This is a genomic window from Oculatella sp. LEGE 06141 (genome assembly GCF_015207605.1).
Lineage (GTDB): Bacteria > Cyanobacteriota > Cyanobacteriia > Elainellales > Elainellaceae > Oculatella.
Genome location: NZ_JADEWO010000001.1, coordinates 173,015 through 229,378 on the forward strand (window position 1 = coordinate 173,015; position 56,364 = coordinate 229,378).

Below are 56,364 nucleotides of genomic sequence, written 5' to 3' on the forward strand. Positions count from 1 at the left end.
CCAGGTTGGTTTATCTGTGGCCTGAGCCGGGTGTAGTTGTAGTGGTATTTCACTACAATGTAAATAGGCTGTTTCAATGAGTTTAACGATGAAAATCGGTCGCTTTTTCTCGCTAGGGCAAGGGCGAGTGGGTCAATATTTGTCGCCCCGTGTTTTGGTAGTCAAAACGCCATTTCAAGCCGATCGCTCCCAGCCGTGGCAAAATTACTGCTGTTTTGGCTTTTCGGATACCAAACAGGCTCAAACCTTTATGCAGTCGCTTGCCTACGCTGGGTTGTCTTTCCGCTTACGACAGAGCCAGTTGATGCCACATTATCCGCTGGAAGTTATGCTGTTCGGGGATTTTGACCTGGCACAAACCTTAGCCCGGTGGGAGCGTCACCATCTACCCCATTCGCCCTCCGAGCAGCAGCAAATTTGCTCGAAACTGAAGCAATTCACAGCCAGCCGTGCGGCTAAATCTGCGGCAACGGCGATCGCTGCCTAAGGCACTTTAACCCTCCTCTTTCAGGGTTGCCGTTGTGGTGTTTCTACACTACAATATAAGTATTAGCCTCAAGCCATAATTCACGCGTTTGACCTATGACTAAGCACTATGTTCTCAGCTTTGACCCGACTGCAAAGTACGAGTGGGATCGCTGCACATTGCGAGACCCAATCACTGCCGAGCGCCCCGAACTAGCTGAATTGGTGGCTGAGGCAGTTGGTAAACAGTCAGGTTCCTATTTGGTTTCAGTCAACATTGAGATAAAGGTTCTCGAAAGAGCGCCGTCTCAAACCAAGCCGTCTGTGATTGGGAATGTGGAGTCTGCTCCCGTTCACAAGGAGCTGGCAGCCTGATGGCCGCCAAGCGGCTGCTAGCGTCAGGCGCTACTTCTATACCGATCGCTCATTGCTTATTCCAACAAGACTTGTTCTAGAAAGACGGTATGAAAATTAGTCGATATCCAGTTGCGATCGCCGAAGCTGCTCAAGCGGTAAATGCGTTGGAGCAGCGGCTGACAGAACTCCGCCTCGAACTGGCACGCCAAGAGGGTAAAGCCGATCTGGTGGTTGCGTTTGAAGCGGGTCTTAAAAACGACAATCAGCGTAAAGCTCGTCGGTTTGAACTCTTAGATCAAGACGCTGAGTACCAGCGGTTACAGCAGTTGCAGGCTCAGGCCATCACCGATAAATCAAACGCCATCGCTCAGCTTGAGTATCTCCGTAACCAGTTTGGGGTTGCTAAGCTAGAAGTCCGATGGGCGATCGCCGAAAAATTAGTAGGGTTAGAGACCCGTGAATTGGTTGGTTTGTAACCAAGTCGGTCTATAGGGTTTTTCTTTTACCAGGCAGTAGGGTGGCATCCTGCTGCTTTTTTGTGAAGCAGTGTGAATTAGATAGAGTCTGGTGTGAATAACGTCTATGCAAGGAAATGTCGCTGAAATTATTCGAGCGCTAATGGAAACGCAACAGTTGAGCGTCCGTAAAGTGTCTGCTCGAATTGCCGAACAGCATGGCGGCAGTGTTCATGGCTACACACAACAGGTCAGCCGAATTCTTAACGATCCAACGTACGATCCGTCGTTATCGACCGTTAGAAAAATTTTGTCCGCCCTCAATGTCTCCTTTTGGCAAATGAGCATTATGCCACCGCCGAACACCCATGTTGATGTTGACACCCTGGGCGATCGCCTGGATCGCTTAACGGCTGAAGTCGCTGACCTCAAGTTGGGATTGGCCGATCTGCATCAGGCCATTACCACGCTGATCCATCAAGGGCGTTCTGCGGATGCCGCTGCTACTCCTCACCTGGTTGACTGACAAACCTCAAGCTCCAAAACTATAGGATTTGATGGTGTCACGCCCCATGAGCCTTTGTGCTTGCTTTCTGGCAGCGATCGCCAGTGTCAGATTGAAGTAGAAGCAAGTTTGATCTCGGAAGCGTTCTTACTTTTCGTCTTAACATCTCAGTGTATTTCTTTAGAGGATATTTTAGAAGTATCGAAGGTGCTGCATTCGCCCCCTAAATCCCCCAACCTTGGTAGACTTCCAAGCTAATTCTGTTTCGAAATCCCCGTTCGGCTGAGCGCTCACGTCGAAGCCAGAATTGGGGAAATTCAGGGGCAGCTCGCGTGGCAATCAGCACCTTTAAAACATCCTCTTAAATAGGAATTTAAATTTCAGTTCTTCTAAGTTGCGTTTAAACGTTAGTCATTCCATTAGCAAACATTCAGTTGTGATGTTTCAAGCAAATAACACTAACTTTGTTGAATTAAATGGATTTCGGTTTGAAACTTTTATATCAGATGGCTCCATCTCTGTTCCGGAAAGCCGACCGAATTTGACCGTGCCAATACAACTTGGCATTCGTATCACCAACAAAACATCAAGCCCAAAAAGGTTTTTAGACTTTTATCTCACTCCAGAGATTCTAAGTAAAAATTCAAAATTAGTCGGATTAGTATTTGCTAGGAATGTCACTCTCTTTGTGAGCGAATCTAACTTTAAGTTACTAAAACCTGGTGAAAGTACCATCTTCAAGCTAAACAGCAAATTAACTTTATACCAGGGTACAATGCGACTCTCTATTCTAAGTATGGACGGGGGAGTTTGGACTTCTTTTAACTCTTTAGAATTTGGTTCTTATAAAGTTAGATTCCACTATAGAACTGAACCCCCAATAGGTCATAGATTCCTCGGTAAAGACAGTAAAGGAAATCCTATTTATGACAGCCTGTTTGAATTTGATGATCTTTGGACAGGCTCAATTTTCACACCCTACAGAATTTTGAGTTTAATCAAATAGCTGAGGTAAGCCACTGGTTTGACCGATGCGACTCGATCCGCTTTGAGCGTTCCGGCCTTGGTGGTGCAGAAACCGTTTTTGAGTCTCACGATAACCAGCCTGAATGATCAAAATAGCGGCTGAAACCCACTGCCGCGTTCGTTGTTCAAAAAATCTCAAAATCGCCACCGTGTTGAGAATCCTTTATCTATAGGAGTTTCAGGAGTTTTCTGCACCACTAAACCAGATGGCCTCTGTGGGTTTAGTAGAGTCCTGGCCGCAACCGTTGAATTAAATTCGAGATTGCGATCGCTTCAGTTAACGCAGAGGGGCATTGCTTTGCTATTATTGATTAGCTAACCACACGCGGATGTGGCGGAATTGGTAGACGCGCTAGATTTAGGTTCTAGTTTCGCAAGAAGTGAAGGTTCAAGTCCTTTCATCCGCATTTCAAGCATCAACCTTAAAACCGCTCCTGATAGGAGCGGTTTTTTGCTAGCCAGACAAGCTGAATGAAGAAAAGCGATCGGCTAGACCCGGCTCGGGGCAAGCCGTTCCTCGATCACTTGCTTGTGCATATCGGCAATATCGCGCCATGTCAACACGATATTCTTCGACTTGAGCGTAGAGTTACCTAAATCATGCACAAGTTGCGCTTCCATCTCCGACCGCATTTCAGCATTGGGTAAGTTTTGCAGAAACGCCTGGTAGTGTTCTACGCGGTTTTCAACCAGGAAGCCATAGGTCTGCCCATCTAGCAAATGATCCATCCGCTCGCAGGGAATGGTTAGCACTGGACGGCCACAAGCCAGGTATTCAGGAATTTTCAAGCTGGCGCAGGTGAACTTTTCGTTTAAATAGAGGCTCTTGTTGTACGGAGCGACGCAGATATTAGCGGCTCCAATATGCAGCGGCACTTCTCGTTGAGCAACCCTGCCATGAAAGACCACAGGCGCGTTGAACTGGCGGGCGATCGCTTCTAGTTCGTGCCGTTTACCGCCATCCCCAACAATGTGAAACACAGCATTGGGCAGTTGTTCTCGCCCCAGAGCTTCAATCAAAGGAGCAGGCTCTTGAATAAAGCGATTCAGAGAACCGACATAGGTAAAAACAAACTGATCGAGAGGAATGCCCAACTGCTGGCGGCAAGCTTCACGGCTTTGCGGATAAAATCGCTCTACATTTACGCCATAAGGAATCGGATAAACGGGTTGCTCTGGGGTTGTGTATTCGTAATCCAAGAAAAACGACTTAAGTTGGTCAGTCTCGGCAACAATACCGTTTGCCTGCCTGCTCCACTGTTTTCGTAAATAGAAGCAAGCCTGCTCAAATCCTACTTTTGCTCCTCGTTCGACCCATTGGTTCAAAACACTTCCCTCGGCTGGTAGAGGAGGTTGCTTACTAAATTTGTAAACCGCTTCAGCTAACAATACGTTGGGAACATTATACGGTTTAAATACACTAGAAAATAATCCTAACAGCGGCCATTCTTTTTCAAGGATTAAATCAAAATCATTGGCATGTTTTTCAGCAAACCGCGCCAGAACTTTTTTGTATTTCCATAACCGCAAATGATCTGCGGGGCTAAAGTAGCTATTAGTATTCAATCTTTCTCTGGGTGAACAGTGAGTTTCGTCTACAATAGTTAAGTAGTTGTGGTCAAGCCCTTCTGGATTTAGAATTTTTCGATAAACAACCGTTACGTCATACTCTTCTTCCAGGTAAGGAACCATTGGCAGAGTGCTAAGAACATAGGGCGAATGGTGCGTATAATGGATTCCTGGTAATGCAACACAGATTCGTTTTTTCTTAGAAGCAGTTTTCCCGGTAGACGAAATGGTTATCAGCTTGCTTGAAGGGGCGTTAATCATGGTGTTCTATCTCAAGAGGTGAATGAATGAATCTCAAGTTTTGTAGCAGTCTTGATGTTTATATATGTTGAGACGGTGTCTCTCAAACATCTGCAAAGCCATCCGCTATTCCGGACAGAATTTAAGCACGCAACGTTCAAGTACTAAGGCCAATTACCTGTTCTTAGCACTACTAATAAACGATGAAAATTCAAGCCAAAATTTCAAACCAAAACAAAGCTAGATTTTGCATCTAGCTTTGATGTTAGAGAAATGTTCGATAGTTTAAATCGGCTGGTGTAAGGGTCGCCGAACAGTTCAAATCCTCAGCAACTTTAGCTGGATCAGTGATTAGATTGAGAGTAGTTTCCTTTGACTCCGTGCGCCTACCGTTTCGCTGAGACACAACTTTGGCGGGCACTCCAACCGCGATCGAGTACGGCGGAATATCTCTGGTAACAACAGCACCTGCCCCAACCACACTGCCCCGACCAATGGTGACTCCGTCTAAAACGCGGACTCCGCTTCCCAGCCAGCAGTCATCTTCAATCACAATGCCTTTGTAACTGCTGCCCTGCTGACAGATGAGGCGATCGGGGTCATCAAAGTTGTGATTGTTGGCATACAGCCCTGCATGGGAAGCCACCATACAGTTGTTCCCCACCTTGATTAAATCGCCCGACAAACAGGTGTAGGGGCCAATGTAAGAATTTTCACCCACCTCAATTTCACCAGAGTGGTGAGTTCTGATGTCCACTCCACGGTCGAGATGGGCTAGATTCTTAAGCCGAATGGTGCTGTTTTGCCCCAGGCTCATAATGCGAACATCCCGATGAAGGCGAATATTGTTACCCATTTCAATGCCTTTGGCCTGAATGAGTTCAACGCCCGGAGCAATATCAACCGCCGATCCCAGTTTGGCCAGAATGGTCGGATAAACAAGTTGACGCAGCTTTTTGCCGATTGAGAGGGGCATCCAGCCTAGAAGAGCGATCGCTATAGTTTCCCAGCGGCGAGACCAGACGGATGGAGAGTGATTGGTTTGCTCATTCATAAAATGTATGAAGACAAAGGTCGAGAAGCCCTTAATAAAGAGGTTGCAATCGTATGAGAAACCATTCCCAAGACGCGTTTACTGGTGAAGCATTCAGCCTCTCAGGAATGGTTGCGATTCAGATACCGTCATCAAACGACAGTTGAATAGGATGACGTTGCCGTTACTCCTGCCAACTAGGACACGGGAGTAGCTAACTCAGTCTCAGACGTTTGAACCATCGACTGTCCGTCAAAGTAGTCGGGAACAGGGGCACCCATCAGGGTCATGATCGTGGGAGTGATATCTAGCGCATGGCTGGTCGGCAGAGTGGAACCGGGTTTGATCGCAGGCCCTTGAGCCAGGAAGAAACCATCAGAACGATGGCTACCAGTGCGATGGTGAGGCACAGGGCCAATCCGTCCCAGTTGAGGAGAGTCAACAGTGTCCGTTGCGTACTCCTCTTGCCAAACAATGACTAAGTCGGCATCGGGCAGGTTGGGGTCGGTTTCCATTGGCGATCGCCGTGTTCGAATGATGTTCTTCACCATCGGAATGCCCTGACGACCATCCTTCACCTGCTGAAGCATCTGGCTTAACTCGTCACACACTTTGTCATAATCAGACGGTGAAACCATACCGTTTGGCTCACGACCTCGAACGTTAATGTGGATATAGCCCTCAGAAAAGCTAGGCAGCGCAAACGCTTTCATTTGAGGCCACAAATGCTGATACCAGGAAGAGGGCTGGAAGAACATTGGGTCACCTGCCTTCAGTAACTCAAAGGGAGACATGGGTGCTGGGTGCTTTGCCCGTCCCATCAACGGCTCTAGCTTGTTGAGCACTTTAATCGGCAGCAACCGCTTGCACAGTTGCTTCAGCGGCTTGCCTTCTTCAGTGATGGTCCACATCTCGCGCAGCCAGCTATCGTTCTTACAAGCGGTTACTGGAGGCTTGGGTGGATGGTTGATGTCATCCGGCGCGATCGCCGCTTTGCCAGGGAAGTTGTAGCGATACAGCAACTCTGGCAAGAACACAGTGCTGGGTAAATCCATTGTGTTGGCACCCATACCATGTACCGAAAAGACCACGATATGCGCGTTTTCTGGTGCTTTATCAATGATTTCCCCGATCGCCTGATCAACAGCTTCAAACACTTCAAGCAGCGGGTCGCCAGCATACTTAGCACCCAACACCTCATACAAAGGATGATCGTCTTCGCTCAAATGCCAGTTGAAGTGAGTAATAGCGTGCGTTTCGCCAAAGATGGTCATAAACAGATCCCACTCTTCCTGTTGGAGCATGTCCTGACAAATCTCAGAACGACGTTTAATGCCTTGCTCTAACATGCGTTGCAGCCGTTCCATACCAGGAACATCCAGGCATTCTGCGTGATCCTTGTGAAACCCAGGATGCTCACCAAAACGGTTAATGATGTCTTGAAACAGTGGTTCAGGCAGAGAATGGCTTGGCGTTTGAGCAGAATGCGCGCCCCAACCTAGAACCTGCAAACCGTTCACCTGTTCATTCAGCTTCGATTGAGGAATATCAAATACAGCCACTCGGTAATCGCCACCCAGTGCATAGAACGGCGGTTGTTTGGCAAAATCGTGGGCACCCCGCAGTTCAACTTGATATGTGTTTGTATGAAATTTTAAAGGCGACCAATAACCAGTCGTTTGAGGCGAGCATCCGGTTAAAAACGTTGTCCACGGAGTTTCTGCTTTGTAATGCTCATAATTACTTACGCGGGCATAGGTACCTTGCTCACGAATACGACGCAGATTACTGAGGTGCCCTTGAGACATCCAACGTTCAATTAGAGCTGGATCGGCGGCATCTAATCCAATAGCGATTACAGGTCTTTTCATAGATCTCCTTTTATGAGGTGGAGCACAGCCAACGTCAAATAAGACGATTGGCTGCGCCTTTACTGAGTAAATTTACAGAGCCAAAATTTGGAATATCCCGGACAGGGAACACAGACGTTTCTACCGATTGTGAATCCAGATGGGACTTTCAAACTGACGGCCATGCCCTATGAATCTGGATTCTGTCGCTCAACTCGAACCAAAGTTGCCCAGCGTCAACTTACTCTTTCGTCATTTTGCTTTCTCGACTGCAACCGGAAAGGGGAGACACAACTGATGGTTTTATACCGAGAAGTCACGTACGACCAGCAAAAGTAGTTCGTCTTGCCGATTGCGAATTTGTTCTTCATTTGAAAGTAATCTACCCAGAGGATGATTATGTGAGGAGTTGGTGAAATCGGTATCGTATTTTAGAAACTTTCGATGAAGTAGCGATATCAAAGCAAGCTTTCAACAAAAAGCAAAATTTACATCCGGCAAATCACGGGTCTTTTAAAAAAGATTCTGTTAGTTTTCTTATCAAAAGCCAAGCAAAGCCGTAAATTTCCTTATAAGGAAATGAACTTTATACTAAATAGTTAAAGCAATAACCGGAGTTTTACGCTTGCAGTTTTTGTCAATTTAACTACGTTTTGACTGTGCCGTGGAACTGATACAGCTATGGAGCTGTTGCGGTCACATCCAAATTGCTGTGCAGCATAATTGAAGCTAGATGAGCAAAGAAGTAATGCGGCAAAAGCCACCGAATCGCCATCCCAAAACGATCGCTCAGCAAGCAGTCCGCCTCGCAAGCACTAATGAGCCGTCAACTGGCTGCATGAAGTAGAACAGCGATCGAACGGCGATCGGATAAAACACACCCCATCTAAATTGCTCCACCTAATACTGTGGCAACCTAGAGATAGGCCACGAATACAAGCAATTGAGTTGAAAATCTCCCCCCTTAATTGATTGAGAAAACTCGATCGCCCTCTCCCTCAAAGGGAAAAGAAACGTGGGACGTTGTTGAAAGCGTACGAAGTTCGTAGAGCCATGCAACGCCCTTACAGCAGGTGTTCAAAGAACCTGTTCATACCGCTATTGAGCAACGCTAAAGATGGGGGTGCTTGCCCATAAGGTGAGGAAGCCTGATCAGTCAAGCAGTATCTAGACAGCAGAACCGTTTCCCGATTCGTCATCTAAACCTTTCACCTGGATAGGTTTAGACGCAGATGTAGAGCAGTTGGTACCTCTCAGACTTGCTCCAGGGCAAGGATCTGAACTCAATAGACATTCATGAAAATTCTTGAAGCACAACAGTTACAGAAGTCGTATCGCTATCAAGGCAACGTGCTGCAAGCCGTACGAAACGTTTCCTTAACGATTCATGCTGGCGAAGTTTTGGCATTCTTAGGGCCTAACGGAGCAGGAAAAACTACCACCATTAAAATGATTGCCGGACTCATTCTGCCCGATGCCGGATGGGTAAAAATTATGGATCGTGATCCCCATCGCGATCCAAAAGCCTTGCGATCGCTCGGTGCCGTCTTAGAAGGAAATCGCAACCTCTATTGGCGATTAACACCCGAAGAAAACCTGGAGTACTTTGGCGTTTTGCGAGGACTCAGCCGTCGATTAGCACACCAGCGAGGACGACAACTGTTAGAGCGGTTTGAGCTAATGGACAAACGCAAAACGGTGGTGCAAATGTTATCGCGTGGGATGCAGCAGAAAGTGGCGATCGCCGTTGCCCTCGTTCACGACCCACACCTGCTGTTGCTAGATGAACCAACCCTGGGGCTGGATGTAGAAGCAACCGAAAACGTGAAAACGCTGATTCGCGAGATTGCGGTTGAAGGACGAGCTATTCTGCTTACGACCCATCAGCTCAACGTTGCAGAAGAACTCTCCGACTGGGTTGCCATTATTCAAAAGGGCGACATTGTTGTAAAAGAACCCACACCAGAGTTAATTCGCCAATTTTCTGGCAGTGCTTACACCCTGGAATTAGACGTTGCGTTAGACCCTGAGCGAGCCAGCAAAATTGAGGCGATCGGTGGTGTTATCGACGGCCAGATAGTGATAGTAAAAGAAGCAGGTTTGCTGTATCGGGTGTTCCAAATTCTTGAACCGCTACCGTTAGTGCGAATGGCAAGGGATCAAGCTAACCTAACTGAAATCTTTTTGAATCTGGTACGAGCAGATCACGCCCCTTAATGGCTGGCCTTCTCCAAATCAACTTCTGGCAAGCTAACAGTATCACCCCGTCGAATTCAAGCTCAAAATCGGTGAATTGGTGCCTGCGGCAAGTCAGAAAAAGGAACGTTCAGCACTCTTTAAACATCCTCTAAGCTCGACTTTATTCAATTCAAACAGAGCCATTTTCGGCGCGTCTGGTTTTAGAAGATGTTTTAAAAGTATCTAATGTCTCCTGTAAGGGCGTAGCATTCGGCAGATAGCCCTTGAAATAGACCCAAACGTATTGCCCGAATGCTACACCCCTACGGGTGTTGGGCTACAAACTAGACTTTTAAAACATCCTCTAAGAGGGTGTTTTAAACATTCTCTTAGATCTACCAAATTCACTACTAATCTCTTCCTATGATTGAACTGTTTCTAGCAGAACTTAAGCGTAGCTGGATTGAATTTTTGCGCTATTCCTTTGAAGCTGTTGTTGGAATTCTGATTACCAGCATGGTGTTCTATGGACTGTTTCTCAGCGCTCGTTACATTGCTGGCCCCGCTTTGCAGTTTGGCGATCGCCTGGATGCCATTGTTGTGGGTTATGTCCTCTGGACGTTAGTGGTGTTCATTGAAGCCAACATTGCAGGAGGACTACAAAGTGAAGCACAAACCGGGACGCTAGAGCAGCTTTTTATCTCTCCGTTTGGTGCCTCACGGGTCTTTCTGGTAAGGGCGATCGCCAGTCTCACGCTTCAAATTAGTATCAACATGATTGTTTTGTTGATCATCATTCTCCTGACAGGCAGCCAGCTTTCGTTTCCACCCACGCTGGTACTTCCCTTCCTCACAGTAATCCTGGGTGCCTATGGAGTGGCCTTTATCATGGGGTCGCTGGCGCTTGTCTTAAAACGAGTCCAGCAACTTCTGGGAATTGTACAGTTTGCCTTGCTATTTTTGCTCACCATTCCGGTTGAAACATGGACTGGCTCACTCCAGCGCTTGGGCTGGCTGCTGCCGATGGCTCCCGGAGCAGGTTTATTGCGAGGTTTAATGGCTCGCGGGGAAGGGCTTCATGTCACGCACCTGGCGATCGCATTCGTCAACGGTAGCCTGTATCTCATGCTGGGGCTGTACCTGTTTCGATGGGCAGAACGAGTCACCAAATATCGCGGCAGGCTCGGTGGTTATTAAGGGGCGTAGGTTATTGAGGGGCGTAGAGTAATAAAAAAGCGCACTCGTCAAAAGTGCGCCTTGGATGTGTCAGATTGTGGTGACATGATAACTGTGACTCGAACACCGCTAGCATACGAGCCTTGGCAAGATTCTCTTTGTAAAGAGGAATACGATATTCAGCCTCTATGACCAATTGATGACACAGAGCCAGACGGGCGATCGCCTGACCTAACCGCCAAACTAAATATTTTATTTAGATTTCGTCTACCAACAGGCTGCTCAAACGTAGTAAGGGAAATCCGACAAATGAGATACTTATTACAAAATGTTGCGAGCAAACTCAGATTGTGAACCCCATGCCGCAAAATAAATCCGGAAGGTAGCTGAGCTTGAACACTCAATATACGTCTGGTCGTCCCCTAAAACGGCTGGAATACTTCGGTAAAGTATGAGATGCCTGATCAGCTATTGATAGCGAGGCTTAAATGATCGTCAAGATCATTTAAAAGCTCAGTCGTTCAGCAATGAACGCCAGTTTAAACACACCTGGTTACATTTTGCTTTTCGGAGGAATCCATCAATGAGTATTGTCACGAAGTCAATCGTGAATGCCGACGCTGAGGCTCGTTATCTCAGCCCCGGTGAATTAGATCGGATCAAGAGCTTTGTTACTTCTGGTGAGCGTCGTCTACGCATTGCTCAAGTTTTAACCGATTCGCGCGAGCGCATCGTTAAGCAAGCTGGCGACCAGTTGTTCCAAAAGCGTCCTGATGTTGTCTCCCCCGGTGGAAACGCCTACGGCGAAGAGATGACTGCAACCTGCCTGCGCGACTTGGACTACTACCTACGTCTGATCAGCTACGGCGTTGTTGCTGGTGACGTCACCCCTATCGAAGAGATCGGAATCGTTGGTGTACGCGAGATGTACAAATCTCTCGGCACTCCCGTTGAAGCAGTAGCAGAAGGCATCCGTGCCATGAAGAATGCAGCTGCTTCCATGATGTCTGCGGAAGATGCGTCTGAAGCAGGCTCCTACTTCGATTACGTTATCGGTGCAATGCAGTAAGGCGAACGGCGACAGGCAACGGGTACACCCATCAGCGTTTGCCCTAATCCCTGTTTTCCATTTCCTATTCTCTCTAACCGACTAACTAACGACTTCGTCAAAGGAACCAAGATCATGCAAGACGCAATTACTTCTGTTATCAACTCCTCCGACGTTCAGGGTAAGTACCTTGATACCTCTGCTCTGGAAAAGCTAAAAGGCTACTTCCAAACCGGTGAACTGCGCGTTCGTGCAGCAACCACCATCAGTTCTAATGCAGCCGCGATCGTCAAGGAAGCAGTGGCTAAGTCCTTGCTTTACTCTGACATCACCCGTCCCGGCGGCAACATGTACACCACCCGTCGCTATGCTGCTTGCATCCGCGACCTCGACTACTACCTCCGTTATTCAACCTATGCCATGCTCGCTGGCGATCCTTCCATCCTGGATGAGCGTGTGCTAAACGGTTTGAAAGAAACCTACAACTCCTTGGGAGTACCTATCTCGGCTACCGTTCAAGCGATCCAAGCTATGAAGGAAGTCACCGCTAGCTTAGTTGGCGCTGACGCAGGTAAAGAAATGGGTGTCTACTTCGACTACATCTGTTCTGGCTTGAGCTAGTTATTGGGCGGTCAGTGACAGGTGCTGAGTTGTTTCAGCTCAACATCAAGCACTTAACGGCCATATCAAGGGTCTGGGAAGTCTGAAGTGAGTTTTAGGTGGTTAGCGGCTTCAACCTTTAGCTGTAGCGATCTACGATTGACTTTAGACTCCCAGCCTTCAACCAACTGCTTTAACGATTGAATCGGATATCACAAGCAAAATTTCTTCGCTACAGTCTCGAAAATCTAGAGTTTTCCAGTCCAGTCAGGAGATGTACAGCTATGCGCATGTTTAAGGTTACGGCTTGTGTTCCTAGCCAGACCCGGATTCGCACCCAGCGAGAATTGCAAAATACCTACTTCACCAAGCTAGTTCCCTACGATAACTGGTTCCGGGAGCAGCAGCGAATTATGAAGATGGGCGGCAAGATTGTCAAAGTTGAGCTGGCAACTGGCAGACCAGGAACGAACGCTGGTCTACTGTAACGCCATTACAGAATTTCACAAACGGCTGCTGGCAGCAGGTTTGTAACTCAGTTTCAAAGGTTTGACTCCGTTGTTAGATACCAAAGAGGTCACTAGTTGGCCTCTTTTTTGTTGCATTTCATAGTCCGGACTTTACTTTTGAGGTGTTTGCTGGCATCCTGCTGGCGTAAGTTACTGTATGGCAACCCACTCTTTTATCATTAGGCCGTGAATCTCCGCGACTTCATTCCATTCCTAGATTCTTCTGTATCAACATGGGCGATCGAGGCCAGAGTGCTGCGATGGTTGACCTTTTTGTGGCTATCCGTAGGGCTGATTGTCATGTTCTCCGCCTCCTACGCCGCCGCAGACGCTGAGCGTGGTGATGGACTGTACTACTTTAAGGTACAACTGCTGTGGGTCGTTATTGGTCTAATTGGATTTAATATCCTTGTCCATTCGCCGCTTCGCTATATTTTGGGCATCGCAGATTGGTTCATGCTGGTGCTGCTGGCTTTAATTCTCTCAACCCTGCTCCCAGGATTTGGCACCACGGTGAATGGAGCGACCCGCTGGCTGGCGATCGGTCCTTTTCTCATCCAGCCTTCCGAGTTAATCAAACCCTTTTTGGTGTTGCAAAGCGCCCGTGTATTTGGACAGTGGTCTAGATTAAGTTGGACAACGCGACTCACCTGGATTGCCGTTTTTGTGGTGCTTATGGCTGCCATCCTCTTGCAGCCCAACCTCAGTACAGCCGCACTGTGTGGCATGGTCGTTTGGCTCATCGCTTTAGCAGCAGGATTACCGTTTGCTTATCTGGGTAGCACCGCGTGCAGCGGTTTGTTGCTAGCCATTGTCAGCATTAGTCTAAAAGAATATCAGCGACGGCGGGTTATCTCTTTTCTAAATCCGTGGGCTGATCCGTCTCAAGATGGGTATCAGTTGATCCAGAGTCTCCTGGCGGTTGGCTCTGGTGGCTTTTGGGGAGCAGGCTTTGGTATGTCGCAACAAAAGCTGTTTTATTTGCCGATTCAATATACCGACTTTATCTTTGCGGTTTTCGCCGAAGAATTTGGGTTTGTCGGTTGCGTCCTGCTGTTAGGACTATTAGCAGCTTATGCCGCGCTGGCGCTGATGGTTGCCCTCAAAGCCCGCAATCAGATTCATCAACTTGTAGCGATCGGCATCATGGTGCTAATGGTGGGTCAATCCCTTTTGAACATTGGCGTTGCCACGGGTGCACTGCCAACCACAGGGCTGCCCTTTCCCCTATTTAGCTACGGTGGCAGTTCCATGATTGCCAGTATGCTATCTGCCGGGTTGCTAATTCGGGTTGCCCGCGAAAGCAATGAAGCAGACGTTTTGTCGTTTCAAGAGCGGCGAACATCTGGCTCCAGGAGTTAGCTCAATCGATCGCCAGTCTTGCAGGAGAGCCGTATATTTCGCTGGTAATAGAGCGTGGCTGTAGATTAGGATCGGCTTCGATACAATCAAAAGAGAAGTGTTACAAATCTCAGCACTGCATTCATTCTGATTGCTACCTACCCACTGCACCCAATGCTGGACGTCTTGCAAACTAAACTGTATGAACTGGAGCAATATGCCGATGCTCTTGTTTTTAACCAGTTGCACCATTTAACGCTCGTTAGTGTTGGCATTATTTTTCTGGCAGGGTTGTTAACCAGCCTTACCCCCTGTATGCTCTCAATGCTGCCCATCACCATTGGCTACATTGGCGGATATGAAGCAAAAAGTCGGTTGCAAGCTGCCGCTCAGTCCACCTGGTTTTCATTAGGCTTAGCCACCACGCTGGCCGGGTTAGGAATATTAGCGGCAGTGGTTGGTAAGGTTTACGGTCAGGTTGGGATTGGACTCCCTATTATCGTGAGCATTATCGCCATCCTGATGGGATTAAACCTGTTAGAAGCACTGCCCCTCCGCCTACCGTCGTGGGGTGGTATGGATTGGATTTCAACCGATTTGCCGGAGGGGGTACGCTCCTATTTCATAGGTTTAACCTTTGGGCTAGTGGCATCGCCTTGCAGTACTCCCGTTTTGGCGACGCTGCTTGCCTGGATCTCTGCTACAAAAGATCCGTTTTTAGGCGGAGTGCTGTTGCTGTCTTATACAGCAGGCTATGTGGCTCCTTTGATTCTGGCAGGAACATTTACAGCATCCATTAAAAAGCTTTTAGATTTACGGCGCTGGTCTAGCTGGATTACTCCTGTTAGTGGCGCGTTGTTGGTGGGGTTTGGTGTCTTTTCTCTACTGTTCCGTTTGTTTCCCGCAGGTGCGTACTGAAACCGGGTGAAACAGCGAAATTTGGTTGTGGCTTAAAGGATGGTTCCAACGTGCCAACAGTCACTCGAACTGCATTCCGTCATTCATCGATCGCAACCTCAATTCAATGGCTCAGAACCTATAGGTGCAATGACTTCAGATACCCCCTCTGATAAACTATCCCTTCTTTGGAAAGTGCCGCAGCGCTACTTTCAGCAGGATTTACTGCCGCTACTGGCCGACTTGCGGCTGGCGATCGCTCTCCTCTTAACCATTGCCCTGTTCAGTATCTCTGGAACGGTACTGGAGCAGGGACAATCTACCGCCTTTTATCAAGCCAACTATCCAGAAGATCCGGCTCTGTTTGGGTTCCTCACGTGGAAAGCCATTCTGATGCTGGGGCTGGATCACGTTTACCGCACCTGGTGGTTTCTGGCCTTACTTATCCTGTTTGGATCGAGCCTGACGGCCTGCACCTTTACCCGCCAGTTTCCAGCGCTGGGGGCAGCCAAAAATTGGAAGTTTTATGACCAATCTCGCCAGTTTCAAAAGCTAGCGTTGAGTGCCGAACTGGATAACGGGTCACTGGATCAATTAACACCGCTATTGCAGCAGAAAAACTACCGCATCTTTCGAGACGGCAATAAACTCTACGCCCGCAAAGGCATTACCGGACGCATTGGCCCTATTGTGGTTCACGCAGCCATGCTAATTATTTTGGCAGGAGCCATTTTAGGTGCGATGACTGGCTTTTTCGCCCAGGAGATGGTACCAAGCGGTCAAACCTTTCAAATTCACAATATCTTTGATGCTGGCCCGTGGGCAAAATCCCAGATTCCAACGGATTGGTCGGTGCGGGTCAACCGTTTTTGGATCGATTACACCTCCGAAGGCCGAATTGATCAGTTTTACTCCGACTTATCGGTTCTAGATACCCAGGGGCAAGAGCTTCAACGGAAAACGATTCATGTCAACGAACCGCTTCGCCACAAAGGGGTGACGTTGTATCAGGCAGATTGGGCGATCGCCGCCGTTCGGTTTCGCATTAACAACAGCCCAATGCTGCAATTACCCATGTCGCAACTCGCCACCGAAGGCAACGGACGGCTGTGGGGCACCTGGATTCCAACCAAGCCTGATTTGAGTGCAGGAGTGTCTCTGATTGCTAAAGACTTGCAGGGAATGCTGCTGATTTATGACATGGAAGGGAAACTGGTTTCGACGGTGCGGGAAGGCATGTCAACCGAGGTGAATGGGGTGACGTTGGCGATCGCAGAAGTGATTGGCAGCACCGGACTGCAAATTAAAGCCGATCCGGGGATTCCGCTGGTATATACCGGGTTTGGCTTATTGATGCTGGGTGTGGTTATGAGCTATGTGTCACACTCGCAGGTGTGGGCACTGGAGGAAAGCGATCGCAACCCGCCGGATTCATCTACGCCTCGCTTCTATGTTGGTGGACGGACTAATCGGGCACAGGTCACGTTTGAACGAGAGTTACTAGAAATATTGGATCGTTTAAGCCAAGCCGAGTCCGTGGCTCCGTCTGTAGCAACGGTGACTGAATTATCCAGTGTGAGCTAACCAGACAACAAGCTTTTCGGTTTCTTAAGCATTGCAGCCTGCGATCGCTTGCATAATTCGTCATGATGGAGCTAGTCTGGCTGAGATTGTTGCAACAGCCTGACGTCCCAAGATCAAGTTCCTTCAACCTGTGAGGAAGGTAAACCAATGGAAACGAGTGAACTGCTAACGTTAATCCTGCTGCTTAGCCCTGGTCTGCTGCTGTCTGTCTTGGTGATGGCTGTCTTTTCGGTCGGTGGCTAGCTAGCTTCTGAATCAATGCGAAAGGCAATTGTAGAGAGTCTAACCACCGCGCTAAAACTGCATGATTTTGTCCTGGCAATGTGGCAAGGAGGATCAGCAGCGCATGGGCATACAGACGAGTGGTCAGACCTTGATCTTCAAGTTATTGTTCAAGATGCGTGGGTTGAGCAAACGCTTGTACTCATTGAGCAGACATTAACCACGATCGCTCCAATTCGCTTCCAGCATCGAGTTCCAGAACCAACCTGGCATGGACACGCCCAGTGCTTTTATGGGCTAGAAGCGACCAATCCATTCCTATTTTTGGATCTAGTTATTCTCCAGCAAAGTAGCCCCAACCATTTTTTAGATAGGGAAAGAAACGGCACGGTCATTGTCAGCTTCGATAAGATGGCTCTGCTGGTTCAACATCCGTTAAACTGGGACGAGCATCTCGCCAAGATGCGTCAGAGCTTCAATCAACTACAGGAGACGTTTGAGCTACGGCAACGACTAGTCCAGAAAGAAATTCACCGCAAACACTGGGTAGAAGCAGTAATGGGCTATCATAAGTGGACTTTGCAGCCGTTGATAGAACTGCTAGGAATGCTTTACCGACCCTATCGCTACGATTTCAACGCAAAATACTTTAGTCGTGATTTTCCACCAGAGGTCAAGGCTCGCGTAGAACCCTTGTTGTGTGTCACCGAGTTGGCCGATCTAAAACACAAGCAACGGCTAGCAGAGGATCTTTTTGTTGAAGTATTGCCCCAGGTTGGATTGGCATTGCGATCGCCTCAATCATCTATCCCAGTCGATCCTGGATAAAGATAGCGACAGGTGGGGCTTCACGCTGGGTTTGTATTTTGGTATTTTCTGTAACAGACTGTGATGTAGCCCAACACTCTACCGTTCATGACTGCTTGCGAAGAATGCTGTTGCAGAGGTGTAACATTGCCTCTGTTCTCTTCTATGCCTTCCTCAACCATGTCCCCCCTGTTCAAATACAGCATTACTCCAATAGATGAAGGCGTATTGCTACGAATTTGGGAACCTGCGCCAATGAACGAAATTAGAGCAAAGCCCTTTTTGTTTATGGCAAAGCATCGCCTGCCGTCTGATGATGAAGCCCAGGCCATGCTGGATCAATATATGGCTGCCTACAACAAGCTCATCTGCAAGCAGCCATCTAACGTTTAACCGGTTAGAACCGGACAGCATCATCGCCATCAACAGATGGAACCCACTCGGTTGGATTCACTACCACCGAGGTCGATGGGCGATCGTCACTAGATGAAGTACCGCCATTGTTGAGCAGTTTACCAACCTGCCCGATCAGCGTTCCTAAGTTGCCCTCGTCTAGCAGCGTATTGATGAGAGCAAGACCGCTGGTCGAGAGTAACAGCTTGTTGATATCCTGAGCGCCATTGCTGCCGTTACCGTTTGCACCTGGAAAGGCATACACACGCGCATCGCCCAATACACCAGGTTGCGGAGCAAGCGCCTGCAACACTTCTGGCAACCGCTCTGCCAGTTCAGGCCAGATGGTGTTAATCACCTCAGCCGTCAAGTTGGCGTTGCTGATCAAATTTCGGGCAAGCATCTGCTCTTTTAAGCCTTCTGCGTCTGCCAAACTTTTATCTCGATTGGCCTGCGCCAACGTGCGGATGGCTTCTGCTTCTAGCTCAGCCGCCTGTTTGGCAATCTCGGCCTGCCGCCGCCGCCTGAATACATCCAGTTCCACCACGTTTTGGTCGGCGATGCGACGTTCTTCGGCTTCCCGTTGAGCAGCGATCACAGCCAGTTGACGCTGCCGTTCGGCCACTTCAATTTCGGTCGCTGTACTCACCGAGGCTTCTGCTTTAGCTCGTTGAGCTTCTGCCAGAAAGCTTTCGCGTCGTTTGTCGGCGATCGCAATTGCCAGATCTTCTTGTGCCACTCGCGCCATCCGCTCCGACTCTGCCACCTGCACCTGCGCCTCAAGCCGCTGAGAGTCAACCGTTTTTTGGCGAGTAATGTTTGCTATTTCCGATTCCTGAAGCTGAAGCGCCTGCACAACCTTCAATTTCTTTTGACGTTCTTCCAGTTCAATATCTGCGTCAATCTGGCTCTGCTGAATCCCCAGCTTCCGCCGAATTTCTTCTTCCTCCACTGCCTTTTCTTGCAAAATTTTGGTGCGTTGGGTTGCCGCTGCTTCCTTGGCCTTTGCTTCTTGAGTTTCTCGCTCTCGTTGAGCTTTGAGCGCCTCTACTTGAAACTGCTGTTCCAGGCGAACGCTTTCTTTTTCTTGCTCAATTTGCAGCGATCGCTTCTGTGCATCCAGTTCTTTTTGCTCAAGCGTTACCTGGGTTACCAGTTCAACTTCTCGCTTTTGTTGAATCGATCGTTGAATGGTTTCCGTCCGCAGTCGCACACCCTGAGCATCAAAGAAATTGTTGGTGTCGTATGTATCGCTTTCCTGAATTTCAGAAATCGCAATGTTGTTGAGCGTTAGTCCCACTTTGCCTAAGTCTTGCTGTACTAAGTTGAGAACTTCCTGAGCAAACCCAAGCTTGTCAGAATCAATCTCAGCCAGGTTCTTGGTTTTTGCTGCCGCTCGAATAGCATCATCGGCACGTTTTTCCAGCGCATTTTTGATGTCCTCTGGCGTGATCTTGCCAGCCTGAGACAAACGCGCTGCTGCCGTCAATACATCCTCTTCCGAGGCATTGATACAAACATAAAATGTGACCCGCATATCAGCTCGCAGGTAATCTTTGGTTCGCACGGCCAACTTACCAGTACGCTCCACGTCGATCGAAATTTCCCGCAGCGGAACGCGGGTTAGCTCATGAAATCCGGGTAAGACAACGCAGCCCCCGTTTAGAATCACTGATTTCTTTTTAACGAAGACACCGCCCGTCCGCACAAACGCCTCGTTGTTGGGCGTAATCACATACACCCTGGTATAAGCCCAGACGCTGACCAACAACAGCACAATCAAACCAACAATCAGGCTGGGAAAAACTAGCAAGCCACTCACCTGGCCGACCACAGGCGGTGCAGTTGGCATCGTTGTCAGGCTGGCTGGAGTTGAAGAAGCAACCAGCACAGCATTGTCGTTCTCACCATCCATTTGGGAGAAAGCCGTGGCAACCCCATCCAGATCAACGGTTGCCAGAGTAGGGAGGGACTGAACAAATGTAAGCCAGAACAACATAGGGGAGTTCCTAACGTGAATCTTTAGTAGAGGAGTTCGCAAGCCAGCGGTCTTGATCCGCGCTGTCTTTGACAATGACTAAGTAGAGCAGTGCCATCCGCTCGATGACTAAAATTTTTTCACCGCGCTGGGGCACCACCGTGGCCCATTCTGGTAGTGCAGCGTTCACCGTAACCAAATTACGCGCCGGGTCGAGGACATCGACTTGACCGATTTTGTTTTCTTGAATCAACGGAATGCGGACGGTACTCACAGTGCCAACACAGCCCACCAGGCGATCGCTACCGGCATCTTCACCAAAGGAAGCAAACGCTTGCCCCATCGGTCGAGCAATCATGCCACCCAGCACCATGGCAATTGCCAAAGCACCAAACAAAACGCCAAGCCCAATAGCACCCGACGGCATCTCGCCCCAATGTTCACCAACCGCCACATTGAGCATCCACCCTGCTGTCCCCCAAATGCTCAGGTCAGTAGCCAGCAGCAAAATTAAAGGTGCTTTACCAATGCCAAGCCATCCCAGCGCTTGAGATGCCTCAAAACCACCATCCGCATCGGTGTCTATATCAACATCTGCATCGGCATCCACATCGAAATCATCATCCCCTCCACCCGACACCACCACAATGGCGAATAGGAGGACTCCCATTCCTAGAAAAATCCAATAGGGTACATTGGCAACATCAAACAGCATGGCTGCAACAGGCGACTAATAGTTGAACAAATGATTAAAATCAAGCGGGCTATAAAGACGGTAACAGTGCGTGCGATCGCACATGAAGCAGACGATTTATGGTGCAATTCCGCCGTTCAAGCCAGAAATCTGATGCGAGCTTTCAATGGGAAACTGGCAGAAACAGGGAAATTGCTAAACCAAATCCACTGACTTTAAATACAATTCGGCAGCGACGCTTACGGAATGACGTTACTTTAAGACTACCCAGACTCCAGAACGGCTAACCGAAGGTTGATCAACTGCCGAACAATCAACTGCTTAAGCAGGTGTGAGACGCAACGTAGCAACTCATTCAGATTATTTTTTGCTCAAGCCTAGCTCACAATATGCAAAAACCAATGAGGTTGAGCTTGAGATGATATCTTTTTTAACCTATCAAATGGGTATTCCAGGAAACGCTAATCCTGGCGCTCTGCAATTGTGTGAATTGCAGGCCAGCAGCAGAGCAGGCTAATCCTGTGTTGGTCAATCAGGTTCGGGGTTACATCTCGCTCCCCACCCCCTCAGCTTGTCCCAATGCGTTCACCAAAAACTGTTTCAATCATGCGATCGCTGCAAACTGGGAAGAGAACCACAGTCACACTACTCTAATTCCTCTAATTCCTCAGCCTCCATTTCTTGCAACGATTGCCAGCCCGCATGCCACAGTGCCCGATCCTTGAGCTGCTTGGCGTTGAGCCAAAATCTTACAGACGGATCGCAGGCCGCTACCATTTCGGCAAAGACCCACTGATCCTCATTTTTGCGATTAACAACCTGGAAGTGACGCCATCCCCATGTCGTTTGCTGAGCTGTCCACCGAGAACCAACTAAGTGAGGAAACTTCTGCTTCTTGGGCATTTCCTGCTGCAATCAAATGTTGACAAGTCTTATCTTGAGAATGCCATATTTAGAAAGAGCGTGCAGACCACCCACCAAGCTTGCAGATCAATATTTAGAATCTGAACAAGTCCTATGGTCATTCTTGAACCCATTCAGTCGAAATATTGCTCAGTCCCCCGGCATGTTGGGATCTTGACATTTGCCAGCATCATTTCATTCACAGGAATCATCTTTATCAGTACGGAGCAGCTCACCACCCTCACCTGCTGGCGAAGTTCGTTATCCAACCTGGAAGAGATTCAAGGAGGCTGTACCATTACAACGGCACGACGGTTTATGTCGTCGAGTCAGACGATCGCGCTCCACCATTTACAGGCTGCACGTTTAGAGCAACGTCATCAGCACCGCTACCACATTAGTTATCAGGTAGTCTTGCAAACCGACAGCGGCGAGGTGCCGATTACCAGTGCAGCGCCCCCGGCAAAACGGTGGAAGGAAGAGGTCGCCGCCGATATTAATCGTTTTCTGCATACTCCCCAACAAACCAATTTGCAGATCCAACTAGACAACCAGGATTGGGCCGGCATTTTTGGGTTCTCAGTCGCGGTCATTGGCACGGGATGTAGCCTGTTTGCCAGACAAATCAACCAAAATCTTAGCCACTACAACAGTAACGGTTGAGCTTTACTCCAGCCGTTTGCGCCAATCTGGCGTTAAAAGTCAAGAGTTCTAACAATTAGGCTCAACAGAATCCACTTTTTTCAAGTACAGTCGATACACTTTAGGAGTAATTTCACTAAAATAGCGGAGTTAGTTCAGCCATATTTCCGAGGATTGTTTTTCTGAAATATGATTACGTTGGTACTAAGCACTAGCAGTGCTGATAGAACAAAGTGCATTGTCGTACGACACCCGCCTGAAAAGCAGTCACTTTTTCCAGAGCAACTTTGATTCTTAAACATTGCTGGCCGTTCGTTGAGTAATTCGACTACACTATTAGCTTCTCTACAGAGAGTGAATCGTTAATTGTCTCTATAAGCCTTTTCATGATGAGGATTAACAAAAAACGTGCAACTTTTGTGAGAAAAGCTACAATCGGAGAGATCTTTGCAAAATTCACACATACGAACCCCATTTCAGTCTCTCTACCTGCCGTTACTTGGCAGATAAGTGTACAAGCGAATGGGCTAAACACCTGTTTGCTTTGGAGTTCGTTGTCCGAAAGGTCCATAGATAGCTAGGCGACCTAGAGATAGATCATGATATTCTCTAGTTTTCATTGGCTTTACATCTTTTTGAACTAAGGAGCATGAGGAGCGCGGCATGACCCAGGCTAATGACGTACTCGAAACCATCGACCAACCCGACAGTGAGTTGGATCTCTTAATCGAGCCAGAGGATGATCGAGACGACTTGTTTGATGCTCAGCCTGATGAAGACGATGAGAAAGCCGTCAAGGGACGAGCCCCCCGTCGTCGGGCGCAAGCCAAGAAGAAGCACTATACCGAAGACTCAATTCGACTTTATTTGCAAGAAATTGGTCGAATTCGACTACTACGGGCAGATGAAGAGATTGAGCTTGCTCGTAAAATTGCTGACTTGTTGGAGTTGGAGCGGATTCGTGAACGGCTAATGGAGGAACTCGATCGCGAGCCTCACGATAATGAGTGGGCTCAGAAGGTTGACATGCCTCTGCCTGCGTTCCGTCATCGCTTACATGTGGGCCGCAGAGCGAAAGATAAGATGGTGCAATCCAACCTGCGTTTGGTTGTATCGATCGCCAAGAAGTATATGAATCGAGGCTTGTCATTTCAGGACTTGATTCAGGAAGGAAGTTTGGGTTTGATCCGGGCGGCTGAAAAGTTCGACCATGAGAAAGGCTACAAGTTTTCGACCTACGCTACCTGGTGGATTCGTCAGGCCATTACACGGGCGATCGCCGATCAATCTCGTACCATTCGCCTTCCGGTTCACCTATACGAAACTATCTCCCGCATTAAGAAAACGACAAAGTTGCTTTCTCAGGAAATGGGGCGCAAGCCAACAGAAGAAGAAATTGCAACTCGCATGGAAATGACCATCGAAAAGCTGCGATTTATTGCAAAATCGGCTCAGTTACCCATCTCTTTAGAAACACCCATTGGTAAAGAAGAAGACTCCCGCCTGGGAGACTTCATTGAATCAGATGGCGAAACGCCTGAAGATCAGGTTTCTAAGAACTTGTTGCGCGAAGACCTGGAAAGCGTTTTAGGAACCTTAAGCCCACGCGAACGGGATGTATTGCGTTTACGTTATGGCTTAGACGACGGACGCATGAAGACATTAGAAGAGATCGGTCAGATCTTCAATGTCACCCGCGAGCGCATTCGCCAAATCGAAGCCAAGGCGTTGCGGAAGTTGCGCCACCCCAACCGTAACAGTGTACTTAAGGAATACATTCGCTAACGGTTGCGATCGCATCTAACGCTTTAAGTGTAAGAACATCCAGTGGATTCATTCACTGGATGTTTTTGCAATCACATTCAGACTGGTGGGGCAGGCAAATTCAGGCTATGGAAATGAAAGGCAGGGCATCTTTACAAATGCCCTGCCTGTTGATGCAATCCAAAATTGTGATCAATGAAGTGATCGATGAACTGTAGCAATCAATCCGTTACAGCAAACCCCAAAAGTGCAGAACTCCCTGACCTGAAACCAGTTCAATGATTACAGCAGCGGCATAGCCAATCATTGCCAAACGACCATTCCAGTTCTCGGCTCCAGCAGTGAAGCCCCAGTTCCAAGCATTACGGTTCTCTTCTTGCATGTCCTAGACTCTCCGTGGAGAAATGTAAACCTTCATTAAATAATGTAACCAAATAATTTAGGCATGGCAATGTTATGGTTGCCGGGTCATGGTGGCTTCACATCACAGGCTCCACGTTTAAAGCAGTAGTTTCTTGCATCCCTTTAGCGAGAGGACTGCTCGATCGCCATCCCTGTATCGGCATCAAATAGATGAATCTTGTCGGGCACGATAGATAACCACAGCATTTCACCAACACCAATGCTTCGATCGGGTTCTACACGAGCCTGCAAGCATGAGGCGGCAGGATTGACCGCGATGGATTCTGCAAAACACACAGAGAGATAAGTTTCGCTGCCAAGCGCTTCTACCCGTTCGACCCGAACCGGCAAGTTTTTGGGTGCAGCCACCCCAAGGCTCAAGTGTTCAGGTCGAATCCCCAATACAATCATTTTGCCATCGTAGGGCTGTAATGCTGGTTCCCAGTGAGGAGGCAAGGTTAGACGAAAGCGAGGATGGGTAATCAACAATGGCGCTTTTACTTCAACCTGCAAGAAGTTCATGGGAGGTGAGCCGATGAATTCTGCTACAAAGCGATTAGCTGGATGGTTATACAGCTCCAGCGGTGGTGCAAGCTGCTGAATTTGTCCAGCATTCATGACAGCAATGCGATCGCCCATGGTCATCGCTTCCGTTTGGTCATGGGTAACGTAAATAGTTGTAATTCCCAGTTTCCGCTGCAAGTTCACAATTTGAGCGCGGGTTTCGGTTCGTAGCTTGGCATCCAGGTTAGACAACGGTTCGTCCATCAAGAATACTTGAGGATTCCTGGCCATTGCCCGACCCAGTGCTACCCGCTGCTTTTGCCCGCCAGAAAGTTGCTTGGGCAGGCGATCGAGAAATGGTTCAATTTGTAGCATTTGCGCGACGGTACGCACTCGCTGATCGATCGCCCGTTCCCGTTCTGACCAATAGCGCAACATAGGCGGCAAAGGACGGGTGAGGGTCGTGAGCACCTCTTCCAATGAAAAGGGGGACTGTTGAGGCTTCAGCGCCAGAGAGGTTTCATGATCTATACCAACATCCCCTGTACCAATGGCATTTCGACGCAAGCCAAAGGCAAGGTTATCGTAAACCGTCATATGGGGATACAGGGCATAGTTTTGAAACACCATTGCAATGTCTCGCTGCTTGGGTGGCAACAAATTGACTAAGCGATCGCCCACCCAAACGTTACCGGCCGTTAGGGTTTCTAAGCCCGCAATTAGCCGCAGCAACGTGCTTTTACCACAACCGGATGGCCCAACTAACACCATAAATTCGCCATCTTGAACCGTTAAGTTGATGCGCCGCAGCACGCTAACAGCACCCGAAGACGGTTCGGGTTCATCTATCACCAGGGTGTCATTGATAGGGGCTGCCAATGCATCAGTAGGTGCTAAACGGGCAATCCGACCTTTTTGATGATGAGAAAAACTTTTGTAGACGTTCTCTAAAACAACCTGCGCCACAATCTACTCAAACTCGTTGCTTCAGCTTATTTTGCCTTATTCCTTTGAGGATGTGGTGAAAATGCTACAAATCTGGTCACGGGAAACTGCGCTTTCGATACCGCTCAGAAGATGCAGACTCCAGATGCTTCCACTTCTACAATTGGCAGCGGTTAGAAACACCGAGTACACAGGCCAGCGAAACCAATTTCAATCCTTTTGCACCAGATGGGCATACTGAGTCAGGGCAAAATCCCAAAGCACAATTAAGGCAAACAGAGATCTACCATTCATGGAAGAACGTGCTTTTTGGCTGGCTTGGTCTCAGGTAACAGGCATCGGGCCAACGCTGCTGTTACGGCTTCAGCGGCATTTCGGCACACTGGCTGCCGCTTGGGGCGCTCATCCAACCGACCTGATGGCAGTTGAGGGATTTGGGCTACAAACGGCTGAAGCCGTCAGCAGGGCGCGATCGAGCCTCAATCCTACAGCGCTGCTACAACAGCATGAAGCTAAAAATCCTAGTTTTTGGACTCCTGCGGATGCCAGCTACCCCCGGTTATTGTTAGAAATTCCCGATCCGCCTCCGGTTTTGTATTACCAGGGAAGCGTTGAGCCTCAGGAAAATCAAGGGATAATTCCGAGCATTGCTATTGTCGGCACCCGCGATCCATCGGACTACGGCAGGCGATGGGCACGTCGCATTAGCGCGGCCTTAACGCAAACCGGGTTCACTGTTATCTCTGGCTTAGCGGATGGCATCGACACTGAAGTTCACCGCAGTTGTTTAAGCGCAGGGGGACGAACGATCGCCGTTTTAGGAACAGGAGTGGATGTGGTCTACCCCTGGGCAAACCGTAATCTTGCCCAACAAATTGTTGAACAAGGGTTACTGCTGAGCGAGTATCCGGCAGGAACGCAACCCGACAGGGGCCATTTTCCCCGCCGGAATCGCATCATTGCAGGCTTGAGCCGAGCCACGCTGGTGCTAGAAGCGCCTCAGCGGTCTGGGGCATTGATCACCGCTCGCCTTGCCAACGAGTATGGACGAGACGTTTACGCCCTGCCGGGTTCGCTCGATAATCCACGTTCCAAAGGTTGCCTGGAATTGTTGAATCATGGAGCGCACGTCATTTTAGGGGAAAGTCACTTACTAGAACTGCTAGGAGAAATGCCTCGGCTCCAGGTAGTGCAGTCTCCAGAGGCCGACCAACTGACCCTTCCCAAATTAGGACAAGAGCTGGAGCAGGTTTTGCAAGCGGTTACACCAGAACCAGTTGCAGTTGATTGGATTGTGCAGCAAGCGGGACTAGCAACCGGGTCGGTTTTAAGCGCTTTATCACAACTGGAACTGATGGGTCTGGTGTCACAGTTGCCAGGGATGCGGTATCAACGATGTTAACGCCAGAGAACCAGACAAATTAACCGATGCTCGACCATTTAGCACCACCGAATGTTGTGGAGGCAATAGCATGTCCCCACAGCAGGAATGAACTCAGCGCTTGCATACCGTCATTCCGCAATACCCTGGTTAGTTGGATGTTCTGGCTCCGGTGACAGTTTCGATCGCCGTAAAATTACCATGCTCTGCCCCACCACCGGGCTGCGCGCCAACAGCGACCCTTCGGCATCGGTAATTTCAAGCTTGTTGAAGTCCAATTCTTCAGCGCGGCGCAGTATGTCATTGGCTAATTTGTCCTGGCGATCGCGATTGATAGTAAACCAATCGTCTCCCACTTTGACAATGAGCCGACTTTGACGAAAGTTAGCCTGAATCGATCGCACTAAGCCACCAGCATATTGGTTCGTGACCTCAGCGACCTGATCTTGGATGGCTGCAATCAAACTTTGCTCCGGTGTCAAATCCAGTGAAGGGGCAGGGGGCGATTTTACTGGCTTGGGTACGGGCGATTTTACTGGCTTGGGCGTGGGCGATCGCTTCACTTCGGGTTGAGGTGGTTCCACAACGTTAAGGGGTGGGCTAATGGCAACGGGCTGTTTCGCATCCGGTGCGCTTAGCTCTGGCGGTAGCGATGGTTTGGCAGGGGTCGTAACCGCTGGCGACTTTCCGGGCAGCAGAGATGAGGTTGTCCACAGCAGCAGCACTAAGACACCAGCCACAACTCCCGATAGGGCGCGATCGGACAATTTTTCGCTAGCAGCAGGTGGCAAAATGCCGCGAATTCGAGCAATAGCGATCGTCCACCATCGTTGCAACGTAACCAGGGCAGGACGCACTTGATTCAGCAATTCACTGACCGCACCTTGTGATTGCGGTGTTGGCGAAGAGGGGTTGGGAGGGAGTGGCTCAGCCCTTTCTGAGGTCGCTGGCTCGGATACGGCTGGAGCGATCGCCTCGGATGCAGAAGGTTCTAGCAACGGCTGATCCTCGACTTCGACCACATCCGGTGTGGCGGTCGATGCCGCAGCCAGATGCTGATCGTTCGCCTCTGTCAGCGGAGGAACAACTGGAGTAGGTGTGGCCGACGGTTCTGCCTCTAGTGTTTCAACCACTCCCTCAAGGGTGCGAATGGTGCCCCGCAGCAGTTTGATGCTCTGCGACTTCAACACGGGCTGGAGTTGCCGCCACGTATCCTGGATCTGAGCGATCGCCTGATTCGTTGCCTGAGGTTGTCGATCGCCAGGACGGTTCGGAGGCTTGGGAGTAGACCCACTCGACGTTGGCGGCTTCGGTTGATCCTGTGACATGGGTTTTTCTTACATGCAGCAAATTGGTGTTTTATGCCACCTCTCAGGTCAATCTATCACTTTGCGATTCCAATCCTGTGATTTGGTTCAAGTGTCGCAATCTATTTATTCAGAGTGATTTACAGAAGAGCGGCGATCGTATGACTGGAGAGGGTTTCTCAGGTCAGTTTTGCCGCGTTAGGCTAGCAATAGCAACGGCAGTAGATACTTCACGTCAGTTGAGGAAAGAACGATGGGATTAGGAATGTTAATTGACGGAAAGTGGGTCTCTGAACGAGAGCAAGAAGACGACAAGGGACAGTTTGTTCGACCGTCTACAACTTTCCGCAATTGGATCACAGCCGATGGGTCTAGCGGGTTTAAAGCCGAAGCAAACCGTTATCACTTGTATGTTTCGTTGGCATGTCCGTGGGCACATCGGACGCTAATCATGCGCCAGCTCAAAGGGCTAGATGATGCAATTTCAGTGTCGATCGTGCATCCAGAGATGGGAGAAAACAGTTGGGAGTTTTCTGAATATCCGGGTGCTACTCCCGATAGCGTCAATCACGTTCACTATCTTTGGGAACTGTATGTCAAGGTTGAACCCGACTATACCGGACGAGTCACCGTTCCTATTTTGTGGGATAAGCAAACGGGAACCATCGTCAACAACGAGTCTCGTGAAATTATTCGCATGTTAGATACCGAGTTTGGGGCGATCGCCAAACCAGATGTTAACCTGTACCCCGATGCGCTTCAGTCCCAAATCGATGAAACCATTGACGCAATTTATAGTCCTATCAACAACGGTGTTTATCGAGCAGGATTTGCAACCACCCAGGGTGCTTACGAAGAAGCTGTCACCGAACTATTTGCCGCATTGGATCATTGGGAACAGGTATTAGATCAGCAGCGGTATCTCTGTGGCGACCAGATAACCGAAGCCGACATCTGCATGTTTACGACCTTGATTCGGTTTGATGCTGTATATTACACCCACTTTAAGTGCAATATTCGTCGCATTATTGACTACCCCAACCTTTGGGGATATCTGCGCGATCTTTATCAACATCCAGGGGTGAAGGAAACCTGCAATCTGGATCACATCAAGCGGCATTACTTTAGAAGCCATCCCAAAGTAAACCCAACTCGGATTATTCCGGTTGGCCCTGTGCTGGATTTTGCAGGGAAGCATGGACGCGATCGCCACTATTAACCCCCTTCAGATGACGGCTCCAGCAAAGCTACAACAGTAAACCTGCAATAGCCGCCGTCATGAAGCAAGCCAACGAACCGGCAACCATCGCCCGAACACCTAGTTTTGCCAGATCGGGCTGTCGTTCGGGCGAGATGCCGCCAATGCCGCCAATTTGAATGCCGATCGAACCAATGTTGGCAAATCCACACAGGGCATAGGTTGCAATCACAACGGCTCTTTCCGAAATAGCAGGAGTTGCCCCAACGGCTGAACCATCCGTTGTCACCCCGCCTGCAATTAAAGCTTGCAAGTCCAGGTAGGCAATAAATTCATTCAAAATGGTCTTCTTGCCTAGAAGAATGCCAACTTGTCCACAGTCAGCCCAGGGCACTCCCATTAACCAGGCCAAGGGAGCCAGGAAATAGGACAAAATCAACTCTAGTGAAAGGCTAGAAATACCTACCAGGTTACCCAGCCACCCCAACACAGCGTTAACCATTGCTAATAGCGCCAGAAAGGCAATAATCATAGCGGCAATGTTGAGTACCAGTTTCAACCCATCCAATGCTCCAGTTGTAATGGCATCAATGGCATTGGCCGTTGTGCGCTCTACTTTAATGCTGACATCGCCACGGGTGGGAGAGTCTTCTGTTTCTGGATACATGATTTTAGAGATCGCCAATGCAGCAGGAGCCGACATAACAGAAGCTGCAATTAGATGCTCTGCCGGAATTCCAAATGAAACGTAGGCGACTAGCACTCCTCCAGCGATCGTGGCAAAGCCACCCGTCATCACGGCATGGAGTTCCGATAGAGTCATTGAAGCAATATAGGGTTTGATTAACAACGGCGCTTCAGTTTGACCCACAAAAATATTGCCAGCGCACGACAACGATTCTGAACCAGATGTTTTCATCGTCCGCATCATCAGCCAGGCAATCCAGCGCACAATCTGCTGCAAGATGCCGTAGTGATAGAGTACGCTGATAAACGCTGAAAAAAAGATAATCGTAGGCAGCACCTTGAAGGCAAAGAAGAAGTCTTCAAAATTGTCTCCAAAGACAAATTGTGCGCCTGCATCTGAAAAGTTGAGAAACTGACCTACAGCATTGCCAAGCCATTGAAAAACGCGCAGCCCAATAGAGGTTCTGAGAATAAAAAGCGCAAACATAAATTGAAGAGCCACGCCCCAAAGCACGGGTTGCCATCGAATCGATTTGCGATCGACCGATAACCCATAAGCAATACCCACAAAGACAACTAATCCCAACAGCGATATCAGACGCTCCATTTAGCCTCCAATCCTATTTCGTAACTTGAGGTGGAACCGATCGGTCTGAGCGTTCAACACTCAGAATGAACAGGACACGAACTCAACATCAACCTATGTTGGAGCTGTAATCAGCCCTTCCATGCCTTCGGCTGTTGAAATTTGTAGATATCTTCAATCACACGAGTCCAGCTCGTAGCAGTGGAGTCTAAAAGGCGATCGCCCTTGTCTTTAGTAGCCACTGTTGGATCGCCCAACACACCACTCTGGCTCAGGTCGCGTGTTGTCCAGGCAAAGGGGAGTTTTCCTTCCATACTGAGTAGGCTGTTGTCAGGTAAACCCTGTGGGTACTCGGCTACTGCCTGCTCCATCCGCACCTGGTCGGGCAAAATTGACAGCATCATGCTGGTTTCTGCATCCCCAGCGTGAATACCTAACTCAGCTTCTTTGGGCGAGAGAAACTCGCCAGCAATGTGGGGCACTCGCCAGACAAATAGCGGAAACACCATGAAATCTTCGTAGGTCTGGTGCAAGTCCCTGGCCACAATTTCCATGATTTGAGGCTGTCCACCATGAGCATTCACCAATGCCAGTTTGCGGAACCCAGCCCGGTACAGGCTTTCGCCCACCTCCATCAAGGTAGCCATCAACGTTTGGGCACTCAACGACACTGTGCCTGGAAAGTGCCAGTGTTCGTTGGATTTACCATAGTACAGCGGTGGTAAAGCGTAGGCAGGAACCTCAGAATCCAACTGTGCCAACGCTTTACCAAGAACGGCAACGCCAATTGCCGCATCCACGATGAGCGGTAGATGAGGCCCGTGTTGTTCGATCGCTCCAACGGGTTGAAGCAAAACAACATTGTCCTTGTCCGGCATATTCTGGATATCAGTCCAGGTTAAATAGGGAAAAAATCGATTGGGCGGAATAAAACTGTGCATATCATGCCTGTGACTCCGCTCGTATTCTACAGAGATCGAGTCCAGCAGGATTGTAGCGAACCACTATATTTGCAAACGAACAGAAACGCCTGTGGCTCTTGTTCAGCCCACCAGTCGTGCTAACACTTCTTGAACCGCAGCGGGTAACTGCCGCATGATTTTGCCTTTGTCCCGATCGACTGCCACCAGGGTTACCTGAGCCGTTGCATATAATTCCTGCTCATCCACCGATTGAATAATGTACTCCCAAACCATCTTCACACCGTCCATTGCCGTGGTGCGGGTTTTGACGATTGCAGGCATCCCCATCCGAATCGAGCGGTGATACCGTACCGACAGATCAACCACAGGCAAATCACACCCCCAGGCCACTAAGTCTACAAATTCAACCCCGATCGATCGCAAGCATTCTACTCGTGCCTCTTCCATCCAGGCTAGATACGTGCCATGCCACACCACTCCTGCATAATCGGTGTGATGCGGCTGTGCCCGAACCGGATACTCAAACCACTTCTCGGTTGTGGCTTGCAGTGATGATGGCTCGATCGCCTGAGTGGGGCGTAACTGCGGCTGCATTTGCTCCATACTTTTATACAACGTTGTAGTTCTACATCAATTTTTACACCATCCTCATCTATTACTGGGTTAACAGTAAAACATTGATACAAAATCTATTACTCCAAATGGGATGGAATTGAACTTTAGTAAAGCAGTATTGGACTATGCAGAAAAACAAATTCAATCAGCTCATCAACACCGTTTGATGTTGCTTCTGCTCAATCAAAATAAGACGACAAATCCTTCACAAACCATACGTTAAAACAGATTAAGAAGTAGCTCAAACTGGTCACTACATCGGGCTATGATGATGTGGGCACAAAAGGATAAACAAAGCATTTTTGCAGATTTCAAGTGGGATTTATGACATCATCAGCAGTCCCGTCACTTCAAACGCAAAGAGTTAGCAAAAAGACAATTATGATTGAAAAAATTTTGCTGGCAGATTCTGGAATTGGCAACTCCGAAGAAATGTTAAAAGCGTTAATGGATATTCCCATGATCCAGCGCGCTGCTGTCACCGTTTTGCACGTTGTGACACCTCAATCGACCTCTGACATGATGACCACGAAGTGGGAAGAAGGTGGTAAAACTCTGGCAACCGCCATTCAAAACCTTCAGCTTGATCCAGGGCGGGTTACCGCCATGTTGCGAGAGGGAGATCCCAAAGACATCGTTTGTCGCGTTGCGGAAGAAATAGATGCTGACCTCATTATCATGGGTTCTCGAGGTTTGAAGCGGCTGCAATCTATTCTGGAAAATTCCGTCAGTCAGTACGTGTTTCAGTTAGCCTCACGCCCAATGTTGTTGGTTAAAGATGACATTTATGTCAGAAAAATCAACCGCGTAATGGTAGCCATAGACAAATCTGGATCGGCACAGGAAGGTGTAAAACTGGCAATGGCTCTCCTTCAAGGCATTCCAGGAGGGCAGCTTATTCTGGCTCATGCCAACCCGGATATGAAGCTGAAGCCCGGCGAGATTGCTGCGAATCCAGACGAAGATCCGGTTTTGATGCCCGTAACCGCAGAAGCAAAACGGCGCGGCATTTCCTATAAGTGCGTTGCACCTCAAGGGAAACCGGGCGCACGGCTGTGTCAGGTCGCCGATGAGATGAACGTTGACCTGCTGATCTTAGGTTCGCCCGAGCGCCGCCCTTCTATTGCAAAAGGGTTACCCGATCTCGATCGCCTACTGGGGCAATCCCTATCAGACTATGTGCGAGTCTACGCTAACTGCCCGGTTTTATTAGTTCGAACCGTCGATTAGTTTGGTTAAAATTTGGGGGGTAGGCCAGCATTGAGAAATAAGGTGTCTGCTCCCCGCAATCGCACGATCCGATTAACCGAGGCTGAACAAGACGATTATCAACGTCGCTTAATCCGGCTCGATTGCCCTGCGCTACTTCATACCATTCTGAATCGCACCATCTGTCAGGATTTGTTTGAGGTGCTGGATTGGTTGCCCGATCAATGCGTCGATCTCCTCTTTGTTGATCCACCTTACAATCTGACCAAGCAATTTAATCAGCAGTCGGTAAAGCGGCGATCGCTAGCCGATTATGAATCGTGGGTAGACAGTTGGCTGGCACCCCTGGTACGCACACTCAAGCCCAACGCTTCCGTTTATTTATGTGGAGACTGGCAATCCTCACCAGCGTTATATACTGTCGCATCTCGCTACTTCATCGTTCGGAACCGCATCACATGGGAACGGGAAAAAGGGCGAGGTGCTAAAGCCAACTGGAAAAACTGTGCTGAAGATATTTGGTTTTGCACCGTTTCAAATACCTACTATTTCGATGCGGATGCCGTGCGGCTTAAACGGTTGGTTCGTGCGCCCTACACGCTCAAGGGAGATCCAAAAGACTGGGAGCGCACCGCCTCCGGCAACTTTCGCTTGACCGCCGCCTCGAATCTGTGGACCGACCTCACCATTCCGTTCTGGTCAATGCCTGAAAATACCGACCATCCAACCCAGAAACCAGAAAAGCTTTTAGCCAAAATCATTCTGGCCAGTTCCCCTTCTGGAGGAGTCGTGTTGGATCCGTTTTTAGGATCGGGAACAACCTCGGTGGTGGCGAAGAAACTCGATCGCCATTTTGTGGGCATCGAAATGGATGAGCAGTTTGCCTGTCTGGCCGAAAAGCGACTGGACCTGGCAGAAACCAGCCGCCAGATTCAAGGGTATTGCGATCGCGTCTTCTGGGAACGAAATAGCCTTCCGTGGCAACGTCTGTTAAAGCCATAAATACCAACAATAAAAACGCCAGGGAAACCCCAGCGTTTAATCCACATTGATGACATTCCTTAATGCCTGTTTAACAGCACTCTTTAAGAATCCTTACTTTGACGACTAGCGGTCTGAATATAAAGAATGAGCAGGAAAACCGTTGGAACTAGCACAAACAAAATGCTGGCAACAAATCCTAAATCATTAACTTCCATGATGGCTCCAGCCTCTATTTCATTTCTCAAACATTGGATGAACCTATGGACAAGGATATCACCTGAAGAGTTGTGAGGTAGTAGTGTAAAGTTTTGAATCAAATATGACACTACAGACAAAGAGCAGCCCAGGTAAAGCCTGAAGGGTTACCTGAGGCTCTGGTCTCAACCCAAACTAAGGTTTGGTCTTCACGCTGACCGATCCATTCACCAACGCCTGACAGGCTAATCGATAATTATCCGGTCTTTTTTTGAGCTTGCGATTTTCTACATCGGTACGGGGCGAAAGATTTTCCATCCCGTCTGTAATCTCAACTACACACGTGCCGCACTGTCCATAACCACCGCAGTTCATCATCTTACCGACAAACTTATACAGATCAATACCGTTTTCAAGCGCTTTAAATCGCAAATTAGCTCCGTCAGCTACTGTAATCTCTTTCTCTTCTTTCACAAAAGTAATATTGGCCATTTCACATCCTTGTTCCTGGGATTGCCTTAAGCTACGCTTGCAATCGCTTTTGACACTGGTTACACTTCTTTATACACTTTCATTTTTACAAGCGTATTGTCAAACCGTTGAGTCGTCCTCTTTCGTCATGTAGAAATCAGGCGATATCAATGGTTGAGCGTCTTAAGCGACCTTGATTCTGGTAGGCTTACCAGTATGAGGCACCTTAATAAAAGGCTGAAGAAAGCGTTGAAACATATAGGAGGAGCGTAGTCGATGGGACTACCCTGGTACCGAGTACACACAGTGGTTCTGAATGATCCGGGGCGGCTGATTGCTGTACACCTAATGCATACGGCCTTGGTAGCAGGCTGGGCTGGTTCAATGGCTCTATATGAACTGGCTATTTTTGATCCGAGCGATCCTGTCCTGAATCCCATGTGGCGTCAGGGCATGTTCGTGATGCCCTTCATGGCTCGTCTGGGTGTTACCCAATCGTGGGGCGGCTGGAATATCACCGGTGAAGCAGCTACCAATCCCGGTTTTTGGTCATTTGAAGGAGTTGCGGCAGCTCACATTGTGCTGTCGGGTCTACTATTTTTAGCAGCTTGCTGGCACTGGGTTTACTGGGATCTAGAGCTATTCCGCGATCCTCGTACGGGTGAAGCAGCGCTAGACTTACCCAAAATGTTTGGGATTCACTTGTTCTTGTCTGGATTACTCTGCTTTGGATTTGGCGCGTTTCATTTAACGGGTCTTTTTGGACCCGGTATGTGGGTTTCCGACCCGTATGGCTTAACGGGAAGCGTTCAACCGGTTGCCCCATCGTGGGGGCCAGAAGGCTTTAACCCGTTTAATCCAGGAGGTATCGTTGCTCATCATATTGCCGCTGGAGTCGTTGGTATTATTGCTGGGCTGTTCCATTTAGCGGTTCGTCCGCCCGAGCGTTTGTACAAAGCGCTGCGGATGGGTAATATTGAAACCGTTCTTTCCAGCAGTATCGCTGCCGTTTTCTTTGCTGCATTTGTGGTAGCGGGTACGATGTGGTACGGTCATGCGTCCACTCCAATTGAGCTATTTGGGCCAACCCGTTATCAATGGGATAGTAGTTACTTCCAGCAGGAAATCAACCGTCGCGTTCAATCTCAGGTCTCTCAGGGAAGCAGTTTTGAGGACGCATGGTTATCCATTCCTGAAAAGCTAGCTTTTTACGACTATGTCGGTAATAACCCGTCGAAGGGTGGGCTATTCCGCACAGGGCCAATGAACCAGGGAGACGGGATTGCCCAGAGTTGGCAAGGGCATCCGGTTTTCACCGATGCCGAAGGGCGTGAGCTAACGGTTCGCCGCCTGCCTAACTTTTTTGAGAACTTCCCAGTGGTGTTGGTTGATAAAGACGGGGTTGTCCGGGCTGATATTCCGTTTAGACGGGCTGAATCGAAGTACAGCTTTGAGCAGACCGGTGTCACGGTCTCTCTATATGGCGGTGAACTCGATGGTCAAACCTTTAGCGATCCGGCAACGGTGAAGCAGTTTGCCCGTAAAGCTCAGCTAGGCGAGGTGTTCTCGTTCGATCGCGAAACCTTGAACTCTGACGGTGTGTTCCGTACTAGCCCACGCGGTTGGTTCACTTACGGCCATGCTGTTTTTGCACTGCTCTTCTTCTTCGGGCACATCTGGCATGGCTCTAGAACGCTGTTCCGGGATGTGTTTGCTGGAGTTGATCCTGATCTATCTGAAGAGCAAGTTGAGTGGGGTTACTTCCAGAAAGTGGGTGATAAATCTACTCGTCGGAAAGAAGCCGTTTAGCGCTCTCAACTGTTAGGAGACAAGTGGTCTGACTGGTGCATTCGTTGTATCTAGTTAGACCATTTATCGCATCCACTGTAGACTAGTAGTAACTGGACGCATTTGGACTAAATCTATGGAAAGCGTTGCATACATCCTGTTTTTGGCTGGAGCAATCTCGGTACTATTCTTTGCGATTGCGTTTCGTGAGCCACCCCGGATTACAAAGAAATAGAGTTTGTGTATTCGTTAATGTGTCATACACTGAGTTTGTATGACGAAAACCTGAGCCAGTGCCTTATGTCTAGCTATTTTATATAGCTAGATCTAAAGCGGCTCAGGTTTTGTCTATTCTTGTTTGTAAGGATAACGTTTGCTTTTGGTGCATTTACTTTCTACGAACTTGCCCAGAGGGCGCTAATTATGCGATGTCCATTCTGCCAATTTCCAGACAACCGAGTGTTAGAGTCTCGCTCTGCTGAATCTGGCCAGAGCGTGCGGCGACGGCGAGAGTGTTTGCAGTGCGATCGCCGCTTTACTACCTACGAGCGAATCGAGTTTGTGCCCGTCATTGTCATCAAACGGAACAGCGATCGCGAATCATTTGACCGCTCAAAATTGCTGCGTGGGGTGATGCGAGCCTGTGAAAAAACAGGGGTATCCTCACTGGCTCTGGAAGCTCTAGTCGATGAGATCGAAGCTGACCTTCAACAACGAGCCGTACGCGAAGTGCCCAGCAATGAAATTGGGGAACTGGTACTACAGCACTTACAAAACTTAAATGAAGTTGCCTATGTCCGTTTCGCCTCTGTTTATCGGCAGTTTAGAGGTATTCGCGATTTTGCTGATGCGTTGAACCACCTTCAAAGTTCAGCAGCGCAGTCTCAGCAGTTACAAGAGGCAGAGCGCTCAGCCGGTGCTAGTTTTGTCAACCATGATGAACAAAAAAACTCGGCCCCCTCTATGACTCACTAAGCGCAACAGGCTGTTCCGAGCCATTCAAACGTACTACAGTAAATCGAGTCGCTTGGCCGCAAGCTGTAGATGACCTGAGACGATTGTTGAAGCAACTGTAATTGGCGATCGCACCGTAATATCGCACCGTAATATTAGACAAACTACTATAAACAGGGCTGTTGCAACGGTCTGGTTAGCTAATTCACCTTCTATGAATTAACTAGAAGGATAGATTTGTATGTTCAACTGAGCTATGATTAGACTTCTAGGGTCAACACACCAAGATTCAGATCTCATACAATAAGACTTATTTGAGACTGGCCAAGACTGCATATTGATTACGTCCACCAACGTTTATATGCATCGCTAGGAGACCACTATTACTACGGAGATAACCACTAGGAAACAGTTAGCATGGTCAATCAGGAAACAACGGACATTGGCTTTACTCACGAAGACTTCGCTGCACTTCTCGACAAGTACGATTACCACTTCAGCCCTGGAGACATCGTGGCTGGAACGGTATTCAGTCTGGAACCGAGAGGCGCTCTGATTGACATTGGTGCTAAAACGGCAGCTTACATTCCAATTCAGGAAATGTCGATCAACCGGATTGATGGCCCCGAAGAGGTGCTGCAATCCAACGAAACCCGCGAATTCTTTATCCTCACGGATGAGAACGAAGACGGGCAGTTAACCCTTTCCATTCGTCGCATTGAGTATATGCGCGCCTGGGAACGGGTTCGGCAGCTTCAAGCTGAAGATGCAACGGTACGTTCCAGCGTATTTGCGACCAACCGAGGTGGAGCCTTGGTACGAATTGAGGGACTGAGAGGCTTCATCCCAGGTTCGCACATCAGCACTCGTAAGCCGAAAGAAGATTTAGTCGGAGAAGAATTGCCTCTGAAGTTTTTAGAGGTAGACGAAGATCGCAACCGATTGGTATTGAGCCATCGTCGGGCTTTGGTTGAGCGCAAGATGAACCGTCTGGAAGTTGGCGAAGTCGTCATCGGTACGGTTCGAGGGCTTAAGCCGTATGGTGCATTCATTGATATTGGTGGGGTTAGCGGTTTGCTCCACATCTCTGAGATTTCTCATGATCACATTGATACGCCTCACAGCGTCTTTAATGTGAATGACGAAGTGAAAGTGATGATTATTGACCTCGATGCAGAGCGTGGCCGTATCTCGCTGTCAACCAAACAGCTTGAGCCGGAACCGGGGGATATGGTGAAGAACCCGGGTTTGGTTTACGACAAAGCTGAGGAGATGGCTGCCAAATATCGTGAAAAGATGTTGCAGCAGTCTCAGCCCGACCAGGATGAGGCCGAACTGGAAGTCGATGCGATTGTTGAGGAAGAGATCCCTGAAGCAATCGAAGAATAATATCTTTACAGGTCTGAGTTCGCGGTTAACCTGCGTTTTGAGCAGACACTAAAGTAAACGCCAAAAAGGAGAGGGTTTTACACCTCTCCTTTTTGGCGTTTAAACGGAGAACGAAACACGGTTTGCCCACCCTGTTGTTTATTGAGCAGTCATACGCTAGAGTTGAGCGTTGTCACGTAAGGAACCGATCCATTGGCGACCATTCGCTGCCCAACCAAAACCTTTCACAACATTCGCGCTATTGTGTTTGACAAAGATGGAACGTTGGCAGATTCAGAAGCGTTTTTGCGTAGTTTGGGTCAGCGGCGATCGCGCCTGATTGACGCTCAAGTGCCCGGAGTTCAAGAACCACTCCTGATGGCGTTTGGTGTAGAGACGAACCAGATCAATCCAAATGGGTTAATGGCTGTAGGCACCCGTCAGGAAAATGAAGTGGCGGCGGCAGCCTACGTTGCCGAGACAGGACGAAACTGGATCGAGGCACTTACCCTGGTTAAATCTGCTTTTGCAGAAGCGGATAAATATTTGCAGCGCAAAGCTGAGCAAACTGCGCTGTTTGCAGGTGCAGCAGAAATGTTAAGCCAGATCTCCAGTACAGGAGTCAAGCTTGCCATCCTCTCATCGGACACGCCCGAAAATGTTGAAGAGTTTGTGCAAACCTATCAACTTGCGCCTTACCTCCACTACTTTACAGGCGTAAGCGATGGCCCCGGCAAACCGCATCCCTCTCTGTTGCGGCACGTCTGCCAAACCTTACAGATATTGCCTCAGGAAACTATCGTAGTGGGCGATTCTCAAGCAGACATTCAACTGGCGCAAGCCGCAGGGGCAGCAGGCTGCATTGGAGTGACATGGGGCTGGACTGATGCCGTGAACCTAAACGAAGCCGATGCCGTCATTGGTCAATTTGACCAACTTCAGGTTATTCCATAGATTGCAGCAACCTTATGACTAAAATCTTAGTCTATGAGTTTTGAACACCGATCGCCGTAAAACTTAGGTCTTAAGATTTGCAACTGAAGCCAAAACAGCTTATCCTGTTCTCTACTGAGATGTAGCATAGGAAACTGGTTTCATTTCCATTGCTGCCAATTTGCTACGTGGCAGCAGTTTTTGCTCATCTGGTGTGCAACCGTGACATTCTGTCCGTTTAGCTAAAAGAGAGGTTATTTCCTTGTCTCGTCGCTACCTCTTCACTTCTGAATCTGTTACTGAGGGTCACCCTGACAAAATTTGTGACCAAATCTCAGACACTATTCTTGATACGCTTCTAAGCCTTGACCCCAAAAGCCGCGTTGCGGCTGAAGTGGTGGTCAACACTGGCTTGGTTCTAATCACTGGGGAAATTTCCTCCAAAGCCCACGTTAACTACGTGGAGTTAGCGCGGAAAAAAATTGCGGAGATCGGATACACCGACGCGACCAACGGATTCTCTGCTTCTAGCTGTGCGGTTCTCGTTGCACTAGACGAGCAATCCCCCGATATCGCTCAAGGGGTAGATCAGGCTCATGAGACGCGTGAGCAAACCAGTGAAGAAGAACTGGATGCGATCGGTGCAGGTGACCAGGGTTTGATGTTTGGGTTTGCCTGTGACGAAACTCCAGAATTGATGCCGCTGCCCATTTCACTGGCGCACCGCATTTCGCGCAAGTTGGCTGCCGTTCGTAAGACAGGCCAACTTCCCTATCTTCGTCCAGATGGGAAGACTCAGGTAACGGTGATTTATGAAGACGGCAGGCCAATCGGCATCGATACCATTTTGGTTTCGACCCAGCACACGCCAACCATAGACGACATCACCGAACAAGCTGCGGTACAAGCCAAGATTAAAGAAGACTTGTGGGCGCTTGTCGTTCAACCCATCTTTTCAGATATCTCCGTGCAGCCGGATGAACGCACCCGATTTCTGGTGAACCCCACAGGTAAGTTTGTCATTGGTGGTCCGCAGGGTGACTCTGGCTTAACTGGACGCAAAATTATTGTTGATACCTATGGCGGATATTCTCGCCACGGTGGCGGTGCTTTTTCTGGTAAAGATCCAACCAAAGTCGATCGCAGTGCGGCCTATGCTTGCCGATATGTTGCTAAGAATATAGTGGCAGCAGGGTTGGCAGAAAAGTGTGAAGTTCAACTCAGCTATGCCATCGGCGTGGCTCGCCCAGTGTCTATCATGGTAGAAACGTTCGGTACAGGTAAGATTGACGACGATCGCCTGCTCGATCTGGTGAAGCAGCACTTTGAGCTACGTCCTGCGGGAATCATTCGGATGTTTGGCCTATGTAACCTTCCCGGTGAGCGAGACGGACGGTTCTATCAAGAGGTGGCAGCCTATGGACACTTTGGTCGTACCGATCTGGAGCTTCCCTGGGAGCAGACCGATAAGGCCGACGTGTTAAAAGAAGCCGCAAGTCAGCTCCTTTCAGGAGTAACCGTGTAGAAAGCTATCTGGCTCGACAGACACACCAGAGGCCGTCGTTCAGAAAAGAACAGGGCAGTGGTTTCACTGCCCTGTTCTTGTGTGTCCATTCATTGTGGCAGGGAAGCTGTACAGCGCATAGCGAACTCATGGCAGCGATCGCGTATAGCGCCATGCTCGCCAACCCAGAATCACTGCCATGATCAGACTGGGCGACAATACAGCAATCAAAGCATTCGCTGACGTTGCCGGAATGGCCAAACCAGGAGCGACATACTTAATTACCGCAGAAATGATGGCAGAGGCAAACAGCACCTTCAACACGAAACCAGCCTTGTTGTTCATAAAATGCGTCCATTGAACCTTGGTAACTCCCCTAACAGATATTTCAATCCAGACAGGATCGGTGTATTCATTGCAACTCTGGATGGTGCAACAGCATTTCATTCGGAACAGTGGATCTCTGCTGTTCTCTTGCCGCTACCCCGATCGATATTACAAGCCCTGGAGCCTTAAGGTGCAGGTTTTCTGCCCAATTCAGACCACCCGTCAGACTATAGGTACGTCATTCCTCTAACAATAAGGAGACTGATCGGCCTGCGCTGTATGGGTCTCTGCCACCGCCGATCCCCTCCGGATCGCGTTAGTATGTTAGAAATAGTGCCAACTCTCTAGGCGTACACTATGAGTTCACCTATCAAGGCCGTTCAATCTCAATATTACGGAGACGCATACTATCGCACCCCTCCACCCGATCTACCTTCTTTGCTACTCAAAGAGCGGATTGTGTATTTGGGGATGCCACTGTTTTCCTCCGACGACATTAAGCGCCAAGTTGGAATTGATGTAACAGAGCTGATCATTGCTCAACTGCTCTATCTACAGTTTGACGATCCAGAGAAGCCGATTTACTTCTACATCAACTCTACAGGCACTTCCTGGTATAGCGGAGATGCAGTTGGTTATGAAACCGAAGCATTTGCCATCTGCGATACCCTCAGCTATATCAAACCCCCTGTCCACACCATCTGTATTGGTCAGGCAATGGGAACTGCTGCCATGATTTTGTCAGCCGGGAGCAAAGGCTACAGAGCCAGTCTGCCACATGCGACCATTGTTCTCAATCAACCCCGAACGGGTACCCAAGGCCAAGCTACGGATATTCAAATTCGCGCTAAAGAGGTTTTAGCAAACAAGACTGCCACGCTGGACATTCTCTCTCAAAATACGGGTCAAACGCCCGAAAAGCTGGCAAAAGACACCGATCGGACGTTTTATCTAACACCGCAAGAAGCCAAAGAATATGGCTTAATCGATCGGGTTTTGGAAAGTGCTAAAGACTTGCCAACTCCTGTTCCTGCTTTAACCTAAGACATTCTGCGTTAACCCACGGCATCCAATGTCTCTAGAGGGTTCTCGTTTAACCTCTATTTTCTCTCTGTCCCCATTTTCAACCCCAACGCCTTATGCCTATTGGTGTTCCTAGTGTTCCATACCGCCTTCCCGGTAGCCCTTACGAGCGGTGGATCGACATCTACACTCGCCTGAACCAAGAGCGCATTATTTTTCTTGGGCAGGAAGTCACTGACTCGTTGGCAAACTCGATCATCGCTGCCATGCTATACCTGGATTCCGATGATCCGAGCAAGCCAATCTACCTTTATATCAACTCGCCCGGTGGCTCTGTTACGGCTGGCATGGCTATTTACGATACCATGCAACACATCAAGTCAGATGTAGTAACCATTTGTGTCGGGTTGGCCGCATCCATGGGTGCTTTCCTGCTTGCGGCGGGTAGCCCTGGAAAGCGCTCCGCGTTACCTCACTCTCGGATTATGATCCACCAACCTTTAGGTGGAACTGGCCGCAGACAAGCTACCGATATTGAGATTGAAGCCAAACAAATTTTGCGAGTGCGGCGCGAACTCAATGAGCTGCTGGCTCATCATTCGGGCAAGACTGTCGAACAGATCGACAAGGATACCGATCGCGACTACTTTATGTCTGCGGAAGAAGCAAAAGAGTACGGACTCATTGACCGTGTCATCACCGATTAAGCGGTGTAGTGCTCTTCAAGACAAATTTAGCCCCAGGGATGTAGCGAATTGCTCGGTAGAATAGCGCATAGCAAGGGTATGCTCGTAACAACATTCTGCTGATCGATTTGCTATCCCGTTGTTTGCTAGATTAAATTTGCTACTGGCAGAATTACCAAAAATTCTGCCGTTTTTTTGTATCAATGCATCTCGCAGACTGCTACCGATTACTAGGATTGAGAACTGGCGCGTCTTACGAAGAGATTAAAGCGTCGTATCGCCGTTTGGCTCGGCAGTACCATCCTGATGTCAATCCAGAGTATCCAGAGCAGTCTAAAGAAAAGTTTATTCAACTGACTGAAGCCTACAAACTGCTAATTAGCGTTGTCCATCCCTCGGAGAGCAGAGAGTCTACCGAAGGTTCGAGTTCAACCTCTCAAGCGGCACAAGATCCCCCTTCAGCGTCGCCATCTGCACCCGTTGTTGAGCCACCCACTCGTGTTACGGTGACGCGAAAGCCACCGCCTGTCCAACGAAACCCTAACCTCTCTGAAACCGAGCAACGGTTGAAGGAGACTGCCTACAAACAATTGCAACAGCTATTAAGGGAACAGCGATTTCCACGAGCCATTGCCCTGGTAGAAGGACTGGCTCAACGCTTGCCCAACGATGTGGAAGTGCGTCAGTGGCAAGCCATCACTTACCAACGCTGGGGTCGCCACTTAATCAGCCAGCAACAGGCCGATAAGGCGCGAATCTATCTAAAGAAAGCGCTCCGCACCGATCCACACAACAAATCGCTATGGTACGAGGTCGAGCGAGATTTTCGTCGCATTGAGCAAACCGAACTGCTCTAAAAAAGAATCTTGAGACTCATACCTTAACACTCTGTAGTTTTTTAAACTAAGAGGGTTCAGCAAGTTCAACGTTCGCCCATGTTACTGCAACCGGATCAACGTACCAAGCTAGATGCAACTGATGATGCCCAGTTCTACGGTGTTCCTCGATTTGTGACCCATGTCGATGAGTCATTCATTCAGCAACTTACTGACCTTTATCAGGAGCGTCTTCAGCCTCACACCCGCATTTTCGACATGATGAGCAGTTGGGTGTCTCATTTGCCGCCCGACCTGAAATTTGAGCATGTTGAAGGACATGGCATGAATGAAGCAGAGCTGGCTAAAAACCCACAGCTCGATCATTACTTTGTACAGGATCTCAACCAAAATCAGCGCTTTCCGTTGCCCGATGAGTCGTTTGATGCCGTTCTGAACACCGTTTCAGTCCAGTATCTTCAGCAACCAGAAGCTATATTCGCTGAGATTTACCGCATCCTCAAGCCAGGGGGAATCGCCATTATCAGCTTTTCCAACCGCATGTTTTACCAGAAAGCAATCCAGGCTTGGCGAGACGGCTCAGAGGGCGATCGCATAGAACTAGTAAAAGGCTATTTCAAGTCCACAGCAGGCTTTAGCGAGCCAGAAGCGATCGCCCGACAGAGTAAGGTTCCCAGCTTTTTGCAAATGATAGGAATGGCTGGTGCCGACCCGTTTTATGCTGTGATTGCTCAAAAGGGGTAAGCCAGAAGCTGAATTATTTTTGAACGCGCAAGGCAGCACGCGGCGATCGCTTAAGTCCTGTTCTGTTCTGTTCTGTCCAGTTCTGCCAGGATTTTGATTGACTCGGCACACAGTTCAGTATGGCAGGCTCCATTGCTTGCAATCAAACATCCCCACTGGTTCACGTCTCCCTGGTTATACTTCAGTGGCTCTCCATTGACCTGAGTGAACGAACCGCCTGCTTCAGTCAGAATCAGTTCTGGTGCTGCCATGTCCCAATCTTTAGGAGCCGACTTTCCAGATAAAGAGATGTAGATATCGGCTCGCTGATCGACGATCGCCGCAACCTTTCCACCGACACTACCCACCGCCAGTTGGTTTTGGCAGGGAAGCTTCTGAAGCAAGTGATTGAAGCGCCCGTCTCGGTGTGTGCGGCTAACGACGACCGTTAAATCTTCGAGACGATTGCGGTTCGACACCTGGATGGGCTGACTGTTGCCGTCGCGGGTTTCGACAAACGCACCTCCGCCCAACGTCGCATAGTAAAGCTTCTCCAGCTCCGGGCAAGCTACTACCGTTAGGACAGGACGACCGTAACGAGTCAGCGCTAGATGAAACGCGTATTCTCCAGTCTTGTCAATGAAATCGCGAGTCCCATCCAGGGGATCAATAATCCAAACCCATTCTTGAGGCAGCGACTCAGGTGCGGCTTTCGCTTTGTAAGTTTCTTCACTGAGATAGCCAAACTCTTCTGTACCGAGAGCTGCATTGAGTTTATCCAAAACGTAGCGGTTAACCGCCAGGTCAGCGGCTGTCACTGGCCCATCTTTTTTGTCTTGGATCTGTAGCGGTCGGTTAGTGCCATCTTCATCAGGTTCCCCTCGATAGAAAGCGCGTAAAATATCCGCCGATCCCCATCCTAAGGAACGGGCGATCGCCAGAATGTCTTTGACCGAATGTCCAGCGATCGATTGCAAAGTTTCCACTCTAGATCCCCTCAGCGTTGAGTCGAGATGTACTATCCCGTAGTTATTCCAGCCCATTATAGAAGCGAGGAGACCCACCATTAGAAAAGTTATGAGCCACTGCTGTTTTGCATAGGGCAAATTCATACCGTGATTCAGCAATGCCCACCGTTTTACGGTATAGAGAGCTTGACCGTGGCGCTATGATTCTATGCCCTGCTGTCTTGATGCATCCATCCATTGGCGAGTGCCAAAGGACTGGCACGCCCTGGCTGCCACTGCCGCCGCTTGTGCTAGAGCTTCTGCAAAGGAGGTTTGAATAATATAGTGACAAAACGCACCATGAAAAATGTCACCCGCTCCCAGTGTGTCTACCACGCTGGCTTGAGGGATAGGAATGGTGCCTGTGCGCCCCTCTGAGCTAAATTGAATCGCTTCTCCACCCCGCGTCACCGCCATGTGAGGGATGCCAAGATGAGTTAAGTACGCAAAAACATCGGCAGTTGTTTGACAACCCGGCGGGTAGAAATTAGCTGAAGCAATGACGAAGTTAGCTTGACACAACACTTGCTCAAATCCGGCCTTCCAACTGCCCGCATCGATGACGACCGGGATGTGGTAAGCGTTAGCACGGCCAGCGATCGCTCGCCCAACCGCCATTTGATGTCCATCAACCAAGACAACATCAACACCGGCTAATGTATCAACCGGAATGCGATCGCCTAAAGCCTGGGCGATCGCCTCGCTAGAGACCTGTGACTTTGTGGCGTTGAGCGATACAACCGCCCGTTCACCCGTCGATTGCGTCACGATAATCGATGAGATAGGGAGAGACTGCATGCGGTTGGGATCTAAATCAGCCACTGCAACCCCGCGTTGACGCACATCGGTTAACACTAGCTGAGTCATGGGATGAACTCCAACGGCGCTTAGCAGCGTTGCCCGGTTGCCCAAATACCGAAACGTCACAGCGGCGTTGGTAGCTGGCCCTCCAGCAGCCATAGTGCAGTCTAGAGCAACAATCTTTTGGTTCCTATCGGGTGGCGCGACCGTCAGGTAGCTGATGTCGAGGGTGGTTAACCCTACGAACAGCCCGTGTTTTGGTGCATTCAATCGACTAACAGGCACCTCGCCTGTGCAACACAACCCCAATCGTTTTCCAAATCAGATGCAAATCATAGGCAACTGACCACCGACGATGATACCGCAAGTCGAGATTGATCACCGTTTCAAAATTCAAAATGCAAGAACGCCCGTTGACTTGCCACTCACCTGTGATTCCAGGTTTGACGTGGAGACGCTTGCGATGACGGTCATTGTAGTGGCTTACCTCATCCACAGTGGGCGGACGGAATCCTACCAGGCTCATTTCTCCTCGTAACACATTCCAGAATTGAGGCAGTTCATCCAGACTGGTGCGACGCAAAAACTGCCCGACCCGTGTCATTCGAGGGTCGTTGTCATTCTTAAAAATGTGGCCTTTAGCCTGATTTGGAATTTGCTGTTTCAGTTGTTCAGCATTGGGTACCATCGAGCGAAATTTCCACATCCGAAAACGGTGTCCCTGGTATCCGCAGCGAATTTGGCTATACAAGATAGGGCCAGGGCTATCTAGACAGATGGCGATCGCAATCGGTATGAACAATGCGGCTGTCAGCAACAAGCCAATTACAGCACCCGCTATATCAATACATCGCTTCGTTTTGCTGGTCACTGAAGGATGAACGCTGGATACAGTGAGCCGGTGATGGCGACCTGCGATGGAGACAACGTGAGAAAGCCGCTTCGGTGCAATCAGCATGGAAATACACAAGAATCATCTGTAAGCTCTATAGCGAGAATAGACGAACTGCTCAGAGAAGTTAACGCCTAAAAACAAGCTTTGTAGAAGCTTTAACAATCCCATCTGCACCAAACGACTCGTCCGTGTTTTCACTGAGTTAACCCACATACAGAGACAATGGGCACATTCAGAGATGCTGTTCTCATCCCACGCCCCTGGGTCTGAATAAGTTAGGATGCCTACATGTCTACTAGTGCAGGAACGCTTTACGTCGTTGCAACTCCGATTGGCAACCTGGAGGATATAACCTTCCGGGCGGTGCGTGTTTTGCAATCAGTGGATGTCATTGCCGCAGAAGATACTCGCCACACAGGTAAACTCCTCCAACATTTCCAAATTGCGACCCATCAGGTGAGCTACCATGACCACAATCGGTTCAGCCGTTTGCCGGAACTGGTGGCTCGATTGCAGCAAGGTCAGACGATCGCGCTGGTAACAGATGCCGGGATGCCAGGAATTTCTGACCCTGGGTATGAGCTGGTCAAAGCTTGCGCCGATGAAAAGATTAGGGTTGTTCCCATTCCAGGAGCCAGTGCTGTGATCACCGCTCTGAGCGCAGCCGGATTGCCAACCGATCGCTTCGTGTTTGAGGGATTTTTGCCCACTAAGGGGGCAGAACGCCGCGATCGCCTACAAACTCTGGAATCAGAATCACGCACGATGGTGTTCTACGAAGCGCCCCATCGGCTGCGACAAACGTTGCAAGACCTGTCTACAACAATGGGTGCAGAACGTGCCGTTGTGTTAGCCAGAGAATTAACCAAGCTGCATGAAGAATTTTGGCGCGGGACATTGGCAGAGGCGATCGCCTATTATGCTGAGCGCCAGCCGCAGGGCGAATTTACTGTCATAGTTGAGGGAGCCAGTTTGACCCAACCGCTGCTGTCGGAGCAGGCATTGAAGGCCGAGTTACACGAGTTACTGCGTCAGGGATTATCGCGATCGCAAGCAAGCCGTCAACTGGCGCAGCAAACCACGTTACCGCGTCGTCAAATTTATCAGATTGCTCTGGCGATCGCTGATCCATCTGAATCGGGTGACTCGCCCTTATGAATGCCAGCCCCGTCACTTGGGCAACCAGACGGCTGCACGAAAAACCAATTCAGGTGTTTGGGGAGCAACAGGATATACTTATACGTCATGCCTTTACGGGGACGTTGTGCCCTGATGTAGCGGCTGTTTGAATGCTCCTCAGGTTAAGAAAGCTGACTGAGATGTGTCTAGTTTGTAGGTTTTTTTCAGAGCCAAATTCATGAATTATTCTGCAAAAGCCTGTCTAAGTCTTGCCAGTACCCTATTGTTGGCTAGTTGCGGTCAGCCGCCGCAATCGTCTACGGCAGAATCACCACTGCCTAACGCTTCGCCATCGGCCTCTGTTGTGCCTGACGCTGATTCTAGCACACCAGTAGCTCCCGTCAGCGATGCCGATCGTACCTTGATTTCGGAACAGGGGATTGGGCCAGCACAGCTCGGTATGACTCTGGGTGCTTTGAAGCAAGCATTGGGATCAGAGGTCGAATTTAGCGCTCAGTCCCCCTTCATTGTCGATTTTGACGCGATCGCTGTTCGTCAAGATGGAGAAGTGCAGTACTACATTCTCCACCTGGCTGGACAACCGCTTGCTGACAGTGATGTGATTCAGGGTGTATTTACGGAGAACCCCAATTTTCTCACCGCCGAGGGGGTTGGGCCAGGGACGTCGATTGCTCAAGCCGAACAAGCGTACGGTGAAGCAACCCTGGCCTATAACACCCAAAATGAATCGAGAGAATATGTCCGATTTGAGCAGCAGGCCGCCTCTAACATTTCATTTGGAACCGGCAACGGCAGTACAGAAACAGCGGGCATCTACCCATCGCCCGCTGGTGAATACAACGAGACACAGGAGTTTAGAGAAACGGCCACGATTCAGTCGGTTCTGGTGATCTGTTTAGCAGAGGGCTGTAGCGGGTAGCGAAAGATAAGATGTAGGGGTAGCGATAGAAGCGGAGCCGCATCTACTCCTACATACGCTCGTCGGGATCGTTCTACATCAGGTCTTTTGTCTTTAAACCGGAATGGCTAAGTTTCTCACGGTTCTTATTATTGCGTTCTGGATCAGCGCGATCGCCCTGATTTCAGTGCAGAATGCCGCCCCAGTAACGCTGCGATTTTTGTTTTTTCAGTCAGTTGAGCTGCCAATGGGTTTAATCCTAGCGTTTAGCGCTGCTCTTGGCATGGTGGGCACGGCACTGGTATTACCACTATGGCGATCGTCCTCAGGCAGCAATTGACCCCCTCAACTAGAAGAGGGCACACCCGCTCACAGGTATGCCCTCTTCAACACAGCCCCCGGCACTACAGCGAATACACCTGACCGTCAATCAACAGGCGAGTAATGCCTTTCGCTTGCAAATAAGGCGTTACTTTGTGAAACACCTTCCCATCTGGAACTTTCACGACTCGCTGCATTCGCCGCAAGAACCGCTTGGCCACTCGATGGTTGTCGAAGATCGGTAACGTCTTCTCTGACACTTCCTCGGTTGGGATTTGTCCCAAATCGGCAAAGTCTTTAAGAGGGCGAGTAATTAACTCAGAAGAACGATCGATAACGATGTAGCAGGTTTTGGGCAGCGCGGCTTCTGATAAGGGCAGCACCTGTATCCTGACACCACCGTGAACATGCACCGTTGCGTAGTCACCAATCTGGCTGGAGTCTAGTTCATCATCGTCATCCAGGTCGTCATCTAAATCATCGTCGTTCTCTGCATCATCTTCAATCTCATCAAAGTCTTCTTCATCGATCAGCTCTTCTTCCAAAATTTCTTCAATGGCGTTTGTTTGCGCCACATGATCGTGGTTCTGAAGAGCCGCAGGAGAACGATCGGATGGTTGTGTTAACTCGCTTTCCCCTTGATCGACAGAGGGCGAAACGTCTAGCTTGGGCTTTGGTTCTGGTTTAGCTACTTTTGGTTTTTCTGGTTTAGCCGTTTTCGGAATTGGCTTAGAGTCGCCTTTTTCTAAATTGACGATTTCTGGTTTAACTACGTCTGGTTTGACGATCTCTGGTTTAACCACTTCCGGTTCAGCCGCCGCAGTCGATCGCTTGCGGCGACGACGCTGCCCAGGAGATTCTTCAGACTCAGGGACTTCAACTTCATCTGCTGCCGACTGAACGGCTTCAGTGGAAACAACTTCAGCGTCGATGAAAGGGGTGTTTGTCGTGGGTGGTGTCGAGTCTACTTCAAGCAGGGTAGGTTGTACTACTGCCCCTCTAGCAATACCTGAACGCTTTTGTTGGACAAGTATTTCGTAATCCTCATCCGATAAGTTTTGTTTGAGAATTCGGCTAATTGTGCTATTGCTAACACCATAACGGCTCGCCAATGTTGAGGTTGTCTCCTCTGGCTGACGATAGCGAGTTAGAATGTCTTGTTTATCAGATTCGGTCAGTTTCGTGGGAGCCATGCCAGAACGTGTCTTCAATTAGCGATCGCACTGTAGCACACACAGAACCCCAGCGTTTCGAGGAATGTGCCGAGCCATCAGTACATTAGTCTATATGAGTTAATAATGACTCAAAACGACTGTCTTATGTTCGTTTTCGTGCGCCTCTGCGCGATCGGGTTGACAGGTCGTATTCCAGAGCTGCGCCAATGGCAAACAAACAGCCGCTAAAAATCCAGAAGACTTCTGGCAATGCTCCAGTTTGATAGTTTTCGATGTAGTTTGTGGCGTAGTAAAACCACATATCTGCAATGTAGAACGATAGCGCCGCTGCCGAAATGAACCGCCAAGAGACCGAAAACCGCCCACCCCAAAATGCAAGCAGCAAGGTGGTTGCAATAATGACGAGAATAATGTCGCCAACTATATATAGAATGCCGACGAAATTGGAAAGGGGGGCTAGCGTTTCGTTAATAGAATCAGCCCATGCGGGAATAGGAGGCGAGGCTTCTTCGACTTGACTGATGACATCAGGGCTAACTGGTTCCGCCTGAGCAATGGTGGGAGAGGTGGTTGCAACCAATGTAGAAGCGGGATCGGTCAACAGGCTTTGTGGAGCCGCTTCGGCAGGAGAAAAGGCCAGAACATAGGCCAGGGCAATGCTGCCAATTGCAATCCCCGCCAGGGTAGCCCATTGTGCTGCCGTTAAACTGAGCCGCCGCGACAGAACCGCCTGTAGCATTCCCCATCCCAGGAAAACGTAGGTAGCGATAAAGAAAATGTCTCCGGGTGAAACATCGGGCTGTAGCTGCAATCCTAATTCCCAATAGGCCAGCAGCAGGTTTCCAATAAAGTAGGAAAACATGCCTAACCCAATTGATAGCCATACCGTACGGCCACTGACAATTTGCGAACTGCGCCAATTGCGAAAGCACATGATGCCAGCACCGAGGAAGGCGATGTCCTCCAGGATATAGGTGGTTACGCCATACCATTCAGGCCGTCCCTGACCTGGAAGCGGAACGCTAAAGAGTAGGAAAAACAGCAGGGCAGCAGTAGACCACGCGATCGCCGCCAAAATCACGGCTTGAACTGAAACCTTCAACTCGGAACCAGAGGATTTTTTCAAGGGGCTGCTCCTCGGAATGCAACTAAGACTGGCAGATACAAGCAGATGTTAACGAAAGCACTCATCATAAAGCCTACTGCCAAACTTTGCCGATTGGAGAGTGACTTAACCAGGCTAAGAATTGTGTTCGATCGTTAGCAGGCATATCTTGCAGTGCATCCATGACCCGTTCTGTGAAGTTAGCATTCCCAAAATGCTCTTTACCCAACCGGAAAAGCTCTTGTAACAGGGTGTTGAGGTGATGTTCTTGCCAGGGTGGGACTTGAACGCCCGTGAGCGGATTGACGGTTAACAAATGATTAATGGCATCTGGTGAATCGGTCTGAGGAAACCGCCACTGTTGAAAGACGGCTGTAATTTCTTTTTGGAACAACCCAACATGCCTGGTTCCCAGCAAGTCTTCGATGTCGATGTAGACCGCTTGCAGCAACAGCAAGCAAGCCTGGACACTAGAAGGAGAGGTTTCACCACCTGCACTGTGGTCGGCTCCGTCTGATTCGAGTTGATCTAAACGAACTTTTCCCCAAATACTGTAGCGATCGGGTTCTTCTAGCAATACACACGCTTTGCCGCGATTATCTGTAAGGTCACGCCAGAGAATTTTAGCGTCTTCTTCTTGCGCCGCACCAAACACACTGATCAGGCGAAAGGTTTGCCCCTGATATTTAAGAATCGGAATCTGCTGATCTTTACTGGGGTGCTGAATGGTTGAAATTTCAACATCCTGCCTCTTTAAGATAAACATGACGCTGCCAATGACTCCTGATCAGGGTCGGGGATGTTGGGCTGGAGTGATTTACTCCTGGAGAGTGCTTTGTTGACGAAGCACAGGCATACTGAGGTTTAGCTAAATGAGGGTCACTCAGCTTGGTATGACTATAGCGATTGTAGAAGGGAGACTTTGTAAACAAAAGCAACCGAATTTCGTTTAGAAATCATGTTGGTTTTAGTGTACATCTCTTAATCACGCTACTCTAGCTTTAGACTCTGCGATGAGAGTTAAGGCTAGATCGGCTGCTAGAGCACCAAGATAGCACCTGTCTTGGTACTATATATTGGTTCATAACAGCAAATTGCTCTCTCTATTTTTCCCAAGATTCCATAATGGAATCACTCAGGTTAAGGTTCAGTTTTTTGCGTTCTCGTTGCTCCAGTAGCTCAGTGGATAGAGCAACCGCCTTCTAAGCGGTCGGTCACAGGTTCGAACCCTGTCTGGAGCGTTATCAAAGGCAATATGATTAGATCATGAGCCGGAAAATAGGCTAACCATGATTGAACTTTTAGCTGCACTTTCGGCATCGGCGGCGGTTGGCATGAGGATTGCCCTACCGCTGTTGCTAATTGGGCTGCTGTACGGCAGCGATTTATGGGCAAAGGCTCCTTTATTGTCGCGCGTGCCGCCACCCATTATTTTAGGAACACTGGTCAGTTGGTCTTGCGTTGAGTTGCTGTTAACCAAGGAACGCCTGGGTCAACGGTTTGTGCAACTGGTGCAGTTGGTGTTTAGCCCAATCGTGGGGGCGATCGTTGGTATTACTGTTGCTCGTAGCGTTGCAGCAGAAGACTGGATGATTGGCATTATTGGCGTGGTCGGGGGGCTGCTGGCGCTCGTGCTGCAACTGGTTCAGGTGGGCTGGTTTTTTCGGCTTCAGGGGTTACCGCTTTGGGTCATTTTTATTCAAGATTTTCTCTGCGTTTCGCTGGTGTTGTTTGCTTTTGATGCTCCAACGCAGGGAGGGTTGATTGCCCTGTTGCTGCTGTGGTTGGCCATTCGTAGCACCAGTGAGTGGCATCGCTGGTATCGGCAGCAGGGATCATCGGGCGATCGCGCTAACCCACGACGGCACAAGCAAGATCCGGACTAATCGGCCATTTGAAGCACCCATCCAACGGTTTAGCTGTTATCCCTGCAAACAAAAGCGACGACAGGTCAACACTGGCGAATCGGCAATGCCAGACATGGGGCACCCCGGGGTTGAACAAATGCCGCAATTTGCCTCTGCGGGCAGGATGACTTCGTTTGCGGCATAAATGCTGATGCCCTGACTAACGAATCCCTGAGCTTCTAAGTCGGAAATAGAATCACAAATAAGCAATGCCTTATCAATCCCAAAGGTTTCTCTGGACTGGTTAATTTTGGCTAGCGTTTTGCGGAAACTATTTAGCTCGGGTTTAATCTCAATGATGACCTTGTGGTCGTGGCTCTTGAAGCAGGATGGCTTTTGTTGAGAGAAATAGTCTTTGTATTGAATGGTGAAGGTGCCATCGGTGTAGCGCAGGGTGCGAATGAGGCGCAGAAATGGCAACGTGAAGCGTCCCTCCGCATCCAGGGTGTACCACCAGGATTTGTGCCATGCCTCGTAGGGCAGGTTCAAAATGGCTTCGACCTGCTGGGGTGAAAAGCCAGCATGTGCCAGAAGGGACAAAGCTTGTGGGAGGCCGATCGTTTGACCCAGAATATGGGTTTCAGATTCACAGCGGGTGAGATGAGCTAACTCACGGCTGGCAGCATCGCGCCCACGATGGTCTGCCCATCGCGGATCGACCTCGGCAGGGGACCCTGCCAGAATGCAGTTGACCGCTTCAAATTGGATGATGCCATCGACGGCTTTGCTGTGCGCCGCGATCGGAACGCCAATCGTGGAACTCACGGTTCCAATTCGGTGAGGCTGTGCGATCGGTGGGGTGCAGCCAACAAGCAACGATTTGAGGATGGTTTCATCGGCGATCGCCAGGGCAATTTGAATGCGATCGCGCAGAGCAAGGGAGCCTTGCTGCTTTTTGGAACCTGAATGAGTCAGCGCACTCTTAGTCATCATGGAACCACCTGATCCTAACGGCGACTTGGCGTTGCATCCTGGCAAGCAATTCCAGGGTGACTTGGATGGAAAATCTGCGTCCTAACCGTACAGTTCTATTCAGTTGTTCAGTTTTTATCTGGGGCACCCAATTCAACCTGAACCGTTCACCAGCGTATGTGGATATTGTGATCGCTCTGTTAACGGTTGGAGCTGTCTCGCATTCCTTTTAATAGAACTGTGACAAATCCTGATGTTGGCTCACCAAACTTTGCTCTTGTTCAAAAAACGCAATGGTTATCCCTCAATGCTCTCAGGGGGATGGGGGCAGCTAACGACCAATACGCTGAGAGGGTGCCTGAGAATGGCTCAACATTCTAAATTAGCCCCCTAAATCCCCCAAAACTGGGGGACTTTG

Annotated in this window: 58 protein-coding genes and 2 tRNA genes; 37 read left to right on the forward strand and 23 right to left on the reverse strand. The window is 49.2% G+C overall.

The genetic code is table 11. The features are described from left to right. The first annotated feature begins 76 nt into the window (after positions 1-76). From IQ268_RS00790 to IQ268_RS00810, 5 genes are all read left to right on the forward strand, one after another. Entirely contained in the window at positions 77-487 is a 411-nt protein-coding gene (locus IQ268_RS00790; RefSeq protein ID WP_193874538.1) for a hypothetical protein, read from the forward strand. A 95-nt stretch (positions 488-582) separates the two neighbouring features. After that, the gene (locus tag IQ268_RS00795; protein ID WP_193874540.1) at positions 583-840 is read left to right on the forward strand and encodes a hypothetical protein; all 258 of its coding nucleotides are present in this window, start codon (positions 583-585) and stop codon (positions 838-840) included. An 89-nt stretch (positions 841-929) separates the two neighbouring features. Continuing rightward, entirely contained in the window at positions 930-1,298 is a 369-nt protein-coding gene (locus tag IQ268_RS00800) for a hypothetical protein (protein ID WP_193874542.1), read from the forward strand. Between the two features lie 106 nt (positions 1,299-1,404). Next, positions 1,405-1,803: a helix-turn-helix transcriptional regulator gene (locus IQ268_RS00805; RefSeq protein WP_193874544.1), complete on the forward strand. Its 399-nt coding sequence runs from the start codon at positions 1,405-1,407 to the stop codon at positions 1,801-1,803. Between the two features lie 415 nt (positions 1,804-2,218). Then, positions 2,219-2,788: a hypothetical protein gene (locus IQ268_RS00810; RefSeq protein ID WP_193874546.1), complete on the forward strand. Its 570-nt coding sequence runs from the start codon at positions 2,219-2,221 to the stop codon at positions 2,786-2,788. On the opposite strand, the gene IQ268_RS00815 is transcribed toward IQ268_RS00810, so the two are convergent. Next, on the reverse strand, positions 2,777-2,956 hold the full coding sequence (locus IQ268_RS00815; protein ID WP_193874548.1) for a hypothetical protein: 180 nt from the start codon (positions 2,954-2,956) through the stop codon (positions 2,777-2,779). The two genes, IQ268_RS00810 and IQ268_RS00815, sit on opposite strands and share 12 nt — an antisense overlap. Positions 2,957-3,133: 177 nt before the next feature. On the opposite strand from IQ268_RS00815, the gene IQ268_RS00820 reads away from it, so the two are divergent. Then, positions 3,134-3,215: transfer RNA gene (locus IQ268_RS00820), tRNA-Leu, on the forward strand. Between the two features lie 82 nt (positions 3,216-3,297). Here the strand turns inward: IQ268_RS00820 and IQ268_RS00825 are convergent. The 3 genes from IQ268_RS00825 to IQ268_RS00835 all read right to left on the reverse strand — a co-directional run bounded on the left by IQ268_RS00825 (position 3,298) and on the right by IQ268_RS00835 (position 7,521). Beyond that, entirely contained in the window at positions 3,298-4,638 is a 1,341-nt protein-coding gene (locus IQ268_RS00825; protein WP_193874550.1) for a glycosyltransferase, read from the reverse strand. A gap of 244 nt (positions 4,639-4,882) precedes the next feature. Beyond that, complete coding sequence (locus IQ268_RS00830) at positions 4,883-5,671, reverse strand: acyltransferase (RefSeq protein WP_193874552.1); 789 nt, start codon at positions 5,669-5,671, stop codon at positions 4,883-4,885. A 176-nt stretch (positions 5,672-5,847) separates the two neighbouring features. Next, on the reverse strand, positions 5,848-7,521 hold the full coding sequence (locus IQ268_RS00835; protein WP_193874554.1) for an alkaline phosphatase family protein: 1,674 nt from the start codon (positions 7,519-7,521) through the stop codon (positions 5,848-5,850). A gap of 1,275 nt (positions 7,522-8,796) precedes the next feature. Between IQ268_RS00835 and IQ268_RS00840 the strand changes: the two genes are divergently transcribed. From IQ268_RS00840 to IQ268_RS00885, 10 genes are all read left to right on the forward strand, one after another. After that, positions 8,797-9,717, forward strand: a complete 921-nt coding sequence (locus tag IQ268_RS00840; protein WP_193874556.1) for an ABC transporter ATP-binding protein — start codon at positions 8,797-8,799, stop codon at positions 9,715-9,717. A gap of 384 nt (positions 9,718-10,101) precedes the next feature. After that, a complete protein-coding gene (locus tag IQ268_RS00845; RefSeq protein WP_193874558.1) occupies positions 10,102-10,875 on the forward strand; it encodes an ABC transporter permease in 774 nt (257 codons plus the stop codon). 562 nt (positions 10,876-11,437) lie between these two features. After that, the gene (gene apcA / locus IQ268_RS00850) at positions 11,438-11,923 is read left to right on the forward strand and encodes an allophycocyanin subunit alpha (RefSeq protein ID WP_193874560.1); all 486 of its coding nucleotides are present in this window, start codon (positions 11,438-11,440) and stop codon (positions 11,921-11,923) included. A gap of 114 nt (positions 11,924-12,037) precedes the next feature. Then, positions 12,038-12,523 carry an allophycocyanin subunit beta gene (gene apcB, locus IQ268_RS00855; RefSeq protein ID WP_193874562.1) on the forward strand — a complete coding sequence of 162 codons (486 nt, stop codon included), beginning with the start codon at positions 12,038-12,040 and terminating at the stop codon, positions 12,521-12,523. 263 nt (positions 12,524-12,786) lie between these two features. Then, positions 12,787-12,990, forward strand: a complete 204-nt coding sequence (locus IQ268_RS00860; protein ID WP_193874564.1) for a phycobilisome linker polypeptide — start codon at positions 12,787-12,789, stop codon at positions 12,988-12,990. Between the two features lie 207 nt (positions 12,991-13,197). Then, entirely contained in the window at positions 13,198-14,373 is a 1,176-nt protein-coding gene (locus IQ268_RS00865; protein WP_193874566.1) for an FtsW/RodA/SpoVE family cell cycle protein, read from the forward strand. A gap of 153 nt (positions 14,374-14,526) precedes the next feature. Next, positions 14,527-15,270 carry a cytochrome c biogenesis protein CcdA gene (locus IQ268_RS00870; RefSeq protein WP_193874568.1) on the forward strand — a complete coding sequence of 248 codons (744 nt, stop codon included), beginning with the start codon at positions 14,527-14,529 and terminating at the stop codon, positions 15,268-15,270. A 129-nt stretch (positions 15,271-15,399) separates the two neighbouring features. Beyond that, entirely contained in the window at positions 15,400-16,833 is a 1,434-nt protein-coding gene (locus IQ268_RS00875) for a cytochrome c biogenesis protein (RefSeq protein WP_193874570.1), read from the forward strand. A 258-nt stretch (positions 16,834-17,091) separates the two neighbouring features. Next, the gene (locus IQ268_RS00880) at positions 17,092-17,883 is read left to right on the forward strand and encodes a nucleotidyltransferase domain-containing protein (protein ID WP_193874572.1); all 792 of its coding nucleotides are present in this window, start codon (positions 17,092-17,094) and stop codon (positions 17,881-17,883) included. A gap of 144 nt (positions 17,884-18,027) precedes the next feature. Beyond that, positions 18,028-18,255 (forward strand): hypothetical protein, encoded by a 228-nt coding sequence (locus tag IQ268_RS00885; protein WP_193874574.1) that lies wholly within the window; start codon positions 18,028-18,030, stop codon positions 18,253-18,255. A 4-nt stretch (positions 18,256-18,259) separates the two neighbouring features. Here the strand turns inward: IQ268_RS00885 and IQ268_RS00890 are convergent, their stop codons facing one another. From IQ268_RS00890 to IQ268_RS00900, 3 genes are all read right to left on the reverse strand, one after another. Continuing rightward, complete coding sequence (locus IQ268_RS00890) at positions 18,260-20,254, reverse strand: flotillin family protein (protein WP_193874576.1); 1,995 nt, start codon at positions 20,252-20,254, stop codon at positions 18,260-18,262. Positions 20,255-20,264: 10 nt separating this feature from the next. After that, positions 20,265-20,948 (reverse strand): OB-fold-containig protein, encoded by a 684-nt coding sequence (locus IQ268_RS00895; protein ID WP_193874578.1) that lies wholly within the window; start codon positions 20,946-20,948, stop codon positions 20,265-20,267. 624 nt (positions 20,949-21,572) lie between these two features. Continuing rightward, positions 21,573-21,830: a TIGR02450 family Trp-rich protein gene (locus IQ268_RS00900; RefSeq protein ID WP_193874580.1), complete on the reverse strand. Its 258-nt coding sequence runs from the start codon at positions 21,828-21,830 to the stop codon at positions 21,573-21,575. A 114-nt stretch (positions 21,831-21,944) separates the two neighbouring features. Between IQ268_RS00900 and IQ268_RS00905 the strand changes: the two genes are divergently transcribed. Together IQ268_RS00905 and rpoD are read left to right on the forward strand one after the other, a co-directional pair. After that, entirely contained in the window at positions 21,945-22,493 is a 549-nt protein-coding gene (locus IQ268_RS00905) for a hypothetical protein (protein WP_193874582.1), read from the forward strand. A gap of 642 nt (positions 22,494-23,135) precedes the next feature. Then, entirely contained in the window at positions 23,136-24,257 is a 1,122-nt protein-coding gene (rpoD, locus tag IQ268_RS00910) for an RNA polymerase sigma factor RpoD (RefSeq protein ID WP_193874584.1), read from the forward strand. A 208-nt stretch (positions 24,258-24,465) separates the two neighbouring features. Here rpoD and IQ268_RS00915 read toward each other — a convergent pair whose 3' ends face one another. Together IQ268_RS00915 and IQ268_RS00920 are read right to left on the reverse strand one after the other, a co-directional pair. Continuing rightward, a complete protein-coding gene (locus tag IQ268_RS00915; RefSeq protein WP_193874586.1) occupies positions 24,466-24,618 on the reverse strand; it encodes a chlorophyll A-B binding protein in 153 nt (50 codons plus the stop codon). 143 nt (positions 24,619-24,761) lie between these two features. Next, positions 24,762-26,009 carry an ABC transporter ATP-binding protein gene (locus IQ268_RS00920; protein WP_370584633.1) on the reverse strand — a complete coding sequence of 416 codons (1,248 nt, stop codon included), beginning with the start codon at positions 26,007-26,009 and terminating at the stop codon, positions 24,762-24,764. Between the two features lie 370 nt (positions 26,010-26,379). Between IQ268_RS00920 and dprA the strand changes: the two genes are divergently transcribed. Further along, positions 26,380-27,489: a DNA-processing protein DprA gene (gene dprA, locus IQ268_RS00925; RefSeq protein WP_193874590.1), complete on the forward strand. Its 1,110-nt coding sequence runs from the start codon at positions 26,380-26,382 to the stop codon at positions 27,487-27,489. A 110-nt stretch (positions 27,490-27,599) separates the two neighbouring features. Here the strand turns inward: dprA and IQ268_RS00930 are convergent, their stop codons facing one another. Then, entirely contained in the window at positions 27,600-28,796 is a 1,197-nt protein-coding gene (locus IQ268_RS00930) for a hypothetical protein (RefSeq protein ID WP_193874592.1), read from the reverse strand. Between the two features lie 232 nt (positions 28,797-29,028). On the opposite strand from IQ268_RS00930, the gene IQ268_RS00935 reads away from it, so the two are divergent. Continuing rightward, a complete protein-coding gene (locus IQ268_RS00935; RefSeq protein ID WP_193874594.1) occupies positions 29,029-29,994 on the forward strand; it encodes a glutathione S-transferase family protein in 966 nt (321 codons plus the stop codon). 28 nt (positions 29,995-30,022) lie between these two features. Here IQ268_RS00935 and IQ268_RS00940 read toward each other — a convergent pair whose 3' ends face one another. From IQ268_RS00940 to IQ268_RS00950, 3 genes are all read right to left on the reverse strand, one after another. After that, on the reverse strand, positions 30,023-31,267 hold the full coding sequence (locus IQ268_RS00940; RefSeq protein ID WP_193874596.1) for a NupC/NupG family nucleoside CNT transporter: 1,245 nt from the start codon (positions 31,265-31,267) through the stop codon (positions 30,023-30,025). A gap of 110 nt (positions 31,268-31,377) precedes the next feature. Further along, complete coding sequence (locus IQ268_RS00945) at positions 31,378-32,187, reverse strand: creatininase family protein (RefSeq protein WP_193874598.1); 810 nt, start codon at positions 32,185-32,187, stop codon at positions 31,378-31,380. Positions 32,188-32,289: 102 nt separating this feature from the next. Then, on the reverse strand, positions 32,290-32,772 hold the full coding sequence (locus tag IQ268_RS00950) for a thioesterase family protein (protein WP_193874600.1): 483 nt from the start codon (positions 32,770-32,772) through the stop codon (positions 32,290-32,292). Positions 32,773-33,165: 393 nt separating this feature from the next. Between IQ268_RS00950 and IQ268_RS00955 the strand changes: the two genes are divergently transcribed. Both IQ268_RS00955 and IQ268_RS00960 read left to right on the forward strand, forming a co-directional pair. Next, a complete protein-coding gene (locus IQ268_RS00955) occupies positions 33,166-34,014 on the forward strand; it encodes a universal stress protein (RefSeq protein ID WP_193874602.1) in 849 nt (282 codons plus the stop codon). 42 nt (positions 34,015-34,056) lie between these two features. After that, the gene (locus tag IQ268_RS00960) at positions 34,057-34,995 is read left to right on the forward strand and encodes a site-specific DNA-methyltransferase (protein WP_339383333.1); all 939 of its coding nucleotides are present in this window, start codon (positions 34,057-34,059) and stop codon (positions 34,993-34,995) included. An 83-nt stretch (positions 34,996-35,078) separates the two neighbouring features. Here IQ268_RS00960 and psbM read toward each other — a convergent pair whose 3' ends face one another. Next, positions 35,079-35,192, reverse strand: a complete 114-nt coding sequence (psbM, locus tag IQ268_RS00965) for a photosystem II reaction center protein PsbM (RefSeq protein ID WP_193874606.1) — start codon at positions 35,190-35,192, stop codon at positions 35,079-35,081. Positions 35,193-35,367: 175 nt separating this feature from the next. Next, complete coding sequence (locus IQ268_RS00970) at positions 35,368-35,664, reverse strand: 2Fe-2S iron-sulfur cluster-binding protein (protein WP_193874608.1); 297 nt, start codon at positions 35,662-35,664, stop codon at positions 35,368-35,370. A gap of 255 nt (positions 35,665-35,919) precedes the next feature. Here IQ268_RS00970 and psbB point away from each other — a divergent pair, with 255 nt between their 5' ends. The 6 genes from psbB to metK all read left to right on the forward strand — a co-directional run bounded on the left by psbB (position 35,920) and on the right by metK (position 42,211). Beyond that, on the forward strand, positions 35,920-37,452 hold the full coding sequence (gene psbB / locus IQ268_RS00975) for a photosystem II chlorophyll-binding protein CP47 (RefSeq protein WP_193874610.1): 1,533 nt from the start codon (positions 35,920-35,922) through the stop codon (positions 37,450-37,452). Between the two features lie 115 nt (positions 37,453-37,567). Then, positions 37,568-37,666, forward strand: a complete 99-nt coding sequence (locus tag IQ268_RS00980) for a photosystem II reaction center protein T (protein ID WP_193874612.1) — start codon at positions 37,568-37,570, stop codon at positions 37,664-37,666. Between the two features lie 188 nt (positions 37,667-37,854). Further along, a complete protein-coding gene (gene nrdR / locus IQ268_RS00985; RefSeq protein WP_193874614.1) occupies positions 37,855-38,406 on the forward strand; it encodes a transcriptional regulator NrdR in 552 nt (183 codons plus the stop codon). Between the two features lie 396 nt (positions 38,407-38,802). Continuing rightward, positions 38,803-39,774, forward strand: a complete 972-nt coding sequence (locus IQ268_RS00990; protein WP_193874616.1) for a 30S ribosomal protein S1 — start codon at positions 38,803-38,805, stop codon at positions 39,772-39,774. Positions 39,775-39,966: 192 nt separating this feature from the next. Beyond that, positions 39,967-40,707, forward strand: a complete 741-nt coding sequence (locus IQ268_RS00995) for an HAD family hydrolase (RefSeq protein WP_193874618.1) — start codon at positions 39,967-39,969, stop codon at positions 40,705-40,707. A 241-nt stretch (positions 40,708-40,948) separates the two neighbouring features. After that, positions 40,949-42,211, forward strand: coding sequence for a methionine adenosyltransferase (gene metK / locus IQ268_RS01000; protein WP_228034966.1), 1,263 nt, complete (start codon positions 40,949-40,951; stop codon positions 42,209-42,211). Positions 42,212-42,337: 126 nt separating this feature from the next. Here the strand turns inward: metK and IQ268_RS01005 are convergent, their stop codons facing one another. Next, entirely contained in the window at positions 42,338-42,535 is a 198-nt protein-coding gene (locus IQ268_RS01005) for a hypothetical protein (RefSeq protein WP_193874620.1), read from the reverse strand. 339 nt (positions 42,536-42,874) lie between these two features. Here IQ268_RS01005 and IQ268_RS01010 point away from each other — a divergent pair, with 339 nt between their 5' ends. The 4 genes from IQ268_RS01010 (at position 42,875) to IQ268_RS01025 (ending at position 45,806) form a co-directional block, all read left to right on the forward strand. Next, entirely contained in the window at positions 42,875-43,561 is a 687-nt protein-coding gene (locus IQ268_RS01010) for an ATP-dependent Clp protease proteolytic subunit (protein ID WP_193874622.1), read from the forward strand. A gap of 95 nt (positions 43,562-43,656) precedes the next feature. Then, positions 43,657-44,247 carry an ATP-dependent Clp protease proteolytic subunit gene (locus IQ268_RS01015; RefSeq protein WP_193874624.1) on the forward strand — a complete coding sequence of 197 codons (591 nt, stop codon included), beginning with the start codon at positions 43,657-43,659 and terminating at the stop codon, positions 44,245-44,247. Positions 44,248-44,429: 182 nt separating this feature from the next. Further along, positions 44,430-45,083: a J domain-containing protein gene (locus IQ268_RS01020; protein ID WP_193874626.1), complete on the forward strand. Its 654-nt coding sequence runs from the start codon at positions 44,430-44,432 to the stop codon at positions 45,081-45,083. 78 nt (positions 45,084-45,161) lie between these two features. After that, positions 45,162-45,806, forward strand: coding sequence for a class I SAM-dependent methyltransferase (locus tag IQ268_RS01025; RefSeq protein WP_193874628.1), 645 nt, complete (start codon positions 45,162-45,164; stop codon positions 45,804-45,806). Between the two features lie 50 nt (positions 45,807-45,856). Here the strand turns inward: IQ268_RS01025 and IQ268_RS01030 are convergent, their stop codons facing one another. The 3 genes from IQ268_RS01030 to IQ268_RS01040 all read right to left on the reverse strand — a co-directional run bounded on the left by IQ268_RS01030 (position 45,857) and on the right by IQ268_RS01040 (position 48,551). Next, positions 45,857-46,771, reverse strand: a complete 915-nt coding sequence (locus IQ268_RS01030; RefSeq protein ID WP_339383334.1) for an inositol monophosphatase family protein — start codon at positions 46,769-46,771, stop codon at positions 45,857-45,859. A 180-nt stretch (positions 46,772-46,951) separates the two neighbouring features. Further along, the gene (locus IQ268_RS01035; RefSeq protein WP_370584631.1) at positions 46,952-47,878 is read right to left on the reverse strand and encodes a PfkB family carbohydrate kinase; all 927 of its coding nucleotides are present in this window, start codon (positions 47,876-47,878) and stop codon (positions 46,952-46,954) included. After that, positions 47,868-48,551: a sugar transferase gene (locus IQ268_RS01040; protein ID WP_193874630.1), complete on the reverse strand. Its 684-nt coding sequence runs from the start codon at positions 48,549-48,551 to the stop codon at positions 47,868-47,870. The genes IQ268_RS01035 and IQ268_RS01040 overlap by 11 nt, the downstream gene beginning before the upstream one ends. 225 nt (positions 48,552-48,776) lie before the next feature. Between IQ268_RS01040 and rsmI the strand changes: the two genes are divergently transcribed. From rsmI to IQ268_RS01055, 3 genes are all read left to right on the forward strand, one after another. Then, the gene (rsmI, locus tag IQ268_RS01045; RefSeq protein ID WP_193874632.1) at positions 48,777-49,646 is read left to right on the forward strand and encodes a 16S rRNA (cytidine(1402)-2'-O)-methyltransferase; all 870 of its coding nucleotides are present in this window, start codon (positions 48,777-48,779) and stop codon (positions 49,644-49,646) included. A 199-nt stretch (positions 49,647-49,845) separates the two neighbouring features. Next, positions 49,846-50,547 carry a hypothetical protein gene (locus tag IQ268_RS01050; protein ID WP_228034967.1) on the forward strand — a complete coding sequence of 234 codons (702 nt, stop codon included), beginning with the start codon at positions 49,846-49,848 and terminating at the stop codon, positions 50,545-50,547. Positions 50,548-50,650: 103 nt separating this feature from the next. Next, positions 50,651-50,866, forward strand: coding sequence for a lipopolysaccharide assembly protein LapA domain-containing protein (locus IQ268_RS01055; protein ID WP_193874634.1), 216 nt, complete (start codon positions 50,651-50,653; stop codon positions 50,864-50,866). 64 nt (positions 50,867-50,930) lie between these two features. On the opposite strand, the gene IQ268_RS01060 is transcribed toward IQ268_RS01055, so the two are convergent. From IQ268_RS01060 to IQ268_RS01070, 3 genes are all read right to left on the reverse strand, one after another. After that, the gene (locus IQ268_RS01060) at positions 50,931-52,040 is read right to left on the reverse strand and encodes a hypothetical protein (protein ID WP_193874636.1); all 1,110 of its coding nucleotides are present in this window, start codon (positions 52,038-52,040) and stop codon (positions 50,931-50,933) included. A gap of 124 nt (positions 52,041-52,164) precedes the next feature. Next, the gene (locus IQ268_RS01065) at positions 52,165-53,148 is read right to left on the reverse strand and encodes a hypothetical protein (RefSeq protein ID WP_228034968.1); all 984 of its coding nucleotides are present in this window, start codon (positions 53,146-53,148) and stop codon (positions 52,165-52,167) included. A 73-nt stretch (positions 53,149-53,221) separates the two neighbouring features. Then, a complete protein-coding gene (locus IQ268_RS01070) occupies positions 53,222-53,893 on the reverse strand; it encodes an Npun_F0813 family protein (protein ID WP_193874638.1) in 672 nt (223 codons plus the stop codon). 402 nt (positions 53,894-54,295) lie between these two features. On the opposite strand from IQ268_RS01070, the gene IQ268_RS01075 reads away from it, so the two are divergent. Then, positions 54,296-54,368, forward strand: a tRNA-Arg gene (locus tag IQ268_RS01075). A gap of 48 nt (positions 54,369-54,416) precedes the next feature. Continuing rightward, positions 54,417-55,013 carry a DUF4126 domain-containing protein gene (locus IQ268_RS01080; protein WP_193874640.1) on the forward strand — a complete coding sequence of 199 codons (597 nt, stop codon included), beginning with the start codon at positions 54,417-54,419 and terminating at the stop codon, positions 55,011-55,013. A gap of 36 nt (positions 55,014-55,049) precedes the next feature. Here the strand turns inward: IQ268_RS01080 and IQ268_RS01085 are convergent, their stop codons facing one another. Further along, entirely contained in the window at positions 55,050-55,967 is a 918-nt protein-coding gene (locus IQ268_RS01085; protein ID WP_193874642.1) for a hypothetical protein, read from the reverse strand. Between the last annotated feature and the right edge of the window lie 397 nt (positions 55,968-56,364).

Excerpts from the sequence above, each read along its gene's own strand:
- IQ268_RS01015 (WP_193874624.1), top strand. The coding sequence starts at position 43,657 with ATGCCTATTGGTGTTCCTAGTGTTCCATACCGCCTTCCCGGTAGCCCT.
- IQ268_RS01060 (WP_193874636.1), bottom strand. The coding sequence starts at position 52,040 with ATGGCTCCCACGAAACTGACCGAATCTGATAAACAAGACATTCTAACT.
- IQ268_RS00790 (WP_193874538.1), top strand. The coding sequence starts at position 77 with ATGAGTTTAACGATGAAAATCGGTCGCTTTTTCTCGCTAGGGCAAGGG.
- rpoD (WP_193874584.1), top strand. The coding sequence starts at position 23,136 with ATGACCCAGGCTAATGACGTACTCGAAACCATCGACCAACCCGACAGT.
- IQ268_RS00885 (WP_193874574.1), top strand. The coding sequence starts at position 18,028 with ATGCCTTCCTCAACCATGTCCCCCCTGTTCAAATACAGCATTACTCCA.
- nrdR (WP_193874614.1), top strand. The coding sequence starts at position 37,855 with ATGCGATGTCCATTCTGCCAATTTCCAGACAACCGAGTGTTAGAGTCT.
- IQ268_RS00900 (WP_193874580.1), bottom strand. The coding sequence starts at position 21,830 with ATGCCCAAGAAGCAGAAGTTTCCTCACTTAGTTGGTTCTCGGTGGACA.
- IQ268_RS00875 (WP_193874570.1), top strand. The coding sequence starts at position 15,400 with ATGACTTCAGATACCCCCTCTGATAAACTATCCCTTCTTTGGAAAGTG.
- IQ268_RS00990 (WP_193874616.1), top strand. The coding sequence starts at position 38,803 with ATGGTCAATCAGGAAACAACGGACATTGGCTTTACTCACGAAGACTTC.
- IQ268_RS00915 (WP_193874586.1), bottom strand. The coding sequence starts at position 24,618 with ATGCAAGAAGAGAACCGTAATGCTTGGAACTGGGGCTTCACTGCTGGA.
- IQ268_RS00950 (WP_193874600.1), bottom strand. The coding sequence starts at position 32,772 with ATGGAGCAAATGCAGCCGCAGTTACGCCCCACTCAGGCGATCGAGCCA.
- IQ268_RS00860 (WP_193874564.1), top strand. The coding sequence starts at position 12,787 with ATGCGCATGTTTAAGGTTACGGCTTGTGTTCCTAGCCAGACCCGGATT.
- IQ268_RS00800 (WP_193874542.1), top strand. The coding sequence starts at position 930 with ATGAAAATTAGTCGATATCCAGTTGCGATCGCCGAAGCTGCTCAAGCG.
- dprA (WP_193874590.1), top strand. The coding sequence starts at position 26,380 with ATGGAAGAACGTGCTTTTTGGCTGGCTTGGTCTCAGGTAACAGGCATC.
- IQ268_RS01020 (WP_193874626.1), top strand. The coding sequence starts at position 44,430 with ATGCATCTCGCAGACTGCTACCGATTACTAGGATTGAGAACTGGCGCG.
- IQ268_RS00830 (WP_193874552.1), bottom strand. The coding sequence starts at position 5,671 with ATGAATGAGCAAACCAATCACTCTCCATCCGTCTGGTCTCGCCGCTGG.
- IQ268_RS01025 (WP_193874628.1), top strand. The coding sequence starts at position 45,162 with ATGTTACTGCAACCGGATCAACGTACCAAGCTAGATGCAACTGATGAT.
- IQ268_RS00935 (WP_193874594.1), top strand. The coding sequence starts at position 29,029 with ATGGGATTAGGAATGTTAATTGACGGAAAGTGGGTCTCTGAACGAGAG.
- IQ268_RS00890 (WP_193874576.1), bottom strand. The coding sequence starts at position 20,254 with ATGTTGTTCTGGCTTACATTTGTTCAGTCCCTCCCTACTCTGGCAACC.
- IQ268_RS01055 (WP_193874634.1), top strand. The coding sequence starts at position 50,651 with ATGGCTAAGTTTCTCACGGTTCTTATTATTGCGTTCTGGATCAGCGCG.
- IQ268_RS00945 (WP_193874598.1), bottom strand. The coding sequence starts at position 32,187 with ATGCACAGTTTTATTCCGCCCAATCGATTTTTTCCCTATTTAACCTGG.
- IQ268_RS01010 (WP_193874622.1), top strand. The coding sequence starts at position 42,875 with ATGAGTTCACCTATCAAGGCCGTTCAATCTCAATATTACGGAGACGCA.
- IQ268_RS00970 (WP_193874608.1), bottom strand. The coding sequence starts at position 35,664 with ATGGCCAATATTACTTTTGTGAAAGAAGAGAAAGAGATTACAGTAGCT.
- IQ268_RS00825 (WP_193874550.1), bottom strand. The coding sequence starts at position 4,638 with ATGATTAACGCCCCTTCAAGCAAGCTGATAACCATTTCGTCTACCGGG.
- IQ268_RS00835 (WP_193874554.1), bottom strand. The coding sequence starts at position 7,521 with ATGAAAAGACCTGTAATCGCTATTGGATTAGATGCCGCCGATCCAGCT.
- psbB (WP_193874610.1), top strand. The coding sequence starts at position 35,920 with ATGGGACTACCCTGGTACCGAGTACACACAGTGGTTCTGAATGATCCG.
- IQ268_RS01080 (WP_193874640.1), top strand. The coding sequence starts at position 54,417 with ATGATTGAACTTTTAGCTGCACTTTCGGCATCGGCGGCGGTTGGCATG.
- IQ268_RS00930 (WP_193874592.1), bottom strand. The coding sequence starts at position 28,796 with ATGTCACAGGATCAACCGAAGCCGCCAACGTCGAGTGGGTCTACTCCC.
- rsmI (WP_193874632.1), top strand. The coding sequence starts at position 48,777 with ATGTCTACTAGTGCAGGAACGCTTTACGTCGTTGCAACTCCGATTGGC.
- IQ268_RS00940 (WP_193874596.1), bottom strand. The coding sequence starts at position 31,267 with ATGGAGCGTCTGATATCGCTGTTGGGATTAGTTGTCTTTGTGGGTATT.
- IQ268_RS00840 (WP_193874556.1), top strand. The coding sequence starts at position 8,797 with ATGAAAATTCTTGAAGCACAACAGTTACAGAAGTCGTATCGCTATCAA.
- psbM (WP_193874606.1), bottom strand. The coding sequence starts at position 35,192 with ATGGAAGTTAATGATTTAGGATTTGTTGCCAGCATTTTGTTTGTGCTA.
- IQ268_RS01050 (WP_228034967.1), top strand. The coding sequence starts at position 49,846 with ATGAATTATTCTGCAAAAGCCTGTCTAAGTCTTGCCAGTACCCTATTG.
- IQ268_RS00805 (WP_193874544.1), top strand. The coding sequence starts at position 1,405 with ATGCAAGGAAATGTCGCTGAAATTATTCGAGCGCTAATGGAAACGCAA.
- IQ268_RS00870 (WP_193874568.1), top strand. The coding sequence starts at position 14,527 with ATGCTGGACGTCTTGCAAACTAAACTGTATGAACTGGAGCAATATGCC.
- IQ268_RS00895 (WP_193874578.1), bottom strand. The coding sequence starts at position 20,948 with ATGCTGTTTGATGTTGCCAATGTACCCTATTGGATTTTTCTAGGAATG.
- IQ268_RS01070 (WP_193874638.1), bottom strand. The coding sequence starts at position 53,893 with ATGTTTATCTTAAAGAGGCAGGATGTTGAAATTTCAACCATTCAGCAC.
- IQ268_RS00845 (WP_193874558.1), top strand. The coding sequence starts at position 10,102 with ATGATTGAACTGTTTCTAGCAGAACTTAAGCGTAGCTGGATTGAATTT.
- IQ268_RS01005 (WP_193874620.1), bottom strand. The coding sequence starts at position 42,535 with ATGAACAACAAGGCTGGTTTCGTGTTGAAGGTGCTGTTTGCCTCTGCC.
- IQ268_RS01040 (WP_193874630.1), bottom strand. The coding sequence starts at position 48,551 with ATGCTGATTGCACCGAAGCGGCTTTCTCACGTTGTCTCCATCGCAGGT.
- apcB (WP_193874562.1), top strand. The coding sequence starts at position 12,038 with ATGCAAGACGCAATTACTTCTGTTATCAACTCCTCCGACGTTCAGGGT.
- IQ268_RS00880 (WP_193874572.1), top strand. The coding sequence starts at position 17,092 with ATGCGAAAGGCAATTGTAGAGAGTCTAACCACCGCGCTAAAACTGCAT.
- apcA (WP_193874560.1), top strand. The coding sequence starts at position 11,438 with ATGAGTATTGTCACGAAGTCAATCGTGAATGCCGACGCTGAGGCTCGT.
- IQ268_RS01085 (WP_193874642.1), bottom strand. The coding sequence starts at position 55,967 with ATGATGACTAAGAGTGCGCTGACTCATTCAGGTTCCAAAAAGCAGCAA.
- IQ268_RS00955 (WP_193874602.1), top strand. The coding sequence starts at position 33,166 with ATGATTGAAAAAATTTTGCTGGCAGATTCTGGAATTGGCAACTCCGAA.
- IQ268_RS00980 (WP_193874612.1), top strand. The coding sequence starts at position 37,568 with ATGGAAAGCGTTGCATACATCCTGTTTTTGGCTGGAGCAATCTCGGTA.
- IQ268_RS00795 (WP_193874540.1), top strand. The coding sequence starts at position 583 with ATGACTAAGCACTATGTTCTCAGCTTTGACCCGACTGCAAAGTACGAG.
- IQ268_RS00905 (WP_193874582.1), top strand. The coding sequence starts at position 21,945 with ATGGTCATTCTTGAACCCATTCAGTCGAAATATTGCTCAGTCCCCCGG.